We start from the raw sequence: 56715 nt of genomic DNA on the forward strand, positions 1-56715 counted from the left end.
CCGGGTCGACATGCCCCGGCGGTCACCACCGACAGCGACGGGGAGGGGCACGGTGGTTCCTGACCCGAACAGCCTGTACGGGCCGCTGGATCCGGCACCGGATGCCGGTTGGTCGTCGGCGCCGCCGCGGATGGGTTTCTTCACCGACACCAGCGTCTGCATCGGCTGCAAGGCCTGTGAGGTGGCCTGCAAGGAGTGGAACGACGTCCCCGGCTCCGGCCTGGACCTGCTCGGCATGTCCTACGACAACACGGGCGCGTTGACCGCGAACTCGTGGCGGCACGTCGCGTTCATCGAACAGTCCCGCCCGGCCGGACATCGCGCCCCGCCGTCCGCCGGGACGCCGGCCAGCGCGGCGTCGGCGGCCGTCGCAGGCGGCACCACCGATCTGAACGGCACGAACCCGGGAGTGCCGCCCGAGTCACCGTCGGCCGCCGCGCGGATGGCCGCCGGCGGACCGAACGACGTGCTCGGCGACCCGGTAGGCCCCGGGCCGGTCGTCGGTGGCCCCGGGCCGGTCGGGGGTGGCGCCGGGCCGGAGTTCCTCGGGATGCCGGGTGCGCAGCCGCCGGGTCGGGGCACCGGCGCGGAGGGGCGCAGCGATTTCCGCTGGTTGATGATGTCGGACGTGTGTAAGCACTGCACGCACGCGGCCTGCCTGGATGTCTGTCCAACGGGTTCGTTGTTCCGGACGGAGTTCGGGACGGTGGTGGTGCAGGAGGACATCTGTAACGGCTGTGGTTACTGCATCTCGGCGTGCCCCTACGGTGTGATTGATCAGCGTAAGGATGATGGTCGGGCGTGGAAGTGCACGTTGTGCTACGACCGGCTGGGTGCGGGGATGACTCCGGCGTGTGCGCAGGCGTGTCCGACGGAGTCGATCCAGTACGGGGCGTTGGATGAGTTGCGGGAGCGGGCTGCCGCGCGGGTCGAGACGTTGCACGAGCGGGGGGTGTCCGAGGCGCGGTTGTACGGGCATGATCCGAACGATGGTGTTGGTGGTGACGGGGCGTTCTTCCTGTTGCTGGATGAGCCAGAGGTGTATGGGCTGCCGCCGGATCCGGTGGTGACCACCCGGGACCTGCCGGCCATGTGGAAGCGCGCCGGCCTGGCGGCGCTCGCCATGGCGGCGGCAACCGTCGCCGCGTTCGTCGGAGGTTCCTCGTGAGTCAAGACCGTCCCCCGGTGGGTGACCTGTTCCGTCGCTTCCGCGACCGGCTCGCCGCCGAGGGCGCCGAAGGCCCCGACCGGCTCGGCCGCCCCACCCGGCCGGAGACGAACGGCCACGGCGCCACGCCGAGCGACAGCCCAGCGGCAACCGCGAGCCGTGGAACGGCCGGCACCGAGGCCCAGGCCGACCTGACCCCGCAGCCGCCGCGGACCGCCGAACCCGCCGGCCGGCGGACTGGCCGGCGGGGCGGTCGTCGCGGTGGTGGCGAGGAACTGCGGGTGCCAGAGGCCGAGTTCACCTCGTACTACGGCCGGCCCGTCCTGAAGCCGCCGGTCTGGAAGTGGGACATCGCGGCGTACCTGTTCACCGGCGGGCTGGCCGCCGGCTCGTCGCTGCTCGCCGCGGGCGGGCAGCTCACCGGCCGACCGGCACTGCGCCGGGCCGGTCGGGTCACCGCGCTGGCCGCCGTCAGCGCCAGCGCCGTCTTCCTGGTCAAGGACCTGGGCAGGCCGGCGCGGTTCCACCACATGCTTCGGGTGGCCAAGCTGACCTCACCGATGTCGGTGGGCACCTGGATCCTCACCGCCTTCGGGCCGGCCGCCGGGGTCGCCGCGATCGCCGAGGCCGCCGACTGGCTGCCCCGGCACGGGCTGCTCGGGCTGGCCCGTCGAGCGCTGCCGCCGGTCGGGCACGCTGCCGGGCTGCTCGCCGCCGGCACCGCGCCCGCGTTGGCCACGTACACCGGGGTGCTGCTCGCTGACACGGCGGTGCCGTCCTGGCACGAGGCGTACCCGGAGCTGCCGGTCATCTTCGCGGGCAGCGCGTTGGCCAGCGGCGCCGGCGTGGGTCTGCTCGCCGCGCCGCCGGCCCAGGCCGGGCCGGCCCGGCGGATGGCAGTGGCCGGCGCGGCCCTGGAACTGTTCGGCGCGCACCGGGTGGAGACCCGCCTCGGCCTGCTCAGCGAGCCCTACCGGCTGGGCCTGCCCGGTCGGCTGCTGCGCACCGGTCGGCTGTTGACCTCGGTCGGGGTGGCCGGCGCGCTGCTCGGCCGGCGCAGTCGGGTGGTTGGCGTGCTGTCCGGCACCGCGCTGCTGGCCGCGTCGGTCGCCACCCGGTTCGGCATCTTCCACGGCGGCGTCGCCTCCGCCCGCGATCCGCGGTATACCGTGGTGCCGCAACGCGAGCGGGTCAATGCTCGCCGGAATGGCATGGATCTTCCACCTGGCCCGGCGGCCCCGCCTGTGTTGTGATCGAATGTCCGGTGGAGGCGTTCAGGCGGCTGGTGCCCCTCCCGGTCTTCAAAACCGGAGTGGTCCGGGACCCGGGCCAGGCGGGTTCGATTCCCGTCCGTCTCCGCCAACGCGCGGCAGGAGTTGACGTGATGGGCGAGGGGCCGGTGGACCCGCGACGCCGGGTGCCCCGCACCGACACGCTCCTCGCCGACCCGCGGCTGACCGCGGCCATCGCGAGCCTCGGGCGGGACCGCGTCAAGTCGGTCGTCGCCCAGACGCAGGAGCGGGCCCGTCGCGGCGAGATCGGCCCCGACGAGGTCCGTGACGCCGCCGTCGCCGCGCTGCCCGCACCCGGCCCCCGCGCGGTGCTCAACGCCACCGGCGTCGTGCTGCACACCAACCTGGGTCGGGCGCCGCTGTCGCCCACCGCGGTCGCCGCGGTCGTGGCCGCCGCCGGGCACACCGATGTGGAGCTGGACCTGACCACCGGGCGGCGGGCCCGCCGCGGCCGCGACGCGATCGACGCGCTGGCCGCCGCCGTGCCCGACGCGGGCGCCGTGCACGTGGTCAACAACGGCGCCGCCGCGCTCGTGCTGGCCGCCACCGCGTTGGCCGCCGGCCGGGAGATCGTGGTCAGCCGGGGCGAGCTGGTCGAGATCGGCGACGGCTTCCGCCTGCCCGACCTCCTGGAGAGCACCGGCGCCCGGCTGCGGGAGGTGGGCACCACCAACCGCACGACGCTCGCCGACTACGCCGCCGCAGTCGGCCCGAACACCGGCTTCGTGCTCAAGGTGCACCCGTCGAACTTCCAGGTCACCGGCTTCACCTCGGCCACACCGGTCCGGCAGTTGGCCACCATCGGCGTGCCGGTGGTCGCCGACATCGGCTCCGGCCTGCTCACCCCGGATCCGCTGCTGCCCGACGAACCGGACGCGGCGAGCAGCCTGCGCGCCGGCGCCGCGCTGGTCACCGCCAGCGGCGACAAGCTCCTCGGCGGCCCGCAGGCGGGGCTGCTGCTCGGCGACGCCGAGCTGGTCGACCGGCTGCGCCGCCATCCGCTGGCCCGGGCGTTGCGCGTGGACAAACTCACCCTGGCCGCGCTGGCCGCCACCCTGCACCGCCCGGACACCCCGACCCGGACCGCGCTGCACGCCGACCCGGGCGTCCTGCGCCGGCGGGTGGAGCGGCTGCGCGACCTGCTCGGCGCGGACGGTCGCAAGGCGGAGGTGGTGCCGGCGGTCGCCGTGGTCGGCGGCGGCGGGGCCCCCGGCGTGGAGCTGGATTCCTGGGCGCTGAGCCTGCCCGAGCGGTACGCCATGCCGCTGCGCACCGGCGCCCAGCCGGTGCTCGGCCGGGTGGTGCGGGGCCGGCTCCTGCTCGACCTGCGCTGCGTGCCTCCCGACGCCGACGAGGCGGTCCGGGCGGCCGTGCTGCGCGTACCCGGGGACGACTGACCGTGTTCGTCGTCGCCACCGCCGGGCACGTCGACCACGGCAAGTCGACCCTGGTCCGGGCGCTGACCGGGATGGAGCCCGACCGGTGGGCCGAGGAACGCCGCCGGGGGATGACCATCGACCTGGGCTTCGCCTGGACGACGCTGCCATCGGGCGGCACGGTCGCCTTCGTCGACGTACCCGGGCACGAGCGTTTCGTGCCGAACATGCTCGCCGGGGTCGGGCCGGTGCCGGCGGCGCTGGTCGTGGTCGCCGCCGACGAGGGGTGGATGCCGCAGTCCGCCGAGCACCTGGCCGCGCTGGATGCGCTCGGCGTCGGGTACGGCCTGCTCGCGGTGACCCGCGCGGACCTGGCCGACCCGGGGCCGAACATGGACCGGGCCCGGGCCGAGATCGCGGCGACCAGTCTCGGCGTGGTGGAGACGGTGGCGGTCAGCGGACTGACCGGCGACGGCCTGCCGGAGCTGCGGGCGGCCCTGGACCGGCTCGCCGCCCGGCTGCCCGCCCCCACAGTGGACGATCCGGTCCGGCTCTGGGTGGATCGCAGCTTCACCGTGCGGGGCAGCGGCACGGTGGTCACCGGCACCCTCGGCGCTGGCCGGTTGCGGGTCGGTGACGAGCTGGAGCTGGCCGGCACCGACGAACCGGTCCGGGTCCGTGGCCTGCACGCACTCGGCCAGGCCCGGCCGGAGGCGGCGGCGGTGGCCCGGGTGGCCGTCAACCTGCGCGGCACGCCTCGTGACCGGCTCGGCCGCGGCGACGCGCTGCTCACCCCGGGCCGGTTCCACCACGCCGACCTCGTCGACGTCCGGCTCACCGGCGACCCGGCGGCTGACCTGCCGGCCACCCTCACCCTGCACGTCGGGTCGGCGGCGGTGCCGGTGCGGGTCCGCCCTCTCGGCCCGGACACCGTCCGGCTTCGGCTGGCCCGCCCGCTGCCGTTGCTGGTCGGCGATCGGGCGCTGCTGCGCGACCCGGGCCGGCACCACGTGTCCGGCGGGGTGCGGGTGCTGGACGTGGCGCCACCGCCGCTGGCCCGCCGGGGCGCTGCCGCCGCCCGCGCGCAGGTCCTCGCCGACCTGGACGGCCGGCCCGACCTGGCCGGGGAGCTGCGCCGCCGTCGGCTGATCCAGGCCGGCGCGCTGATCCGGATGGGGGTGCCGGTGCAGGCCGCGCCGGTGGCCGGCGACTGGCTGGCCGATCCCGGGCACTGGCAGCGACTCGGCGACCAGGTGACCGAGGAGGTCGCGCGTTACACACGGGAGCACCCGCTGGAGCCCGGCATGCCGGTGGACGCGCTACGCCAGCGCCTCGCCCTGCCCGACCGGGTGCTGGTTGAGGCGCTGGTCCGGCCGCCGCTGCGGATCCATGCCGGCCGGGTCGGAACGGCGAGCGCCGGCGCGCTGCCCGAACCGGTGGCGCTTGCCGTGCAGCGGGTCCGGGCCGAGTACGCCGACCGCCCGTTCCGCGCCCCCGAAGCGGACCGCCTCGTCGACCTGGGGTTGGGCCCTCGGGAGATCGGGGCCGCCGTACGCGCCGGTGCGCTGCTGCGGCTGGCGGACACCGTGGTGCTGCTGCCCGACGCGCTCGACGACGCGGTCCGGGTGCTGGCCGCGCTGCCCCAGCCGTTCACGCTCTCCGCGGCCCGTCAGGCGTTGGACACCACCCGCCGGGTGGCGGTGCCGCTGCTGGAACTGCTGGACCGCCGGGGCGCGACCCGTCGACTGCCCGACGACGCCCGCATCGTCGTCACCTGACGGTCGTACCCGGCTGACCCGGCCAACCGGCCACCGCATCACCGACGGTCACCTACGGTGACGCCATGGACCCTTCGGCGGTCTGGCGGGACCGGCAGCACCGGTGGCGGATCGAGGCGTACCGCGCCCCGGACCTGCGGTTCGCCATCTACGCCACCAACGGCCCCACCGAGTCCGCCCCGCTCTGGCTGTTCGGCATGTCGGCGCTGGCGCGGTGGCTGATGACCCACGCCATCTCGCTGGACGACCTGGAGACCGACTGAGCGCCGGCCGGCTGGAAACCGCACCCAGAGCCGGTCCCGCTGCGGTTGAGTGGCCTGAGGTGGCGGACGGGGGGTGCGCGGTGGGCGGTCAGCTCGGGCAGTTGGCGCTGGTGGCCGTTCTGGTGCTGGTCAACGCCGCGCTCTCCGGCAGCGAAATGGCACTGGTGACGCTGCGTGAGGGGCAGCTGCGGCGGCTGAGCCGGCGGACCAGCGCCGGCGACCGGCTGGTCCGGCTCACCCGCGACCCGAACCGCTACCTGGCCACCATCCAGCTCGGCATCACCCTGGCCGGGTTCCTCGCCTCGGCGGCGGCCGCGGTGTCGCTGGCCGAGCCGCTGGTCGCCCCGCTGGGCTTCCTCGGCGCGGCGGCCCGACCCGCCGCGGTGGTGCTGGTGACGGTGGTGCTGACCTTCGTCACGCTGGTGTTCGGCGAGCTGGCCCCGAAGCGGTTGGCCATGCAGCGCGCGGAGCGCTGGGCGCTGCTCAGCGTCGGCCCGCTGGACCTGCTGGCCCGGCTCTCCCGTCCGGCGGTCTGGCTGCTCAGCCGGGCCACCGACGCGGTGGTCCGGCTGGCCGGCGGCGACCCGCGGGCCAGCCGGCAGGAGATGACCGAGGAGGAGCTGCGGGAGATGCTGGTCAGTCAGCGTGGTCTGTCGGCCCAGCAGCGGGAGATCCTGACCGGCGCGTTCGACATCGCCGGCCGGACGCTGCGGGAGATTCTGGTGGCCCGGCGCGAGGTGACCGCGCTGCCGGCGGGTCTTGCCGCCGACGAGGGGGTACGGAAGCTGGCCGCCGCCGGCCGGTCCCGCGCTCCGGTCACCGGCCCGGGTGGCCTGGACGAGGTGGTGGGCGTGGTGCACATCCGCGACCTGGTGCAGGCCGGCGCCGGCACGGTGGGGGAGAGGGTCCGGCCGCCGCTGCTGCTGCCGGTCACCCTGCCGGTCGCCGAGGCGTTGCGTCAGCTCCGTCAGGAGCACCAGCAGCTGGCCCTGGTGGTCGACGAGCACGGCGGTATCGACGGCATCGTCACCCTGGAGGACCTGCTGGCCGAGGTGGTCGGCGAGTTGTACGACGAGACCGACCGGGACGTACGGGGAGTGATCCGGGAGTCGGACGGGTCGCTGTTGGTGGCGGGTGACTTTCCGCTGCACGACCTGCCCGACCTCGGGGTGCGGCTGAGTTTCCCGCTGTCGAGGGAGTACACCACGGTGGCCGGGCTGGTGCTCGCCCGACTGGGTCACCTGCCGAGCGAACCGGGGGAGACGGTGCGGCTGCCCGGGTTGACCCTGGAGGTGGTGGAGGTCGCCGACCGGGCGGTCCGCCGGGTGCGGCTACGCGGATTCGTCGCCGAACGCTGAGCCGCGCCCGCCCTCCACCACCCGGACGGGGGACAATACCGCCGAATTCGCCCGCAGCGGATGGGCGCCACATATGGTGCGATACGTGAAGGACCGAGGGTTGCGTACGTTCGTCACGGTGCTGGCCGGCCTCGCGGTGATCTACTTCGGTAGTACCGGCCGCAGTCCCGAGGAGGGCCGTGGCCTCTCCGGCGGGTTGGTGGTGCTGGCGTTGCTCGCCGCGCTGCTGGTGTGGCACCTGACCCGGCCGGGCGACAAGACGGTGAAGTGAGCGCCTGCCTCAGCGGGCCGCGACGCGGGTGACCTCGCCGGCGGACTCCTCGCCGAGCGCCACCCGGACCAGCGCCGAGGCGAGCCGGCCGAAGTCCGGCTCGTCGACCAGCCCGGCCAGTCGGTCGGGTGAGCCCGGCAGGCCCAGCCGCTTCGCACCGGCGAGTGCCCGGCGGTCGGCGTACGGGCGCAGGTCGGACCAGACCGTCTGTGCCTCGCGCAGGTAGATGTCCGCGCCGGTGGGCCCGATGCCGGGAAACTCGGTGAGCCGCCGACGCAGCCCGGCCGGGTCGCCCTGGGCCTCCCGGTGCAGCCGCCGCAGGTCACCGTGCCAGCGGTCCAGGCACAGCCGGGCGCCGGTGCCGAGCATGGTCGCGGTCCGCTCGTCGTAGCGGCGGTAGTGGCCCCGGCCCAGCGCGTCCACCCGCTGCTGCCAGCTGGCCGCCTCCATCGCCTGCGGCGTGCGGTAGCCCGCGGCGAACAGCTCCCGCGCGGCGTCCACCGCCACGCACGCCCGGATCCGGGTGCTCAGCAGGGTGGCCAGCACCAGCAGCTGGTACAGCGGACCGGGGCGGTCCGAAAGCCGGATGCCCGCCTGCTCCGCGTACGTGTCGTGGTGTCGGTCCAGCAGGACCCGCGCCACCGTTCGGTCGTTGCCCACGTCCGGTGGGTACCCGCCCGGCGGCCGGCTAGCCCTCCCGGCGGCGAGCGGGGCCGGAATGGCACCGGGCCGGGCGGGTATGCCTGCGGTGGAGGCGGTCGATGCCGCCTGCCGTACCCGGAGGGAGACACCCGTGGTCAACCCGCAGCAGGAGGAGTTCCGGCGCAACGCCAAGGGAGCCACCAGTCAGGACAGCAAGGTGCCCACGCCGACTGGGCACCCGCTCAACCGCGGCTCGTCGCGCGGAGACGAGGGTCGGCCGGTGCCCAAGGGTCAGGTGTCGCCGTACGGCCCGGCTGGTGAGCCGGTCGCCGAGGACGACAGCTAACGGTTACGCCCTGACGGCCGCCGCAACCTGTTCCAGGTGGCGGCGGCCGTCAGCCCGAACGCCAGGTGCGGAATGATGTCGGAGATCCAGTCGGAGCGCCGCCAGGTGCGCGGGTCGCTGATGCCCAGTGCGGTGATGGACCCGTCAGTCATGGTCATCACGCCCGCGCCGAGCACGCCGGTGGCCATCGGCAGCGGCTGCCGCCGACCACGTGCGTAGAGCGCGAACGCCACGCCCGCGCCGATGCCCAGCCCGTAGCCGATCAGAGGCCCGAGGCCCGAGCGGCGGTTCGCCGCCCGGGCCCCGGGCCCCAGGTCCACGTGCGCGATCCCGGCCAGCCGGTCCACGGTCTGCTCCGGGACGCTGCTCGCCGGCCGTGCCCGAAGCACCATGTCCAGATAGCTGACCACGTTCAGCGCGGCGCTGCCGACGGCGCCCGCGATGGCGCCGTCGGCCACGTCAACCGTCCTCATTTCGGGTCGCCCGGTTCGCGCTCTCCCTTGGGTCCGTATGTGCGCTCGCCGCGCACCACACCCCGTTGGCCGCGATCCTCCTGCAGGATCTTGTTGGCAACCTGGTTGGCCTTGCCGTCGGGCACCCGCCGTCCGGAGTCGTCGATCACGTTACGCATTCGCGCTCGCTGCTTGTCGTACGCGTTACTGCCCGGCCGTGGTCCTGGCATCTGCTGCCTCCTTCGTCGCCGTTGGCGTACCGCGCTCGTCTACCCGTCTGACAGCGGGACATTCCCGCGTCTCAGCGGGGGGCGCGGACCACGGCGACCGGGCAGTGCGCGTGGTGCAGCACCGACTGGCTCACCGACCCCAGCAGCAACCCACTCACCTGGCCGCGCCCCTGCCCGCCGACGACCACCAGTTGGGCGGAGCGGGACGCCTCGGCGAGCACGGCGCCGGCCCGCCCGTGCACCGCCCGCCGGGTCAGCCGCAGCTCGGGGTGGCGCTCGGCCAGCCCGGTCAGCGACTCGGCGAGGACCTGGTCCTCCTCGTGGTGCAGTTGCTCCGCGTCGTACACCAGGGGCTGCATGTCGCCGGGGCGGGTGCTGGGCGGGTGCCGGTAGGCGTGCACCGCCAACAGCGGTGCGTCGCGCGCCACGGCGGTCTCGGCGGCGAACTCGGCGGCGAGCCGGGACGCCGGCGAACCGTCCAATCCGACCAGCACCGGCTCGCCGGGATGTTCCACGCCGCGAGCCACGAGCACCGGGCAGTCGGCGTACGCGGCAACCTGCACCGCCACCGAGCCGACCACCAGCGAGGTGAAGCCGCCCAGCCCTCGGTCGCCGAGCACGATGAGAGCGGCGGTGGGGGATTCGCCCACCAGCACCGCGGCGGCCTCACCGTCGATGATCTCGCCGGAGATCGTCAGCCCCGGTACGGTCGCCTCGGCCTCGGCCACCGCCGCCGCGACCAGTTCCTCGGCCTGGTGGCGCAGCCCGCCGCCGGCCGGGGCGTCCGGGGCGGGGGAGACGGGCACGTGCAGCAGCGGCCAGATGAACCCGTGCACCACCCGCAGCGGCCGGTGTCGGCGCGCGGCCTCCGCGGCGGCGAGGCGCACCGCGCGCAGGGACGGCTCCGAGCCGTCCACGCCGACCACCACCGCTGCGCTGTTCGCCGAGTTCACCGGCCACCTCCCGCCGGGGCCAGTATCGCGGGCGGGAACGGCTCGGCGGAGCGATACCGCCCAGGACGTCGGGGTCGGTACGCTGGCGGCGACCGGTCGGGGAGGGGGCGTCGTCGATGGGTGAACCGGACCAGCCGAGCACCGCTCGCATGATCGACTTTTGGCTTGGCGGGGATCACCACTTCCCGGTCGACGTGGCCGCCGCGACCGCCTTCGAGCAGGCGTACGGGCCGTGTGCGCCGGTGTTCCGGGAGCTGAGGGCGTTCCTCGGTCGGACCGTACGGGCGATCGCCGGACAGGGCGTGGACGGGTTCCTGGTCTTCGGCGCGGGGGTGCCCACGATGGGCAACGTGCACGAGGTCGCCGCCGAGGCCACTGTGCTCTACACCGACGTCGACCCGGTCACCATCCGGCTGGGGCAGCGCATCCTCGCCGGCAGCGACCGGGCCGGCTACGGCTACGGCGACGCCACCGACATCGGCACCATCGATCCGGCGCAGCTGCACCGCTTCGTCCCAGGCTGGGGCCGGCGGCCGGTCGGGGTGGTCTTCCTCGGGCTCGCCGCGTTCCTCGACGACGACACGCTGACCCGCACCCTCGACGAGCTGTACGCCGCCGCGGCGCCCGGCAGCCTGCTGGCCGTGGACTTCGACACCGAGGAGCTGGCCGGTCATCCGGAGGCGCTGGCGATGATGGGGCCGGCGTTCCGGATGCGGCCGTCGTCGTCGTTCGCGCCGTTGCTGGGTCGATGGACGCCGACGGCGGACGGAATCGTGCCGGTCACCCGGTGGCGGCCGGACGGTCCGCCGGCTGAGGTGCCCGACGCGTTCCACGGTGTGCTCGCGACCCGCGGCGCCGACTGACGCCGCCTCGACCGCGCCGGCGGGCTGTCCCGGGGCGTCCGTATGATGCTTGCCCTGTAGCAAGCTTCTGGAGAGGACGACCATGGAGGACGCGCCGGGTGTGGTGTCGCGTGCGCTGCGCGAGGCCCCACCCGACCAGCTGGCGGAGGCCGCCGACCGGGCGATCCGTTCGTCGTTGGGCGCGCTGCGCACCGACGTGTTCGTCGCCGACTATCGGATCAGCGGGCTCTGGCCGTTGCTGGACCCGGAGCTGCCGGCGGGCGGGTTCCTGGCCTGCCACACGGTGGCCCAACGCTGCTTCAGCAGTCAGCAGCCGGTGCGCGACTCCGCCGAGCACGGCCCGTGCCGGCTCTACCTGCCGCTGACGGCATGGGGAGAGCGGCTGGGCGTGCTGCTGATCGAGCTGCCCGCCGTGCCGGGCCCGGCCGTCACCGGCATCGCCACGGACATCGCCGGCGTCGTGGCGGTGGCGATGCGGGCCGCGGACCGGGAGACCGACCGGTACCGGCGGGCCCGACGCCGGGAGCGGCTCAGCATGGCCGCCGAGATGCAGTGGGACCTGCTGCCGGGGCGCAGCGTGGCACACCACGCGTTCCACCTGGCCGGTCAGCTCGAACCGGCGTACACCGTGGGTGGGGACCACTTCGACTGGTCGCTGGACGGCGACCGGCTCACCGTGACGGTGCTCAACGGCGAGGGCAGCGGCCTGGCCGCGTCGCTGCTGACCGCGGCCACAGTGAACGCGATGCGCAACGCACGCCGTTCCGGTGGTGGTCTGGTGGAGCAGGCGGAGTTGGCCTCGGACACGGTCTACTACCAGCACCGGGGCCGTCGGCACGTGGCCACCCTGCTGCTGGAGCTGGACACCCGCACCGGGCGGGTGCGAGCGGTCGACGCCGGCTCGCCGCACATGCTGCGGCTGCGCGGCGCGGTGGTCGAGCCGGTGAAGCTGGATCAGCAGCTGCCGCTGGGCATGTTCGCCGAGACCCGCTACGAGTTGCAGGAGTTCCAGCTCGCGCCGGGTGACCGCGTCTTCGTGGTCAGCGACGGGGTGTGGGCGGCCGAGCCGGCGGGCCTGGAGCCGTACGGGCAGCGGGTGATGACCCGTTCCCTGCGCGCCACACGGTTGCAGCCGGCGACCGAGGCGGTTGGTACGGTGATGCGCGAACTGCACGCCTACCATGTGGACTCCGATCTGCGCGACGATGCCGTCGTGGTCTGCCTGGACTGGCACGGTCCGGGTGATAGCGACGGCGGGTGAGAGTCGTCGGCGGTCCGTCGGGCGGGCACCAGCGCGACAATGGCAGGGGACATCGGGTGGAGCGACCTGCGGATCTCGCAGCGGCGATCGACGCGGCCGCCGAGACGCTGATCGCCGTGCTCGATTCGGCCGCGGCGCGACATCAGGTGCCGCCGACCCAACTGCGGGTGCTGGCGTTGATCAGCAGCCGGCCGGAGACCAATGTCAACCGGTTGGCGGAGCTGTTGGACGTGGTCCCCTCCTCGGCCAGCCGGCTCTGTGACCGACTGGAGGCGACCGGTCTGCTGCGCCGGGTGGCCGATCCGAGGGACCGGCGCGAGGTGCGGTTGGTGCTGACCGCCGCCGCGCAGACCCTGCTGGGGGAGTTGGCCGAGCGGCGGCAACGCGCGGTGCAGGTGGTGCTGGACCGGATGCCGCAGCGGGGCCAGCATGATCTGCTGCTGGCGTTGCTCGCGTTCGGCCGGGCGGCGACCCAGGTGGTGCCGGAACAGCAGACCGACTCGGCGGTGCAGACAGCCTGAGCGGACGCAGGACCCGTCCACTAGTATCCTAGGACGCTTTACGCGTGGTGATCCACGCCACAGTGCGGCACAGCCGCACCGACCGCCGCGCGACGGCGCCCCAGGGCTCCGACGGAAGCCCGATATAGTGGCACCGCACTCACCCGGCCCGTGATCATCGAGATCGCGGGCCGAATCAGGGAAGAGGTCCCGTTCCGGGGCCGCAGGGGGAGCCGGCGCTGGCCGGCCCGACAGCCGTACGACTTCCGCCGGGCGCCGGGTCGTGCGCGGAGGAGGTTCGGTGTCTCGTCGGCCGGCTCGGTCAGAGCATCCGCGGGACACCGGCGAACAGGTTCCCGGCGACCAGGTGCTCACCCTGCCCAACCTGATCAGCTTCGGGCGGCTGCTGGGCGTGCCGCTCTTCCTCTATCTCTTCCTGGTGGCTCGCGCCGACGTCGCGGCCCTCGTCGTGCTGGCCATCGGCGGCACCACGGACTGGGTCGACGGCTGGATCGCCCGCCGGCTGCGCCAGGTGAGCCGACTCGGGGAGCTGCTCGACCCGCTGGCCGACCGGCTCTACATCCTCGCCACCCTGATCGCCTTCACCGCCCGCGAGGTGGTGCCGTGGCAGTTCACCGCGGCGCTGCTGGCCCGGGAGTTGCTGCTGCTCGGTTCGCTGGGGGTGCTGCGCCGCTACGGGTACGGGCCGCCGCCGGTGCACTACGTGGGCAAGACCGCCACGTTCCTGCTGCTCGCGGCGTTCCCGGTGCTGCTGCTGGCCACCGAGTTGACCGACGTGGCGACGGCGGCGGCCGCGATCGGCTGGGGCCTGGCCTGGTGGGGGCTGGTGCTCTACTGGGTGGCCGGCGGGATGTACGTGGTGCAGGCGGCCCGGCTGGTTCGCGCGGCGCGCGACCCGGGAGCGGTTGCGTGAGCGCGCCGCGGCCCGGGGACGGCCGCCGGGATCGGGTGTACGCACCGGACTTCCTCACCGAGCTGTTCCGCAACCCGCTGGACCCGGGGTACGCCGATGCGGCGGCTGCCCGTCGGCGGGCTGCGCCCGCCGAGCCCGCCCGGGGGTGGCGGGCCTGGTCGGCGCGTTCGGTCAGCCTGGTCGTGGTGGTGGTGCTGGGTTTCCTGTTCGCGGTCGCGTACCGGCAGACGTTGGAGGACGAGCCGGGCCGCAGCCAGGCCCGCTCCGGCCTGGTGGCGCAGATCAAGGAGCGGGAGAGCGAGACCGACCGGTTGTCCACGCGTGCGGACCAGTTGCGCGAGGAGGTCGGTCGGCAGCGCGACGCGGCGTTGAGCGGGTCAGCCGCCGCCCGGCTGCGGGACCAGGAGGCGAGCACCGGGCTGGGCCGGGTGCGCGGCGACGGTGTGGTGGTGCGGCTGGCGGACGCGCCGGGCAAGGAGGACGCGGTGACCGGCATGGGTGCGGGGCCGCCGCGGGTGCTCTACAGCGACCTGCAGGGGGTGGCGAACGCGTTGTGGAGTGTCGGCGCGGAGGCGATCGCCATCAACGGGCAGCGGTTGACCTCGACGTCGACGATCCGGTCGGCGGGTGAGGCGATTCTGGTGGACTTCCGGCCGGTGACCGGGCCGTACGAGGTGTCGGCGGTCGGTCCGGGCTCGATGCGGCGGAAGTTCGAGGACAGCCGCAGCGCGGCGCTGATGCGGGAGGTCGCGCAGAAGACCGGCCTGTCGTTCGGTGTGCGGGAGTCGGATGACCTCACCCTGCCGGCGGCTCCGGAGCCGCAGCTACGCTACGCCAAGCCGTCGGTCAGTCCGAGCCCGTCCACGTCGGGTGGCCGGTCCGGCAGTCCCGGGTCGTCCGGTTCTCCGGCGACCGTTAGCCCCTCCGGAGGTGGCCGATGATCGCGGTGCTGGCGTTGCTCGCCGGTGTGGTGCTTGGTGTGTGGCTCGATCCCACGGTCCCGGCGGCGTTGCAGCCGTACCTGCCGATCGCGGTGGTGGCGGCGTTGGACGCGGTGTTCGGTGGGGTGCGGGCGAGGCTGGACCGGATCTTCGATGACAAGCAGTTCGTGGTGTCGTTCATCTCGAATGTGCTGGTGGCGGGCCTGATCGTGTACCTGGGTGACCAGTTGGGAGTGGGCGGGCAGTTGTCCACCGGTGTGGTTGTCGTACTTGGGGTGCGGATCTTCGGGAACGTGGCGGCGATCCGTCGGCACCTGTTCCGGGCGTAGGTTTGACAGCGATGAGCGACGAGCAGACCGAGACGGGGACGGGCTGGCCGCAGCCGGCGGGTCCGGCGCGGCCGGGTGGGCCGGCGGGTGAGCCGGATCCGCGGCCGGATGCGCCGGATCCGGACGAGTTGAGCCCGCTGGCGCCGAAGGGGCCGGCGGAGCGGGAGCCGGAGCCGCCGGATGACGAGCCCGCGGTGGCGTCGGGGGACGACGGCGCGACGGTGGATCTGAGCGGAGTGTCGGGGTCGGGTGAGCCGGCGGCGCGGTCGGAGGGGTCGGCGGTGCCGGCCGAGGAGCCGGTGGCGCCGGTGAAGTCGGCGGCGGGTCGGTTCCGGTTGAGCACGGCCAGCTTGATGATCGTGGTGTTGTTGGCGTTGTTGGGCTTCACCCTGGTGGTGCAGTTGAAGACGACGTCGACGGATCCGACGCTGGGGGCGACGCGTCAGGAGGACCTGGTCCGGATCCTGTCGGATCTGGATGCCCGGGAGAACCGCCTTCAGCAGGACATTCGGGCGTTGGAGGACAGTCAGCGGCAGTTGCGCTCGGGTGAGCAGGGCCGCCAGGCGGCGTTGGACGAGGCGACCCGGCGGGCGGATGAGTTGGGCATCCTGGCGGGCACGTTGCCGGCGGTGGGCCCGGGGTTGACCGTGGAGTTCGAGGGTGCTGGTAAGCCGATTTCGGCGAACCGGGTGCTGGACGCGGTGCAGGAGCTGCGGGGCGCGGGCGCGGAGGCGATGCAGATCTCCGGTGGCGATCGGGCGACGGTGCGGATCATCGCGTCGACGTACTTCCTGGATGGGGAGAACGGGTCGTTGGTGGTGGAGGGGCGTCGGCTGATGGGACCTTTCACGATCACCGTGATCGGTGATCCGGCGACGATGCGTACGGCGTTGAACATTCCTGGTGGGGTGGTGGCGTCGGTCCGGGGTGACGGCGGTAACGTGACCTTTGGGGAGCGTGAGGTTGCCGAGGTTTCGGCGCTGCACGTGCCGATCAAGTTGGAACACGCCCGTCCGGTCTCCTGACCGGCGCGGCCGCGCCGGACCCGGGTGGTCCGGGGCACGATGGATGAAGGACGCGTCTGGTGATTCCCGAGGATCTGCGATACACCGCCGAGCACGAGTGGGTGTTGGGTAACGGCACCGGTTCGGTCCGGGTCGGCATCACGCACTTCGCGCAGGACGCGCTGGGTGACATCGTGTACGTGCAGTTGCCCGAGGCGGGTGCTGCGGTCGCGGCCGGTGACTCGTTGGGTGAGATCGAGTCGACCAAGAGCGTGTCGGAGATCTACGCGCCGTTGGCGGGTACGGTGGCGGCGCGCAACGAGGCGCTGGGTGACACCCCTGAGCTGATCAACACTGATCCGTATGGTGCGGGTTGGTTGGTGGAGATCACTCCGGCTGATCCGACGGCGGTGGACGGTCTGCTGACGGCGGGCGCGTACCGCGAGATCACCGAAGGCTGAGTGTGCTTGATCCGGTGCGTGGGATGTCTGCGCGCGTCCGGTTGCCCTGCATTTCGGCGCTGGCTAGGCTCGCCCAGTCGACCGAGAACCCAATAGTTGAGCGTTGCGGAATTGCCTTCCCGGGCACGGGGAGCCAGCCGCCGGGTGTTCAAGTGCCCGGCGGCCAGACCCGCCATTACCCGACGCCGACCGAACAGATCCGTGAGGTGGTCCCATGACGCGCCCAGACGACGAGTTCCCCCCGCTCGACGTCACTTCGACGCTCAATCTCGGCTCGCTCGACGAAGTGCTGGAGGGGCCGGAGACCGATGTGGTGCCGAGCCGGATGTCCGGTTCGTTGCCGCCGGGTATGGCGCTGCTGGTGGTTCGTCGCGGCCCGAATGCGGGTGCCCGGTTCTTGTTGGACCACGATGTGACGACCAGTGGCCGGCACCCCGACAGTGACATCTTCCTCGACGACGTGACGGTGTCGCGGCGGCACGCGGAGTTCCACCGTGACGGTGGCACGTTCACGGTGCGGGACGTGGGCAGCCTGAACGGCACGTACGTGAACCGTGAGCGGGTCGAGGCGGCCACGTTGAGCAATGGTGACGAGGTCCAGATCGGTAAGTTCCGGGTGGTGTTCATCGCCGGTCCGCGCCCGGAGGAGGAGGCCGGCCGGGGGTGAACGAGCCTGCGGCCTCCATGCCACCCGGGGCGGCCCGGTCCCAGCCGCTGATGAGCATCGGTGAGGTGCTGGGGCAGTTGCGGGTGGATTTTCCGGACACCACGATTTCGAAGCTGCGGTTCCTCGAGGCCGAGGGGCTGGTTGAGCCGCAGCGGACGGCGGCGGGTTACCGGAAGTACAGCTGGGACGATGTGGCGCGGTTGCGGTTCGTGTTGACCGCGCAGCGGGACAAGTACCTGCCGTTGCGGGTGATCCGTGAGCAGTTGGCGGAGTGGGATTCGTCCGGCGAGCAGCCGGGTCGGTCGCGGCCGGCGTTGGTCGCGGTGGGGCCCGATGGTGCGGTTCCCGGTCGGGAGTCGGCGGAGCCGGCCGAGTCGTCGCAGGTGCGGCTCGGCCGGGCGGATCTGGTGGCGCGCAGCGGCGTCGAAGAGTCGACGTTGGCGGAGTTGGAGCGGCTCGGTGTGCTGGTGTCGGATCCGCCGGGGTGGTACGACGCCGATGCGTTGATCATCGCTTCTGCGGTGGCGGGGTTGGCGGCGTACGGGTTGGAGCCGCGGCACCTGCGGGGTTACCGGACGGCGGCGGACCGTGAGGTCGGGTTGTTCGCGCAGTTGGTGGCGCCGTTGGCGCGGCAGAGTGACCCAGCGGCGCGGGCGCGGGCGGCGGAGACGGCGCGGGAGTTGGTGGCGTTGTCGGAGCAGTTGCACGCGGCGTTGGTGCGGGTGGGATTGCGCTCGACGTTGGGTCGGTGAGGGTGCCCGGCGGGCGGCGGCTGAGCGGAAAGATCTCTTCCGGGAAGCGTGCCGTAGGCTTGCCGGGGTAACCCCTTTCTGGCGCGGGCGTGGTGCTGTAGCGCATGGGACGGCCGTGTCGCGGTCCGTGTACCGTGCAGGGAAAGGCGCGGTGCGGCGTAGGTGACAACGACACGGAGGCGGCGGTGCGCGAGCTGAGCGTGGTCGGAGTTCGGGTGGAGCTGCCCAGCAACCAGCCGATCGTCCTGCTCAGGGAGGTCGAGGGGGACCGCTATCTGCCGATCTGGATCGGCGCGGTCGAGGCCACGGCTATCGCTTATGAGCAGCAGGGGGTCAAGCCGGCCCGGCCGTTGACGCATGATCTTCTGCGGGACGTGTTGGCGGCTTTGCAGGCGCCGTTGCAGGCGGTGGAGATCACCGAGCTCAAGGAGAACGTCTTCTACGCGGATCTGTTGATCGGCGACGGGGTGCGGGTGTCGGCGCGGCCGAGCGATTCGATCGCTTTGGCGTTGCGTGTCGGTGCGCCGATTCGTTGTGCGGAGCAGGTCCTCAGCGAGGCGGGGATCGTCATCCCCGATGAGCAGGAGGACGAGGTGGAGAAGTTCCGCGAGTTCCTGGAGCAGGTGCGTCCGGAGGACTTCGCGGGCTGAGCCTGGCGGTCCGGTCCCGCGTCGAACGTCACTGTGGGTGACGTCGTGGTGCCGTTGGTGATCTTTCTCGGTGGCTGCGCGGCGTGTCGCGTCGGTTCCTCCGTGGTAACCCCTGAACGTGGCTATAGGGTTGCCGTGTCGAGGGGTGCGCGTCCCGGAAACGACGCGTCACCACACTGACGGGGAGGTTGTCCGGATGCACGAGCCGCAGAATCCCGATCCGGGTACGGAGTTGGCGTCGCCGGGTGTGGCGACTGAGGGTGACGGTTCGGTGGGCTACCGGGGTGTGACGGCGTGCACTGCGGTGGGCATCAGTTACCGGCAGTTGGATTACTGGGCCCGGACGCAGTTGGTGGTGCCGAGTGTGCGCGACGCGTCGGGTTCGGGGACGCAGCGGTTGTACTCGTTCCGCGACCTGGTGGTGTTGAAGGTCGTGAAGCGGTTGTTGGACGCGGGGGTTTCCCTGCAGAACATCCGCAAGGCGATCGAGGCGCTGCGGTCGCGTGGTGTGGAAGACCTCGCCGGGATCACGCTGATCTCCGATGGGACGACGGTGTACGAGTGCCGGTCCCCGGAGGAGGTGGTCGACCTGTTGCAGGGTGGCCAGGGCGTGTTCGGCATCGCGATCGGTGGGGCTTTCAAGGAGATCCAGGGGTCGTTGTCGCATCTGCCGGCCGAGCCGGCGAGCGGGCCGGCGGAGCCGGTGGTGGCGTCCGAGTCGGATCCGGTGGGCGACGAGTTGGCGGCGCGGCGGGCGCGGCGGCGGGCCGGCTGAGCGCAGGTGTGCCGCCCGGTGCGCGTCGACGCGCCCGGCTTTTCGCGGTTGGTTTTTCTCGGCCGGTTGGTGACTGAGGGTCAGGCCCGGTAGATCGGTGGCAGCCGTTCCCGGAGCGCGGCCGGTCCACAGTGGATGACGGTGGGTGCTGTTCTGGTGGCCGACTGTGGAAGACCGGGACAGCGAAGGTGACGCTGTGTGTCGGGTTGTTGTCGGGCATCCGATACCCGGGGCCTGACCGGAAACCGCCGACACGCTATGGTCCGTCACGGTCCCCGGTGCGGTCGCCGTGGCAAGACGCTGTCGCTCCGGTGGGCCGTTGCCCCTCCGCGCCGACCCCGCGCGGCATCCACCCTGGAAGGAACGACCGTGACGGTTACCGAAGAAACCGCCCCTGTCTCGCACTACGACCGCATCGGCGGCGCTGCCTCCGTCAAGGCTGCCGTCGAGCTGTTCTACGACAAGGTGCTCGCCGATCCGGAGCTGGCCGGCTACTTCGCCGAGGTGGACATGCCGGGTCAGCGGCGGCACCTGACATTGATGTTGACGGTGGTGTTGGGTGGTCCGAACGAGTACGCCGGTCGCGGCTTGGCCGAGGCGCACCAGCCGCTGAACATCCCGGTGGAGCACTACGTCATGGTGGGTGAGCACCTGACCGTGACGTTGACCGAACTGGGAGTGCCGGCGGACATCCTGGCCGACGTGCAGACGGTGCTGGGGCAGGTGCAGGACCAGGTGGTGGCCGCCGGGACCCGTCCGGGCGTCTGACGGTGGACGCGGCTCGACTCAAGCAGAGCTGGTCCCTGGTCGCCGGGCATGGTGACCAGGTTCCGCTCTATTTCTATTCGACGTTGTTCCTGGCCCATCCCGAGACGCGGCAGATGTTCCCGACGAACATGGCCGGGCAGCGGGACCGTCTGGTGACCGCACTGGGGCACATCGTGTCCAACGTGGACCAGGTCGATGGGCTGGTGGGTTTCCTGCAGGGCCTCGGCGCGGACCACCGCAAGTTCGCGGTACGCGCGGAGCATTACCCGGCGGTTGGTGAGGCGCTGCTGGCGACGTTGCGGCATTTCCTGGCCGAACAGTGGACCGACGAGCTGGCTCAGGACTGGGCGGCCGCGTACGGGCTGGTCGCGCAGGTGATGCAGGAAGCCGCGCAGGCCGCGGAGGCGGTGAATCCGCCGTGGTGGGAAGCGGAGATCGTGACCCACGAGCGGCGGGCGTTCGACGTGGCGGTGCTGACGGTGCGTCCGCAGTACCTGTTGCCGTTCACCGCGGGTCAGTCGATCGGGGTGTCGCATCCGTCGGTGCGGTCGTGGCGGTACTACTCGCCGGCGAACGCGCCGCGCGCGGACGGCACGTTGGAGTTGCACGTGCGGGCTGCGCCGGGTGGCGCGGTGTCCTCGCGGCTGGTGTACGGCTCGGCGGTGGGTGACCGAATCCACCTGGCCGCGCCGGTGGGGGAGCGGTTGGCGTTGTGGTCGGCGGGCTCGAGTGATCTGTTGCTTCTGGCGGCGGGTACCGGCTGGGCGCCGGTGAAGGCGTTGGTGGAGCAGGTCGCCGCGGAGGGTGCCCGCCGGCGGGTGGACCTGTATGTGGGTGCCCGTTCGCGCAGCGAGTTCTATGACAGCGACGCGATCGACAAGTTGGCGTCGTCGTACCCGTGGTTGACGGTGACCTACGTCGTGGGCGCCGACCTGAACCGGTCGGGGGAGTTCGTGCAGGCGGTGGATCGGGCGTTGGCCGACGGCGACTGGCGTTCCCGACACGTGTACGTGTGCGGGTCGGACGAGATGGTTTCGCACACGGTGCAGACGTTGGTCCGGGCGGGTTACCACGCGGGTCAGGTGCACCATGAGGGCTTGGGTAAGCAGTGGTACGGCCCGGCTTGGCGTACGGCGGTGGAGCAGTCGACCGCTGGTGACACTTCCGGAGGTGTTCAGTGAGCGCGAGGAGTGAGCTTGCGAGCCCCGCAGTCGGGAAGGGAGGCGGGCACAGATGAGCGCGACCCCGATCAGCCGGTACGACGGGATGCAGGTTTCCGGCGGTGTGCAGGTCCGGATCACCGCCGACCGGGTCCGGCGGTGGGAGTTCGGCACGGCGCCGTTCGCCCGGCGCGGCTACGACAACGCCGACGTGGACCGGTTCCGGGTGCAGGTCGCCGATGAGCTGGACCTGTTGGCGACTCAGGTCGCGCACCTGCGGGCGGAGAACGAGCGGCTCAACGACCGGGTGGAGTTGCACCGGCACGGGGTGATCCCGAGCACGGGGGCGGCGGCGAAGGTGCCGGCGGCCAAGGAGGTGAATCTGCTGTCCGCGGCGCAGCGGGAGGCGGAGCAGATCATCGCGCAGGCGCACGACTATGCGCGGCGGGTCGCCGAGTACGCCCGGATGCAGTACGAGAGTTACATGCGGGCGGCGGCGGAGGAGGCGAAGCAGGAGGCCGAGCGGGCGGTGACGGAGTATCGCAGCACGGCCGGGTCGAGCTTCGACGAGACGGTGGCCACCCGGGAGGCGCTGCGGATCTTCGGCGAGATGATGGTGTCGCACATGCAGGCGGCGGCGCGGCATCTCGACGACGGCAGTGAGCAGTTGGCCCGCACGATGGACCGGATCGCGAAGGAGACGCCGGGGGCGCCGTTCGTCCTCGGCGCGGCGGGGCAGGATGCGTTGCCTCGTCACCAGCAGCGGTGAGCATCGGGTGGGGTCCGCCGAGCGGGCCCCACCCGGCTGGTGAGGCGGTCATGGACTTCGGGGCCCTGGTTCTGTCCCTGCGGCGGTCACCGTGAACAGGCCCCGTGGCTTTTACCGGTCGAGGCTGAGCTTGTGTACCTGGTCCGTTACGGCCGTCAGAAGGGCGGTCAGCGCGGGAGCCGGGGGGTTGTCCCGGGTGACGGCGACCAGGCGGCGTTGGAGAGTGGCTTCGGCGATGTCCCGAATCGCGAGAGCGGGGTCATCGGTGGGTAGGGTCAGGGCCGGCATCAGGGCGACGGCTGCCGCGGCGCGGACGAGTTCGAGTTGCACGTCGGCGTCGCTGCAGCGGTGCCGCAGGTCGGGCTCGTAGCCGCCGACGGATCGGCAGGTCCCGACGACCATGGTGTGGTGGCCGGTGCCCTCAGCGGAAGCGGTCCAGATGTCGGATCGCAGCTTGGCGACCGCGACGGGGCCTCCGGGCCGGGCGAGTGGATGCGCTGCCGGTAGCACGACCTTCAGTGGCTCTTCGAGTAGGAGCGTGAAGCGCAGCCCGGCCGGGCGGGGGCGGGGGTGGCCGTCGTACTCGTCGCCGATGACCAGGTCGACCGCGCCCAGCCGCAAACCTGGCAGGGACTGTTCGAGTTCCAGCTCGAAGATCTCCACGCGGACCTGTGGGTGGTCGACCGTCATGCGGGCCAGGGCCGGTACCAGCAGGCGACGGGTCGCCGATTGCAGGCCACCGGCGCGCACGGTGCCCCGGATTTCACCGCTCAACGCGGCCAGGTCGGCTTCTGCCGCCTCGGCCGCTGACAGCAGCACGCGCGCGTGCTGGGCGAGCAGGTGTCCGGCGTCGGTGAGCCGCACGCCGCGCCCGGCCTTGTCGAACAGCCGGGCGCCGACCTCCTTCTCCAGGATGGCCAGTTGTTGGGAGACCGTCGACGGGCTGTAGCCCAGGGCTGCGGCGACCGCGGCCAGGGTGCCCCGCTCCTCGAACTCGCGAAGGAAGCGCAGCCGCCGGAGATCCAGGGGTGCCGGTGAGAAACGTGTCATGAGCCCCAAACTCTGTTGATCTTGTTGTGATGTGCCTACTGGCGGGCTGAGTCGGGAGTGCGCTGCGGGGCGGCGAGGACCCATGCGGCAAAGGCTTCGACGCCGTCCACGACTGCCTCGAAGCGCGGGGAGTGGAACAGGTCGAACGAGTGCTGCCCGCCGGGCAGTTCGGCGTAGACCACGGCGTTGGAGGAGGTGTGGCGCAGCCGGTCGGCGAAGTTTCGGGCGGCCTCGACGGTCGCCAGGGCGTCCTTGGTGCCGTGGGCGATGAGGAACGGCGGCGCACCGGGGTGGAGGTACGCCCATGGTTGATTCGGGGACGGCGCCTGGTCGGGGGTCTCGCCGAAATAGTGGCCGTAGTAGCCGTAGAGGCAGATCGCGGCGGTGACCGAGGTGTCGGCGGACTCGAACCCGGGCTGGAACGCCGGGTCGTTCGGCGTGAGCGCACACAGGGACGCCAGGTTGGAGCCGGCGGAGCTGCCCGCCACGAACAGCCGCGACGGATCGGCGCCGTAGGCGGGGGCGTGCTCGCGCGCCCAGGCGATGACCTTCTTGGCGTCGATCTGGTGGCCGGGGAAAGTGGTCTGGGGCCGCAGCCGGTAGTTGGCGCTGATGCACACCCATCCCCGGCTGGCGAGCTGGTACAGCAGGGGCCGTGCCTCGCGGTTCTTCGCGCCGCTGGTGAAGCCGCCGCCGTGGAAGTAGATCAGGACCGGCGCGTTGTGCGGCGCGTCGCGGCGGCGGTAGATGTCGAGGAGATTCCGGCGCCCGGCGTCCCCGTAGCTGAGGTTGGGGATCCGCTCCACGTCACGCCGCCGCATCAGGCCCGGTAGCAGCAGAATGCGGGTCCAGGGCCGGTGGCGGCGCAGCGGTATGTGCACCCGATCCCGCCAGTTGGGTCCCAGCCCCTGGTCGAGGGCGTGCTCGACCACCCGATCGGTCCGTACGCCCCGCCAGGCGGAGACAGCCAGCCCGGCGGAGGCGACGGCGGCCACTGCGGCCGTCGCCTTGGCGCCCGGTGACTCCAGATCGCCCTGGGCGGCGGCCAGCGTTGTGGAGGCCAGCAGGGCCAGAACGCCCAGGAACGGCACCTCGTTGAGGGTTAGGCCGAACCAGAAGCTCATCGTCGCCAGCGGTTGGGGCCGGCGCGGCGCGACAACGGCGAAGAAGGTGCACCAGGCGACGAGCGCCACGGTGATCACATAGCCAACGGGCACGAAACCTCCCAAGATGAGTCACCGACGTGGGCCGTAGCGGGTCGTGAGTCGCCCGGGCTCTGATGGAGGCTGTGATCATCGCGCGGTTGCTGCCGGAGCTTTCGCCCGGGGCAGTCATGTGGGAATCCTAACGAATCACCTCCATGAATCATCGCTGGACCTGGTGGTTCAGGTCGATGATCCTTGGCGCATGGGTCCAGCACTGTGCCTCTTGTCCGCGGCATGCTTCGGCGCCATGGCGATCTTCGGCAAGCTCGCCTACGAGGCCGGTGTCTCGCCCGGGGCGCTGCTGCTGGTGCGTTTCACCCTGGCCGCCGCGCTGCTGGGGATGGCCCTGCTCGTGCGGCCGGGCCTACGCCGAGCGGAACCGGGTCCGCACCGGGGTGAACCGGGCAGCCAGCCGGCGACGACGCGCGGCCGGGTGCTGGCCACCGCCGTCGCGTTGGGTGCCATCGGGTACGCCACACAGGCGAGTCTGTTCTTCTCGGCCCTGCAGCGGATGGACGCGTCGCTGCTGTCCCTGATCCTCTACACCTACCCCGTCCTGGTCACCGTGGCGGCGGTGCTGCTCGGCCGTGACCGGCTCACCCCTGGACGCGGCGCCGCGCTGGTGGCGGCGTCGGGCGGAACGTTGCTGGTTCTGCTCGGCGCCGGTGGCGTGAGCTTCCACCCGGTCGGGGCACTGCTCGCCTTCGCCGCCGCGCTCACCTACACCGTCTACATCATCGTCGCCGACACCGTCGTGCACCGGCTGCCGCCCGTGGTGCTGTCCACACTGGTGATGGCCGGCGCCGCCGGCACCCTCGGCGCACGCGCCCTGCTCACCGGCGGGGTCGACCTCGACTTCGGGCCGCCGGGATGGTTCTGGCTGGCCTGTATCGCCGTGGTCTCCACGGTCGTGGCGATGCTGACCTTCTTCGCCGGCCTGAAACGGACCGGCCCGTCGACCGCCGCGATCCTGTCCACCTTCGAACCCGTGGTCACCACCGCACTGGCCGCGCTCATCCTCGGCGAATCCCTGACCCCGGTGCAGCTTGTCGGCGGCGCCCTGGTGCTGTCCTCCGTCGTCGTCCTCCAACTCCGACCGACCCGCACCAACCGCCAGGACCAGGGCCCACGCCCGGCACCCGACCCCGAGAGCCGTAGGGCGCGGGATCCGGCACGAGACGGCAACGCCGAACCGACGACGGTGGCGCCGTAGGGCTGCTCGGATGGGCAGTGCGTCGTCCTGCCGCGGTCAGCTGAGCCGTTGGTCGAGGTGGAAGCTGACCTCGGCGCCGGCCTCGCTCTTGCCGATGAGCTTGCACAGGGCGGCCCGGATGGGCAGCCAGTGCGGGCCGGTGCCCGACGGCATGAGGGTGGCGCTGAACGGGTGACCGTCGATCGTGCCGGTGACCTTGACGGCGCGGCGGGTGCCGAGCAGGTCGGCCGAGTCGGGCACGGTCACGTAGGTGGCGAAGGCGCCGTCCTTCTCTATCGGCGCGGTGAAGCGGTGGTCGAGTGGTTGCGGGACCATTGCTCTCCTCCGGTGGGTGCGGCGGCCGATGGGGTGTGCCGAGTGGCGTACGCGATCGCCCTCAGGTGGTCGTGGCGCCGATGGCGTCGGCGATCGGCGTCGGCCCGTTCACGAGTTCCAGGGTCGCGCCGGCGGTGCGCGGTTCGTCGAGCAGCGCGACGAGCACCTGGGCGACGTCGGCGCGGGTGACCGCGCCCCGTCCGGCGTGCCGGGTGAGGGTGATCCGTCCGGTGGGTTCGTCGTCGGTGAGCCGGCCGGGTCGCAGCACCGTCCAGTCCAGGTCCCGGCCGGGCAGGTCGTCCTCGGCGGCCCGCTTGGCCCGCAGGTACGCCGCCCACACCTCGTCGGTGTCGGCGGCCGGCGGGTTGTCCACGCCCATCGAGGAGACCAGCAGGTAGCGGCGGACGCCGGCGCGGGTGGCGGCGTCGGCGAGCAATGCGGCGGCGGCCCGGTCGACGGTGTCCTTACGGGCGGCGCCGCTGCCGGGGCCGGCACCGGCGGCGAAGACCACCGCGTCCGCGTCGTCGAGGTGCGCGGCGACCTCGGCGACGTCGGCGTGTTCCAGGTCGCAGACCACCGGTTCGGCGCCGGCGGCGCGCAGCGCGCCGGCCTGTTCGGGGTTACGGATCAGGCCGACGGCGGTGTCGCCGCGCTCGGCGAGGTCGCGCTCAAGAAGTAGGGCGATCTTGCCGTGGCCTCCGGCGATGACGACGCGCATGCGCCCAACCTACCGGCGTACGACGGCGTGGGCCGGCCGCTGACGCCCGAGGCGGGCCGGGGTTCGGCGGCGGGGCATCGGCTGAGGCAGCATGGAGGGGTGACAGAGAGCCTCGACGCGTTGACCTCGCTGGTGGCCGGCGGCGGGGTGGTGGTGCTCAGCGGGGCGGGCCTGTCCACCGAGTCGGGCATCCCGGACTACCGGGGGCCCAGCGGGGTGGCCCGCCGGCACACCCCGATGACCTTCCAGGCGTTCACCCGGGATCCCCTCGCCCGGCGCCGCTACTGGGCGCGGAGCCATCTGGGGTGGCGGCTGATCGCCCGGGCCGCGCCGAACGCCGGGCACCGGGCGGTGGCCCGGCTGCAAGGCGCCGGCCTGGTCGACGCGGTGATCACCCAGAACGTCGACGGGCTGCACTCGCTGGCCGGCAGCGCGCCGGTGATCGAGTTGCACGGCCGCCTGGACGAGGTGACCTGCCTGGACTGCGGCAACCTGACCTCCCGGGAGGAGTTGGACCGCCGGCTGCGCGAGGCCAACCCGGACTTCGTGGCCCACGTCGCCGCCGTGAACCCGGACGGTGATGTGGATCTCCCCGACGAGCAGGTGGCCGCGTTCCGGCCGGTGGATTGCGGGATCTGCGGCACGGGGATGCTGAAACCGGACGTGGTGTTCTTCGGCGAGACGGTGCCGCCCGAGCGGGTGGCGCGCTGCTTCGCGCTGGTGGAGCAGGCCCGGGCGTTACTGGTGCTCGGCTCGTCGTTGACGGTGATGTCGGGTCGCCGGTTCGTGATCCGGGCGGCGAAACGGGGCATTCCGGTGGCGATCGTCAACCAGGGGCCGACCCGTGGTGATGGCCACGCCACGGTGAGCGTCGACGCCGCGCTGGGCGCGCTGCTGCCGGCGCTGGCCGAGCGGGCCACCGGCGGCGTCGACGCCGATGCCGCCACGATGGTCGCCCCGGCCGGGGTGTGACCGCCCGGGGGTAGGACATGTGGCGGAAACACCGGCGCTGGTAGCGTTGACCATGCCGGTACCACCCACGTGGGAGAGACCGCCCGACAGCACCCGGGGCGGCGCCGAAGGGGCAAATCCTCCCCGGAACCTCTCAGGCAAAAGGACCTCGTGGGCAGGCACTGTGGAGCGCCCTGCGGGTGTGACAGAGGGGGAGGCCGATCCGTCGACCTCGCCCGGGAGCGCCCCCATGACCGCAGAGCAGTTCGCCACCCGTCACATCGGTCCCGGCCCGGACGATGAGCGCCGAATGTTGGAGGTCGTCGGGCACGGCTCGATCGACGAGCTGATGGACGCCGCGATCCCCGAGGTGATCCGCTGGCACGGCACCCTGGACCTGCCGGACCCGGCCACCGAGGCCGAGACGATCGCCGAGCTGCGGGCCCTGGCGGCCCGTAACACCGTCGCCGTGTCGATGATCGGGCTGGGCTACCACGGCACGCACACCCCGGCGGTGATCCGCCGCAACGTGCTGGAGGACCCGGCCTGGTACACGGCGTACACGCCGTACCAGCCGGAGATCAGCCAGGGCCGGCTGGAGGCGCTGCTGAACTTCCAGACCATGGTCACCGACCTGACCGGGCTGGCCACCGCGAACGCGTCGATGCTCGACGAGGGCACCGCCGCGGCGGAGGCGATGACCCTGGCCCGCCGCGCGTCGAAGAGCAAGAGCGCCGTGTACGTGGTCGACGCCGACGCGCTGCCGCAGACCATCGCGGTGATCACCAGCCGGGCGGAGCCGCTCGGCATCGAGGTGCGGGTGCTGGACCTGGACGTCGAGGAACTGCCGGCGGAGTTCTTCGGCCTGCACCTGCAGTACCCGGGGGCGTCCGGCGCGGTGCGCGACCACGCCCCGCTGGTGGCGGCGGCGCACGCCGGGGGCGCGCTGGTGACCGTGGCCGCGGACCTGCTGGCGTTGACGCTGCTGCGCGCGCCGGGGGAGATCGGCGCGGACATCGCCGCCGGCACCACCCAGCGCTTCGGCGTACCCATGGGCTTCGGTGGGCCGCACGCCGGTTACCTGGCGGTGCGGGCGGGCCTGGAGCGGATGCTGCCGGGCCGGCTGGTCGGGGTGTCCCGCGACGCGGACGGCAACCCCGCCTACCGGCTGGCGCTGCAGACCCGCGAGCAGCACATCCGGCGGGAGAAGGCGACCAGCAACATCTGCACCGCGCAGGTGCTGCTCGCGGTGATGGCCGGCATGTACGCGGTCTACCACGGCCCGGACGGGCTGCGGGACATCTCGGCGCGTACCCATGCCATGGCGGTGCGGCTCGCGGCCGGGTTGCGCGCTGGCGGCGTGCAGGTCGCCGACGTCGCGTTCTTCGACACCGTCACCGCGCGCGTGCCCGGCCGGGCCGGCGAGGTGGTGGCCGCCGCCGCGCAGCGCGGGGTGAACCTGCGGCTGGTCGACGCCGACCGGGTGGGTGTGTCCTGCGACGAGACGACCACCGTCGCGCACCTGGCGGCGGTGTGGGCGGCGTTCGGTGTGCCCACTTTCGACGGCGCTGTCGACCCGGCCCTGCCGACCGGTCTTCGTCGCACCAGTGACTTCCTCACCCACCCGGTGTTCCGCAGCCACCACTCGGAGACGGCGATGCTGCGCTACCTGCGTCGGCTGTCGGACTTCGACTACGCCCTGGACCGGGGCATGATCCCGCTGGGGTCGTGCACGATGAAGCTCAACGCGACCACCGAGATGGAGCCGATCAGCTGGGCGGAGTTTGCGCACATCCACCCGTTCGCGCCGGACACGCAGACCGCCGGGTACCGGGAGCTGATCGGTCAGCTGGAGTCGTGGCTGGCCGAGGTGACCGGTTACGACGCGGTCAGCGTGCAGCCCAACGCCGGTTCGCAGGGTGAGTTGGCCGGGCTGCTGGCCATCCGGGCGTGGCACCGCAGCCGTGGTGAGGCGCACCGCGACGTGTGCCTGATCCCGTCCTCGGCGCACGGCACCAACGCGGCGTCGGCGGTGATGGCCGGCATGCGGGTGGTCGTGGTGGCCTGCGACGACGACGGCAACGTCGACCTGGTCGACCTCGACACGAAGATCGACAAGCACCGGGACGCGCTCGCCGCGATCATGGTGACGTACCCGTCGACGCACGGGGTGTACGAGACGGGCATCGCGCAGTTGTGCGCGAAGGTGCACGACGCCGGCGGGCAGGTGTACGTCGACGGTGCGAACCTCAACGCGCTGGTCGGGTTCGCCAAGCCGGGCAAGTTCGGGGCGGACGTGTCACACCTGAACCTGCACAAGACGTTCTGCATCCCGCACGGCGGCGGAGGGCCGGGGGTCGGTCCGGTGGCGGTGCGCTCGCACCTGGCGCCGTTCCTGCCCGGCGACCCGCTGGGCGCGCACGTCGACGCCACGCCGGCGATCTCGGCGGCGAAGTACGGGTCGGCGGGGATCCTGCCGATCCCGTGGGCGTACCTGCGGATGATGGGCGCGGCCGGGCTGACCCGGGCGACCGGGGTGGCGGTCCTGGCGGCGAACTACGTGGCGGCGCGGCTGCGCGGGCACTTCCCGGTGCTGTACGCCGGCAACAAGGGCCTGGTGGCGCACGAGTGCATCCTCGACCTGCGGCCGCTGACGAAGGCGACCGGGGTGAGCGTGGACGACGTGGCGAAGCGGCTGATCGACTACGGCTTCCACGCGCCGACGATGTCGTTCCCGGTGGCGGGGACGTTGATGGTGGAGCCGACCGAGAGCGAGGACCTGGCCGAGTTGGACCGGTTCTGCGACGCGATGATCGCCATCCGGGCCGAGATCGAGCAGGTGGCCTCGGGGCAGTGGCCTGCCGGGGACAACCCTCTGGCCAACGCGCCGCACACCGCGGCGATGGTCAGCGGTGACGACTGGACGCACCCGTACCCGCGGTCGGTGGGCGCGTACCCGGCAGGGGTGGACCGGGCCGGGAAGTACTGGCCGCCGGTGCGGCGGATCGACGGCGCGTACGGCGACCGGAACCTGGTGTGCTCGTGCCCGTCGCCGGAGGCCTTCGAGGACTGACGACGGGCGGGCCGGGGCGGGCGGTGTGGCCGCCCCGGCAGCCGCGCCGACCTGGGCAGGAATGTCCCGGACCGGGGGACTAGCCTGGGTCGACAGCGGCGGTTCGGTGACGCTGAGTGGTCAATCAGGCCACGAGGGCGTGGCGGGCGGGGCCGCGGTGCGGGGCGATGCTGCTGCCGTCGGGGAGCAGCTCACCTGTGTCCTCGAAGACGATGACACCGTTGCAGAGCAGGCTCCAGCCCTGCTCAGGGAAGCAAGCGAGGACCCGGGCGGCTTCCCGGTCGGTAGCTTCAGCAGAGGGGCAGGTCGGTTGGTGCTGGCACATCGGGTTCTCCGGACTGTGGGGGCACTGTGTCATGGTTCACATGACCAGTGACGCACAGTACCAAGCGAAAGTGTCCAGCATCGAGCAGGTAGCCGCCTGGTGCACGGGAAATCCACTGAACGGATGAGGAAGGTCGGACCGTACGGCGTGGAAACGCTCCCACATGTGCTGGTAAATGCACCAGCCGCACCGGCCGCCTGCCGAGGCGGCCTCGTCGAACGCGCCCGCCTGCAATGGCACCGCTCCGACGGCGGCGACCCCGCCGTGCTCGCCGAGCAGTTCCTCGCCGCACACGGCCTGCCACTGCACGACCTGACCCGCCCCGCCGACCACCGGCGCCCCACCACCGACGCCTGCGGGGCCGCGCTCTACCTGTCCGCCGCCGCCGGAGCGCTGCTGGCCGGCGCCCCGACCACAGCGCCCGACCCCACGCCGACCCTGCCCGACCTCGCCGTCGTCGTCTACGGCCACGGCCCCACCCGGACCGCACCGACCGGCCCGCCACCGCCCTGGTGGCTCGGCCCGTGGACCGAGAGCTGGACCCCACGCCAGCACGCCGACGCCGTCGACGCGGTCCGCGCCGCCATCGGCCGCGGCGACGTCTACCAGACCAACCTCGTCGGACACGCCGCCGCCCGCTACACCGGCGACCCGCTGCCCGCCCTCAGCCGCCTCGGCGCGCTACCCGGCGCCCGCTACGGCGGCGTACTCACCGGCGACGGCTGGGCGATTGGCTGCGCCTCCCCGGAGACCCTCGTCGAGGTCACCGACGGGCAGCTGACCACCCGACCCATCAAGGGCACCCGCCCGGCCACCGCCGCCGGCCGCGCCGAACTGCTCGCCAGCGCCAAGGAACGCGCCGAACACATCATGATCGTCGACCTGGAACGCAACGACCTGGCCCGCATCGCCCGCACCGGCACCGTCCGCGTCGACGAGCTGTTCGCCGTCCGCCGCTGGTGCGACCTGTGGCAGGCCGAGTCCACCGTCCGCGCCACTGCCGCCGACGGCCTCGGCCTGGCCGACCTGCTGCGCGCCACCTGCCCCGGCGGCTCGGTGACCGGCGCGCCGAAACACGCCGCCCTGACCCAGATCGGCGCCCTCGAACCCGTCGGCCGGGGCGCCAGCATGGGCGCCCTGGGCTGGGTCGCCCCCGGCCGGATCGACCTCGGCCTGACCATCCGCACCGCCGCCGCCGACGGCGAGAAGCTGCACACCTGGGCCGGCGGCGGCATCACCTGGGACAGCGACCCCGCCGCCGAGGTCGCCGAGGCCGCCGCGAAGACCGCCCCGATCCGCGCCACCCTGGCCGGGCGCTGAACCCACCACCAACGGCGATACGCTGACCCGCATGACCATGCGGCCCATCCGGATCATCGGCGACCCCGTGCTGCGCACCCCGTGCGAGCCGGTCACCACCTTCGACGCCGAGCTGCGCGCCCTGGTCACCGACCTGATGGACACCCTGCTCGGCGCGCCCGGCCGGGCCGGTGTGGCCGCCCCGCAGATCGGCGTCAGCGCCCAGGTGTTCGTCTACGACGCCGACGGGCACCGCGGCCACCTGATCAACCCCACCCTGGAGCTGTCCGAGGAACGCCAGGACGACGACGAGGGCTGCCTGTCCATCCCCGGCCTGTACTTCCCAACCGCCCGGGCCATGCACGCCACCGCGAACGGCGTCGACCAGCACGGCGAGCCGTTGACCATCGCCGGCAGCGGCTTCCTCGCCCGCGCCCTGCAACACGAGACCGACCACCTGCGCGGCAAGCTGTACGTCGACACGCTGAGCGGGGACATCCGCCGCCGCGCCCTGCGCGAGATCCGCGCCGGCCGCTTCGACTCGCCCAGCCGCCGCCGCTGACCCGCCTGCCGCTGACCCGCCGCCGCTACCGGGCGGTCAGCGTGTACTCGTCGTAGTCGGCGACCCGGGTGAAACCCACCCGCTCGTACAGCCGCACCGCAGCCGCGTTGTCCGCCTTCACGTTCAGCGTGACGTGCTCGACGGTCTCGCGCAGCCGTCCGCACAGCGCCGCCACCACCGCCGCCGCCAGGCCCTGCCCCCGCCAGCGCGGATGGGTCGTGACGTTGCCCAACGCCGCCACCCGGTACACCGGGGACCACACGTGCACGCCGGCCACCGCCGCCAGCTCACCGCCCTCGCGTACGCCCAGGTACTGCCCGGTGGCCACCATCCGGGGATCGAACCAGTTCTCCGGGTACGCCTGCGCGTACAGGCGGCGCAGCCGCGGCAGGTCCGCCGCGCCGAGCACCACACCCGCCGGGCGCACCGCCGCCAGCCGGGCCGGATCGGTCAACGCCATCCGGTGGTGCGCGCCGCCGGAATCCAGCCGGAACGACCCGGCCAGGGCGTCGCTCAGCCCGGGGGACAGGTGCGCGTACAGCCGGGCGGGCAGCACCGGCGCCAGGTCGGCCAGCAACGCCGCCAGCGCCGCGGTGTCCGCCGGCGCCGCGAACGCCAGCAGCGTCGGCGGGTCCACCCCGTGATAGAGCAACGCGACCTGCTCACCGCGGCGGAACCATGACGTGTACGGCCAGAAGAAGTCGTCCAGGTCGCCCAACTGGTAGGCGTGCAGCACCGGATCACGCCCCAGCAGGTCGGCCAGGACGGCACGGTCGTGCTCCGCGCGTACCGGCATCAGCGCGGGCTCACCGGGCCAGCCACTGGTCGTATCCGAGCTTGGCGACCAACGCCACCACCACGACCAGCAGCACCACCCGCACGAACCCCGACCCGCGGCGCAACGCCATCCGCGCCCCCAGCACCGCGCCGGCGATGTTGCACACCGCCATGCCCGCCCCCAGCAGCCACCACACGTGCCCGGTCACCCCGAACACCACCAGCGCACCCAGGTTCGTGCCCGCGTTGACCACCTTCGCCATCGCCGAGCCGTGCACGAAGTCCGCGCCCACCAACGCGGTGAACGCCAGCACCAGGAACGTGCCGGTGCCCGGACCGATCAACCCGTCGTACAGCGCGATGCCGACCCCGGCCACGGCGACCACCGCCGCCACCCGCACCGTTGTCCGCCGCTGCGGCATCGCCACCACCCCCAGCCGGGGGCGCAGCAGCACGAACAGCGCCACCGACACCAGCACCACCAACACCACCGGCCGGTACGCCGACGCCGGCACCGAGCCGGCCAGCGCGGCGCCCACCCCCGCGCTGAGCACCGCCAGCCCCGCCGCCGGCCCCGTCACCCGCCAGTCGATCTTGGTCCGTCGGGCGTACGTCGCAGCCGCCGTGGCGGTGCCGAAGATCGCCGCCAGCTTGTTGGTGCCCAGCGCCGTGGCCACCGGCAGGCCGGGCGCGGCCACCAGCAACGCCGGCAGCAGCAGCAACCCGCCGCCACCGACCACGGCATCGACCCAACCGGCCATGGCGGCGGCAGCGAGCAGGGTGGTCAGCGAAACGGGGTCCACGGGCGGCCATTCTCCCCACCCCGGCCCACCCAACCACCACCGAAGTGGCCAGCCTCACCCCAGCCCCGAGCGAGGTCAGCGACCCCGCGCCCTCCTCAGCCACACCCCCAACGCGCCAATCGCCACGAACACCAGGACCGAACACAGCAGCACCTTGACCACCCGGCAACCCTGCCACGGGGACGTAAGGTGCAGGAGTGCGCCTGGCCACCTTCAACCTGCTGCACGGACGATCCCTCACCGACGGGCTCGTCGACCCCGACCGACTCACCGCCGCCGTCCGCGCCCTCGACGCCGACGTGCTGGCCCTGCAGGAGGTCGACCGCGACCAGAGCCGCAGCGGCAACCTCGACCTCACCGCCATCGCGGCCCGCGCCCTCGACGCACCCCACCACCGCTTCGCGGCCGCCGTCGTCGGCACCCCCGGCGAAAAATTCCGCCCCCTGCGCCACGACGACGACGGCCACGGCGAACCCTGCTACGGCATCGGCCTGATCAGCCGACACCCGGTGCGCAGCTGGCAGGTCACCCGACTCAAGCCCGCACCCGTCCGCTCCCCGGTCTACGTCCCCGGCCCCGGCGGCGGCCTCATCCTGCTGCACGACGAACCCCGCGTCGTCCTCGCCGCCGTCCTGGACACCCCGCACGGCCCGCTCACCGTGGCCGCGACCCACCTGTCCTTCGTCCCCGGCTGGAACGCCCGCCAGCTACGCCAGACCATCCGCGCCCTGCGCGCGCTGCCCGGCCCCCGCGTCCTGCTCGGCGACCTCAACCTGCCCGCCGGCCCGGCCCGACTCATCTCCGGCTGGCGCCCACTGGGCCGCCGCCCGACCTACCCGTCCGGGCAACCCCGCGTCCAACTGGACCACATCCTCGCCGACCGGCAGGCCCTCGACCAGCTACCACCGGTACGGGCCGTCACCGCGCCGCTGTCCACCATCTCCGACCACCGCCCCCTGCTGGTCGACCTCGGCTGAAACGGGTCAACCCAGACCACCCGGCGTGGCTGAGTCGCAAGATTCCCTCAAGATCATTGCATCGACGATCTCCGACGATCATGCTGAGCGAGCCGTGCCACGATCAACCAGTCGGAGGCCACATGAGACGCCAGCGACCCACCGTCATTGCCATATCCACACTTCTCGCTGTCACCCTTGCCATCGCACCCACCCCCGCCAACGCGCAGAGTGCCGCGGAACCGAACCAGGTCGCCGCCCTCACCGTCCGCCAGGCCGACGGGTACGCCACCCTCGCCTGGCAACCCGTCGACGGCGCGACCGACTACCAGATCGAACGCACCGCCGTCGACGCCAACGGCACCCCCACCGGCGCACCGACCATCGTCGGTATCTGGCGCCCCAACCGCCAGATCAACCAACAGTCACCCACCTTCGCCGACTCCGGATTCAACCCCGGAGACACGTTCCAATGGCGGGTACGCGCCCGCGCCGGCACCACCGAACAGCCCTACTCCGACCCGGTCGTCGCCACCACCACCGCACCCTGGGGTAACCCCGGAACCGCGGGCGAGCAACTGCGCACCCAGTGGGAGACCGCCCACGCCGCGCAGTACACCAGCGACACCGACGAGTACGCCTACACCGCCGCCGTCGACGCCCTCAGCGACCGGGTCCGCGTCGTCGAGCTCGGCCGCACCGTCCAGAACCGACCCATCAACATGATGGTCATCGGCTACCCCACCCCGGCGGCCACCCCGGCGGCCGTCGCCGCCACCGCACCCGTGGCCATCAACTGCAACGTGCACGGCAACGAACCGGGCGACCGCGAAGCCTGCCTCATCATGGCCCGGCAACTCGCCTTCAGCACCGACCCCCGGATCACGGACCTGCTCAGCCGCACCAACGTCCTGATCGTCCCCACCATCAACGGTGACGGCCGGGCAGCCAACACCCGCGGCAACTCCACCGGCCAGGACCTCAACCGGGACTACTCGCTGATCCGCCAGCCGGAGACCGCCGCGTACATCAAGATGGTCCGCGACTACCGACCCGTCGCCGGCTACGACGGCCACGAGTTCGGCAACTCCCGCGCCGGTGACCTGCCGATGCTGCCGCCCCGCCACCAGAACGTCGCCCAGCCCATCTTCGACCAGTCCCAGGACATGATCGAAGGCCACATGTACGCCAAGGGCGCCGAAGCCGGCTGGTGGGCCTGCCCCTACGGCTGCGAAGGCGGCGGCAACGTCGGCCTCAGCGAGGAAACCATCCTGCGGAACACCCTCGGGCTCAAGAACGTCGCCAACTCCCTGCTGGAACTGCGCAGCTCCGGCGGACAGACCCGACCCGACGAGGGCAACTCCGCCAACAACCGGCGCCGCAAGACCTACTCCGCCCTGTGGACCTTCCACCAGTTCCTCGACTACCACCGGGCCGACCGCGGCGAGATCCTCGACGCTCGCGCCGAGTCCATCGAGATCCAGGCCGCCAACACCGGCCGCCTCGTCTTCCGCGGCTCCCGGCCGATCCCCGCCCACCCCGCCCCGCACCCGGGCGACAGCCCGCCGCCGCTCGACGCACCCCGCGCCGACCTCATCCTCGACAACGCGCCGTGCGCCTACAAGCTCACCGACGAGCAGTACAACGGGGCACGCACCGACGGACCAGGCGGCGTGGGCACCACCGTCGCGCAACGCATCGCCGCACATGGCTGGAAGGTCATCAAGACCGGCGACGGCTACTACGTACCGCTCAACCAGCCCGAACGCGGCCTCATCCCGCTGCTGCTCGACACCAAGGGCGTGGAGAAGCTGACCGACGGCGAACGCATCTACCCGACCCTCACCGGCCGACGTAACGGACCGCTGGTCGTCTCCGGCTTCACCTGCGCCGCCGACGCCACCATCAGCGGCCCGGTCACCGTCCGGGCGGGCGCGGCACTCGTCGCGACCGGAACCACCGTCAGCGGCCCGATCAGCGCCACCCGCGCCGCCGGCGTCGTCCTCGCCGACAGCACCATCAACGGCCCGGTCCAGATCGCGGACACCACCGACGCGATCTCCATCATCGACGTCACGATCGCCGGCCCGGTCAGCCTGTCCGGCAACACCACCGGCACCGACGCACCCCTGCTGGCCGGCAGCACCATCCGCGGCCCGCTCAGCTGCACCGCAAACAGCCCCGCCCCGATCAACCTCGGCGTCGCCAACACCGTGCACGGTCCACGCACCACCCAGTGCGCGGCACTGTGACCGCCAGCTAGCCGAACCAGCGTGCCGGCGGCACGGGCACCACGCCCGCGCCGCCGGCACACCCCATCCACCCAACCCCGACCCGTGGAGACCGCCGTGTCGCACCCCACCTCACCGAACGGCACCCCACCGCGGCACCCTCGGCTCCTCCGGCTTCTCGTGCCGGCCCTGCTGCTGGCCGTCACCGCATGCACCGGCGCCCCCGCCGCTCCCCGCGCGGACGCGGCACCCCAGGTCACCGGACCGCTCTGCGCCGCCCTGCCCACCGGCACCGAACCCGGAAACCCGACCTTCCTCGCTGGCCAACCCGTCGACCAGGCGCTGCGGTGGATCCCCACCCTCACCACCTTCGAAGCGGCCCTGCGCACCAGCGGCGTCCTCACCGACCTGCCCACCGGCACCGGCGTCACCATCCTGGCGCCCTCCGACGACGCCTTCGCCGCCAAGTTCTCCGAGGACAACTGGGACGACCTGATGGTCCGCCACACCGACCAGCTGCGCACCCTGCTCAAAGCACACCTGATCGCGGGAGCCCACCGAGTCGACGACCTGGTGAACGCCGGCACCGCAACCACCCTCGACGGCACCACCGTCACCATCACCCGCACCGGCCCCACCGTCCGGCTCGCCGACCGCGCCGACGCCGTATGCGCCGACTACCAGGCCACCAACAACACCCGGATCCACATCATCAACGCGGTACTCGGCACACTGCCCACCACCGCCAACGACAGCGACCAACGAGCCCACTGAGCGCACTCACCGCGCCGCGCCCGCCTGGTCGGCCGGTACGAGCGCGGCCAGCGCGCGGTTGGTCCGGTTGGCCCGCACCGCGTCGCGCTGCTGCCCGGCCGTCACCTCGATGTACGTCTGCGACGACGCCAACGACGCGTGCCCCAGCAACCGCATGATCTCCGCAGCACTCGCCCCGTCCTCGGCAAGCCGGGTGGCGAACGTGTGCCGCAGCGCGTGCAACCGCGCCCCACGCGGCACCCGGTCACCGATGCCCGCCCGCCGGTAACACGACTCCACCAGGTACTGGAGCCCACCGCGGCGCAGCGGCTCGCCGTGCCGGTCCACCAGCAACGCCGAGTCGGGGCGTACCGACCGCGACCCGAACCGCCGGGCCCGACTGTCCAGGTAGTCCACCAGCACCCGGTCCAGGTCCGCCTCGATCGGCACCACCCGTGGCCGCCCGCCCTTGCCGACCACCTCGACCCGCCGTTCACCGGGCCGACCGGCCAGCGAGCTGACCCGCAGCGCGAGCAGCTCCGACAGCCGCAGCCCGGCACAGAGCGCCACCGCCAGCACCGCCACATCCCGCTCCGGCCACGGGTCGCGCTGCCGGCCGTCGTCGCGCGCGGCCGAGGCGAGCAGCAGCTCGGGGGTGTCGGCGCCGCGCAACGGCTTCGGCTGGGGGAGTAGTGCCCGGGGGCGGCCGACGGCCGGCATCGGATTGCCCGCCACCACCCCATCGGCCACCAGGAACGTGAAGAAGCTGTTCCAGGTGGACCAGGCCCGATGCACCGACGCTGCGGCCCGGGGTGCGGCGAACCGGGCGAAGGCCGCCCGCATCACCCGGGGGGAGAGGTCGGTGATCAACAGTGTCTCGTGGGGGAGGGGAGCGGTGTCATCCTCGGCAACCAGGGCAGCCACCGCGTGCAGGTCCCGCCGGTACGCGGCGAGAGTGTGGGGGGAGGGCTTGCGAGTCGCCCGGGCGGTCAGGAACTCCTCGATCAAAGCCATGAGCGATTCGTCCTGTTTGTGATGCATAAGGGATATTATGCAGCATTTTCGGGTTTCCCGGCAAGGGGAGAAGAGGGGAGAGCGGGGCCAACGCGGCCCCAGCCGTCGTCTCGGGTGGTCGCCGTCGCCCCGGGCCGCCCGGGGGCATGAGCGGGTCGCCCGGACGTAGTCCGCAGCGGAAACGGCTTGACCGTACGGCCGTCGCCAGGGCTCACTGGGCCCATGAGCAGCGGCGATCTCGGCCAGCGGCTGGCCTGCGTCCAGCGATCGTGGACCCCTCAACAGCGCCTGCACATTGGCAATGTCGCCTGGGCCGGCGCCCACGGGGACGGCAGCCCGGTCCCGGACGCCACCCTTGGCTGGGGCGATCCGCTGGTGGGATTCGCCGACGTGTGGCATTCGGCAGTATCAGGCGAGCCGGCACAGGCCTCCCTGCACATGGGGCCCGCCGCGACTGCCGCGCAGCGGGCCGCCGCGGTAGGTGAGCTGCTTGACCTGGCACCCCACGTCAGCGTCGAGGTGTCCCGGGCGGACGTGGGCCTCATTCGAGCCTTGGCCGAGCGTGGCCTTCGTAGCGCCGACGGGCCCTGGTTCGTGCAGCTGTGGCGTGACCTGACGCAGCTTGCCGACCTGGCGGCGCGCACCGACGTCAACGGGTACACCATCCGTGCTGTCCGCGACGATGAGCTAGCCGAGCGGGTCGACGTGCACCGCCGGTGCTGGGCGCCGGCGAGGATCAAGGAGATGCTGGGCCTGCCGGTGACCGGTACCGAGCCCGGGTCGAGCTACTCGCTCGACAAGCATCGTGCCGTGACGGCCTCGCCGGTCTACCGGGCCGAGCTGGATGTGGTGGCGGTCGCCGCGGACGGTTCGTTCGCGGCCTTCGGGTTGGCCTGGCTGGACCTCGAAGCTGGATGTGTGCTCGTCGAACCGGTCGGGACCGCCCCGGACCACGGCAAGCGCGGCCTGGCGGGAGCGCTCTGCACGAAGATCTTCCAGGTGGCCTGTGACCTCGGGGCTACCCAGGCGATCGTCGGCCCTCGTGGCGACGACGGCTACCCGGTCCCGCGTCGGCTCTACACCGGGCTCGGGATGTACGAGGTGACGCAGTTCGTTCCCATGTCCACATCGCCATGAGGTCGCCGTCCGCCCCGACCGAGGGGACGCCCAGATCGCTTTACTTTACATAATGTGCATTATCGAATCAGTCGTGCTGGGCTGGCGGGAGCCGCGTCGCCCGCCGGATGTCACCCTGTTGTCCTTTCTCATTCATCTCGGGCCATTCTCAATAACTCGAGCCATCGCCTGAGTCCTCTCACTAACTTGAGCCACCGGGGCCGCCGGTGTGCCGCCCGGAATCTTGCCCCCCGCTACGCTACGTGACGACGTGGTGTTCATCCTTTGCCCTAGTCTCGCTGGTGTACGGAATGGACGATCTGATGATGACCGGATCGTCGCCTGGGACGTTGAGGACCCAAGACGTCTGATCCCCCGCTGGCCCGCGCGGCCGGCTCCACCTAGTGCTGGCCATTCAGTGCCACCGGCGGACGTTGTTACCGGGCCGATCAAGACGAACGTAGCGTCCCGGGCGGCATCCTCGCCGTTGTTGCTGGCGGACTCGCAGGTCATCGTCGAGCAGCCGGGCGCCGAAAAGCTCCTCGGCCAGGTCGAGGAAGGCTGAAGCCCCACGCGACCAACAAAGCGCTGTTAGTCTCAGAGCCGCAGGATGCCTCCGGGGCTCCCGCGCCCGCCTTGGGGCCCGCTTATGCGGGCCCTTCGTGCATCTGGCGCCGTTCCAACATCACAGCTTGGGCCAGCTGTCTTCCGTGACGCACACGATAGGGCGACCGACCGACGACGGCCCCCATCAGCAGCAAAACGTCGAAACCCGAAACCCCTACGGACATCCCAGGGCGGTTGACGCTGATGGAGCATCACGAGAAGCCGTTCTACAGGGTGCATGGCGGTGTCTATCCCCCGAACCAGGGTCCCACCGACGGTTTCCTGTGAATTGGCCGGCAAAACGCTTGATCCGGCGCGCCCCTGGCTGGGACGGCTTCCGCCGCCTGATCTCCCTCGCCGTGGCCCCATTCGCCCGCTGGGCCACCGACCGAGACCACTTTCTCAGGCTGTCCACGCGGTAGCGTCAGCCCAGGGTTGGAGAACCGCTCGCCCTCGGATACGGTGTTCGTCTATAGGTCTCATGAGGATACACCCCTTAGGAGGGAACATGGCACGTGGCGACGAAGCCCGGTACACCCTCGCCCAGTACGCGCGGCGAGTCGGCATGAGCGACAGCCGGGCCCGGGCGCTACAGAGCGCCGGACGGCTGGCCAACCCTGACGGCCATGACCCGGACGGCCGGCCGTACTGGCACGCCCGGACCATCGACGCCTGGTGCCGGCGTACACAGCGGCCGGTGCCGGACGACGCCGACTGGCCGATCGACTGGGAGCCGGCACACGCGCCTGTGCCGATCATCGAGCGGCGTGACCTGCTCGTGGAGGACCACGACCCGCAGACAGTGTCAGTCATCGTGTACGACACCCCGCGTGGCCACGTCGTGTACGTCATGCGGCACAACGACTTCGGGCTCAGCTCCGAGGCTGCCGTGCGGGCCGCCGCCGATGTGCTCCACCCGGTGTTCTGGGCCGACGCTGTGGTGCTCGTGCCCGAGTCGATCCTGTTCGGCATGGACGAGGAACACCACAGCATCGAGGCGTTCCGGCTGCAGGCACCGCACACCGAGGCGGCGGCCGCCAGCTGGCTGCCCCGGTTCCTCACGGGCCGGGGATCGGGCGGCGACGACCAGGAGGCGTCGGTGGATCCCCGGTGGGTGGAAACCAGTTACATCGGCTACGTCGACGCCAGCGAGATCCAGCAGGTCCTCGGCCGGCCGGTGCCCCTGTGGTACTACCGCACCTGCACCCCGGACGCGGTCCGGCTGATGCAGGCCTACGGCGAGTCCGGCACCGTCACCGTGCTTGACACCACCACCGGCTGGCCCGCCACGCGTGACCGGGTGGCCGCCGCCGTCGACGCAGGGGTACACCTGCGCTATTCGCACGCCTTCCGACTGCTCGCGGCCGAGGCCATGCAGACCCTGCGCGACGAGCAGACCCGCCACCGCACCAGCCGCGACCGCGGCGAGGGCTGGTACATCGTCGCCCGCCCGGCCCGCCCCGACTGGCCCAGCATCGACGTCGAGCACGTGGTCGGCACCGCCGCCGGCGAGCCGTACGACCCGGACGCCGTCGCCGCGGAACTGCTGGCGCTGCGCACGGAGGAGGCCGACCTGCCCTGGGACTCCCCGGTTGCCGACGCGCTGTGGCACACCGCCCGTCTCGCCGGGGTCGCCCTGCACCGCAGCCACGCCGAGGTCGTGTTCGCCGCGCCGACCCGCTGCACCGTCAGCGGTGAGGGACCGGTGATCGACCAGTGGCGCAAGGGCCTGCGGCGGCTCAGCGACGTCGAGCGCGACCAGATGCTCGCCGCGCCGTCGCGCCGGCTCGCCCGGTTGTTGGTGCTGGAGACCAACATCGACGTTATCCGCGAGTACCGCATGATGGACCGCGCGGTCAGTGAGGTGGCGGCCCTCTACCGGGACCCAGCCGGCCGTCTCGTCGTCGAGGACGGCGACCCCGCCCCCGGCGAAACCTCCTATACCGCTGAGTGGCCCACCAACTTGCCCGACGGCTGGGGCGAGCAGACGGTCATCGCCAGCGACGGCGGCCGCCCGGCGGCCGTGTTCGCCCTGACCCCCCGCCCCGACGGCCACATGCAGGTGGACCCCCTGCCCAACCCGGGCAGCGAGCCCGGCTACACCTGGGGCTACTCCGGCAGCGGTCCCCGCGCACTGTACCGGGCACTGGTCCGGTCCGCCCTGGGCGACTGGACCGCCGACCTCGACCAGGGCACCTGGCTGGTGTCCCTGACCAACGCCTGGCGCCAGCCGGAGGGCAGCCCCCTGTGGGCGTTCATCCTCAAGCACCAGGGAGCGCTGCGGTTGCCGTGGCCGCAGGTGGTGGAGTGGGCCCAGCATGACCTCAAGAAGCTGACCGGCAAGGGGTTGATCGGTGACGCCTCCGCGCAGCCGTAGGTGACGCTGCCGAATCAGCGTTGGCTGGCCGGTGGCGCATGTCCCGTGTCGTCGGCGCTCCCTGCCGCCTGGCGGGGAGCGTAGTGTGGCCGGCGTGGATGACGCGGCGGGCGCGGTCGTACCGCAAGGAGGCGCTGGCCTGCTGAGCGAGCACGCCGGGCCCCGCCTGCGCACGGTGGACGAGCACCAGTTCCGCACCTCGCGGCGCGATTCGAGTCGAGTGTTCACCGCAGCAGGACTTCGACTAGTGGCCGTGGTGACGCGGACCGACCGCGAGGACGCCAGCCTGGTGGACGCCGCCGAGCGGTACGCCGAAGAGATGTGGCGGCGGCTCTGCCCCGACGAGGCGGAGCCGTCGCTGTTCATCGCCCACCAGCTGCTCGGCGAGCGCGACCTTGATTTCCGGCAGTTCGGCTCCGTCGCCGCCGGCCGGGGCAGTGTCAAGGCGATGCTCGACGCCGGCATGCGCCGGACGCTGGTGGCGTACTGGGACCGGCCGGACCGATCAAGCGGCGTCTTGTGAGCGACGACGACGCGGACCGGACGGACGCCGAGCGGGGCGAGGCGGTGCGCCAACTTGTGGCACAGGTTGGCGAGGTAGGCCGGGTGTCCGGACGCGAGCCCTGGCGGGAGCTGGTCAGCTGGCTCACCCGAGGACGATGGGGACGTCGGGCCGGCTGGCCCGCCGTGCCGGTGCTGATAACGCCCTGGCAGGACACGCTCTCCGCTGAACGGCACGGCTGGCGCACCCGCGCCGCCAACCTCGCCGGCGACTTCGCGTTCGCGGTCGACTATCGGATCTGCCGCCGCTGCCGGATCGGGTGGGTCGAGCAGCCCCACACCCACACCCGATACCGGCGACAGGGCCTGGCAAGCGCTGGCCTCGCCGCCCTCCGCGCCGAGTACCCCGGGTTGTCGTGGCACACGCTCGGCGGCCACTTTCGGAGCTCACAAGCATTCTGGGCGGCCGTCGGCCTTCATGTTCCAGGCGGCTACCACCAGCGCCGCCTCTGCCCACACCTCGAGCCTCGACGTTGAACTGCGACGGCGATCGTTTTTCCGGGTTGTTGACGACGTCTGGCCCGGTCGATTGTCGGGCACTTGGCCACCCCGCGGAATGGATCTGTCGGTGCAGAACTGAGTGGTCACATGGCTTGTCGGCGGCGGACACTGGTCGGCATGTCGCTCCCGCAGCCGTTTCCTGCTGAGCTTGGCCTGGCGGACCTCCTACAACAGATGGCTGTCCGGTGCGCCGAGGCGACGGCGCCGCGGCACGGCGATTCACGCCGCCATCGTTTGATGGCCGAAAGAGACAGCGGCCGGCAGCCCGGGGGGAAGCATCCATGAAGGAGGTCGCCTTGGCGGGGCTCGACGCCGACGGCAGCAACGACCCGACGGCGTTGTCGCCGCGTCAGGCACGGATCGTCGCGCAGCTCGCCCGGCTTGTGGGGCAGGGTGCGGCGGACTTCTTCCGCGACGCGTGCCAGATGCTGGCCGAGACGCCACCGCACCGCAGCGCCACACACTTGATCAGCCACGCGCTGCGTGAGACCGACAGCGCCCTGCGCTATGTCCTCGGACCACTAACGGTGCCGGGTGCTGCCAACCTGGAAAACGGCGCGGGCAGCAAGGGTAAGAGTGGCAGGGACAAGGGTGGTAAGGGCAAGCAGTCGAACGACGGACACATCAGCAGCATCATGGCGGTGTGCGAGGTGCTGGAGCTGTCACCCGACCATCCCGCAGTGGTGTTCTGGCAGCAGCAGGCTGGCAAGACGTCGGCCAACCTTGCCGGACGTGCGCATCGGAACGCCCTAGAACGTGCCCGTCCACTGAACGGCGACTTCAAGGGGTTCTTCGCGCAGATTGAGGAACTGTTCGATATGGTGCTGGAGCGGTTCGAGGAACGCTACGCCCGCGTGTTCGACCGGCTCGACCTGCTGCTGGCGAGCGAGCCGAGCGCCGCGCTAGCCGATGAACTTAAGCAGCGGCTGCCGGCGAATCCAGTCACCCGCCAACGGTTCTTCTCCAGGGCACCGGCCGCCTGGATCGGCCCGCTGACCGAGAAGGGCTTCTTCCGGTTCCCGCCCGAGCCGCGACTCGACCCGGTCGACGGTAACCTTGACATGCCGTCCTGGCCGGAGTCTGAGTATCTCGCCCGGGTGGCGGCTGAGGTGCCCGGCGACGCAGTCCAGGCGGTGTTGGGGATGGCGCCAACCGAGAACAGTCGCGTGGTGTGGGACCTGACCAGGCTGGCCCTGGCAGTTTCACCGGACCACGCCGTACTACTGGCGCCGACTTTAGCGGCGGCCATCCCGGGCCGCTACGGCGTCATCGCCGCCGACCAAGTCGGCGAACTTGCGGCCCGCCTGGCCGACGACGGTCACCCGTCCTCCGCGATGGACCTGCTTCGCGCGGTGCTCGCCGACATACCCAGCCGGGACGTGGCGGGTGTGCGCAGTTACGACTACGTGCAGGTGCTACGGGTATCCGTACCCGTCGTGGCCCGTGCCGTCGGCGCGCCGGTGGTCGCACTGCTCATCGACCGGCTTAGCAGGGCCGCCAGCACGGATCGGCCCAACCGCTCCCAGCTGTGGCGCCCGGCCATCGAGCCGGACCCCGACCAGCGCCGCGACACTGACGCACGCAACGCGCTCGTCGACGCCCTGATCGGGATCGGTGTCGCGTTGCACGACGCCGGTGTCCACCCCGTGCAGGACACGGTCGCCGCGCTTGCCGACGACGGCCCGGACATCCTGCGCAGGATCCGTCTGCACCTGCTGCAGCTTCGTGGTCATGACGCACCCGACCTGGTCGTGGCGCAGCTAAGGGGCCTCGCGCGACGTGTTGACGACGCCATCGAGCGGGAGTACCTGCTGCTCACCGCCGCCAGCCAAGCCTGGATGGAACCGTCGGCTGTAGCCGGCCTGCGCGCGACGTTCGATCAGGATCCGGACACGAGCGAGTGGGCACAGCGGCTGGCTCGCCACACCGATGGCGACGACGGCGATTCGGTCCAGCAGTTGCTGCAGCAGCGGGTTGACCGGTGGCGCCGCGACCGGCTCGCCGCCCTCGAGCCCCGGCTGGACGACGACCGTCGCGCCCGGTACGAGGCACTCGTCGCCCAGTACGGTCCCGCTCCGGACCTGTCGGTGCCGCCGCAGGCGGTGTTCACGGTCTGGAGTGGGGCGGACGTCGACGCTGCCGAGCTGCAGTCGTTGACGGCTGCGGCATTGGTGCAGTTTCTGCGCGATTGGCAGCCACAGCAGGACTGGCGGCAACTGGACCGGTCGTCGATCAGACCCGCGCTCGCGGTCGCCGCGCAGGCGGAATCCGGCCGCTGGTCGTCGGACGCCGCCGCGTTCGTCGGGCTGCCCTCGGAGTACGTCACGTCGATCCTCGACGGCTTCTGGCAAGCCGCATCGGCCGGCGAACGACTCGACTGGACTGGGCTGGCCACATTTCTAACCTGGGTGGACAGTGAAGCCCTCGCTGAGCTCACCGTCGGGGTGACCCGCCGACGTGCCCGGCTGTGGCGCACCGCCCGCTATGGCGTGATGCGGTTGTTCACCGTCGACTCAACCGCTGACCCTGACCGGATCCCCGCCGCCGCCGAACCCGCCCTCTGGTCGATCATCAGTGCCGCCTGCACGGACCCAGACCCACATCCCGACGACGCTTCTGACGAACCGCAAGGGAGCGAGTTGGCGGCAGCCTTGCTCGATGCCGTGCGGCCGGAGGCGCTGCGCGCCGCGATCTTGTACGGGCTGCGAGCGCAGCGGCGCACCGGCACCAGTGACGTGCCGGAAGTGATGGAGGTCCTCGACGCGCACGTCGCCGCAGAAAGCGACCCGGCGTTGGCGGTCCGCGGCATGTTCGGTCAGCGACTGCAGACGTTGCTGCGGTTGAACCCCGATTGGACCGCCAGCCACCTCGATAGCATCCTGCCGGCGGTCCCAGAACAAGCTGGCGTGTGGCGGGTCGCCTGGAACGGTCACCTAAGCAACCAGGTGGTGACCGACGCCGCATGGGCGCTACTCCGACCGCACTACCGGCGCGCGGTCGACCTGCTCAACCCGGCCACTACCGACGAGTGGGAACAGGCGAGGGCCCAGCAGCTCGCGCTGCACCTGGGCAACCGGTTCTGGTTCGGCCAGCTCGACCTGGACGACCCCGACCGGCTGCTGCAACGGTTCTACGAACGGGCACCCACCGAGGCAACCAGCACGATCATCGACACGGCCGGCCGCAGCCTCCACCGCGACGAACCGCTCGAGGCCGAACGCCGCGACCGCCTCATGCGACTGTGGGACTATCGCGTCGCCGCCGTCCGCCACGGCAGCGACCCGGCCGAACTGTCCAGCTTCAACGTCTGGTTCGCAAGCGGCCAGTTCGACGATGCCTGGTCGCTCGAGCAGCTGCACGACGCCCTCGAGCTCGTCCCAGATCTGGACCTCGGAGTGCACGTGCTGCGTCGCCTGCACACCCTCGCCGCCGCACACCCGCACGCCTGTCTCCAAGTGCTGCAGCGAATGGTCGGGAACCGCGATCGTTACTGGAACGTCTCCCGTCACCAGCCGCTCATCCACGACATCATCGCGGTGGCAGCTGCCGCTGGAGACGACGTTGCGGCGGGCGAGGCCCGGCGGCTGGTCAGCGCCTTCGCCATCGACGGCTTCGACTTCCGCGGGCCCTCGACGCTGAACCCCGCACCGTAGGCGACGTGGGTAGCCGCTAGTCGGCGTCCGTGACTCAGCAGTCCGGGAACGAGCCGCCACGCCGAAACCCTTGCGCGGCGCGCACGGTCTGGTGCCGAACGCGACTAGCAGCCCGGCCCGAGCAACTGGAACGGCCCGAGGGTGACTGCAGGAACGAGCAGCTCGACTCGATGCGTCACGACGCCGTTCGCGTTCAGTTGTACATGATGTGCACGTTGACCGTGCTCGGACAGAAGCGGGTTGGGTGGTCACATGCCGACGTCGGTGAGGGCGTTGTCCTCCCACTGGTTGGCATCCTCGATGTAGCCGGCCAGAGTGGTGGAGCCGTCCTTCCACCCGCCGTGCCGAGCGATTCTCAGTGGGTTTTTGCCTTGCCGGTGGGTTTCAGTGGCGAAGCCACGCCGCAGGGAATGGCCGGAGAAAGCAGAGGCGGCGTCCAGGCCGGCGCGAAGTGCGGTGCGCCGGACGATGATGGCTACCGCCTGGCCGGTGATGCGACCGTTCACTTCGCCGCGCCCGTGGGGTGCCCGGCCGAGGTTCCCGTGCCGGTCGATGCGACGGAAGACTGGTCCGGACGTCTCCCCACGCTCGGCGAGGGCGTCAAGCCATGCCTTTATCGTGCGTACGGGGCAGGTGGCCGGTCGCGACGTGTAGGGAAGAGCTGTGTGGCGGCCGATGGATTCCTTGTCGGTCTTCGACCGTCGGATGGCGACCTGCAGACCGTCCTCGGTGAAGGTGAGGTCGGCGATGTTGAGTGCCGCGAGTTCGCTGCGACGGGCGCCCAGCGCGAAACCGACCACGATGAGGGCGCGGTCGCGCAACCCTGCCAGGGTGGAGGTGTCGAGGGTTTCAACCATCGCGCGCAATGCCGTGATGGTCAGTGCCTTGGCTTTACGCACTCCGCGGCCGCCCTCGGCGAGTTCCGCACGGTGCCGGCGAAGAACCGCGCGTGCTGGCCGGGTACTGGGTGGCTCGGCGTCGGCGCTCACGTGCGCGACCGTGACGGCCGCCATGGCACGCTCGATTGTCGAGGGCGCCTTGCCCTCGTCCGCCAGATGCGAGACATACTCGGCCAGGGTCGCCGCGGTCGCCGGAAGGTGAGATCGCCTGTTTTCCATGCACCACACCGTGAACCGGCGCCAGTCACCGCTGTACGCCCGCCGCGTCGAGGCCGGCACCGACTCGCGGATACGCCGCCGCGCCGACTCCGACAGCTGTTCGTTCGGGTCGACAGGGTCGACGTGTTCGGCGCTCCCCCGCGCCGCGATCTCATTCACGAGAAGCAACCTTATCGTGAATGAGCGACAGCGCGGGTCACGCCGACGGCCCGCGTGTCGTCGCAGGGCGAAGGAATGACCGGCAACCGGGCCGCACCCGCGTTGCCAACCGTCCATGACCGACGGTGAAGAACACGGCCACACCAACAACCACACAGTTCCCGGCGCCTCGATCATGCGCCGTACGGGATCGGCGTTTCTCCGCACCGAGCCGGGAAACAGCCCAAACCGGTCACAAGAAGCCCGGCCGAGGGGGGTTGACACGGCCCCACTCCTTCAGGAATGACAGCAACCGCGATTGGCATGCCATCATTCCATGTGCCTCATGAACAGCGGACGCTCGCCCAGAAGGCGTACGAGGAGATCCGGGCGATGATCGTCAGTGGTGAACTCGCGGGTGGCCGCAAGCTCATCGTCCGCGTGCTCTCCGAGCGGCTCGGCCTCTCCGCGACCCCGATCAAGTCGGCGCTGGCGGCGCTGGAGCGCGATGGCTTCCTCGTCGCCATCCCGCACCGCGGCTTCCACGTTCCGGAAATCAGGCTCCAGGACATGCTGGAGATCTACGAGCTGCGCGAGGCCCTGGACGGGATTGCGGCCCGCAAGGTGGCGAAGGCAGGCCCGGAGGCGGCCGGGTTCGTCCGGACGGTGCTCCAGCCGATCCTGGACCGGCAGCACGAGTGCGCTGAAGCCGGCGACCTGGCCGGCCTGCGCGACCTGGACACCGACTTCCACCGCGCGATCTGGCACGAATGCGGCAATGCCAGGCTTGCCCAGGTGACCGACAACCTCGGCGGGCAGAGCCGGCTGGCCTGGCAGTGGCAGGTGGCCGGCGGTGTACTCCGGGCGCTGCGTGAGCACCAAGCGATCATGGACGCAATCGCCTCCGGTGACCCTGACCAGGCGGAGCGGGCCGCCCGGGCGCACGTCCGCCTCTCCAAGGCGGCGTTCGAGAAGGCCACCCGCGAGCGCGGACCCGAGGCCGTTCTCGGCTGAGCAGTCACACCTCGACGCCGTGCATGCTCAGGCCGGACATCCGGGGAAGCGTCCCCGTAACAGTCGCTTCACCTCCGTGAACTGTGAACGCATCTTGCTGTCAGGCCGTTGACAAACCAACTTTTTGGATCCAAAATTCGTACACGTCCAGCGGCGGGTCAGCCCGTGACCAGGCATTAGTCCGCTGGGTGCGGAAGGGACCCGGCCGTATGCGGGTTCAGTTCCGCCTGTCGTCAGGCCGCCGCGCCGCGGCCTTGGGGCGCGTCCCGAACGCCCGTCGACCCCCGAATTCGGCGCGACCACGCCTCGCACGCGAGGAGGATTCGTGACCATCACGACGGAGCGGACCGCTGGCGACATGAAAGAAGCGGTCGGCCCACCCGCCAAGCCGAAGGGTCTGCTGGCCTTCTACCGGGCCCACTCGACCGTTCTGCACACCGTCACCACCCTGATCCTCGGGTGCGTCATCTGGCAGGTGGTCGCCGCGAACACCAGCGCGCTGGTGATCGTGCCGCTCGGCGACATCTGGGACTCGTTCCGTACCTCGGCCGGCAACGGCGAGCTCTGGCTGGACTTCCGGGAGAGCCTCTCCGGATTTGCCCAGGGCTTCCTGCTGGCCGCGATCGTGGGTGTCCTGCTCGGGGTCCTGATGGCGGTCAACAAGGTGATTTTCGACTTCCTCGACCCGTGGATGTCGGCGCTCTACTCGACCCCGCTGATCGCCCTGGCCCCGCTCTACATCCTGGTCTTCGGCATCGGCATGACCGCTCGGGTGGCGGTGGTGTTCACGCTCGCGGTTTTCCCGATTGTGCTGAACACGACGGCCGGCATCCGGACCACCGACCCCAACCTGATTGAGACGGCCCGGGCGTTCGGTGCGAGCAAGTTCCAGCGCTTCGCCAAGATCCTGCTGCCCTGGTCCATCCCGTTCATGGTCACCGGCCTTCGGCTGGCCGTAGGCCGCGGCCTGATGGGCGTGGTGGTGGCCGAGTTCTTCGGCTCCACCTCCGGTCTCGGCCATCGGGTCTTCATCTCGTCGCAGAACTTCGACACCGCCGCAGTGTGGATGGGCGTCTTTGTCCTGGCGGCGATCGGCGTGGTCTTCATCCGCGCGATGCACATCTTGGAGAACAAGATCGCGCCCTGGCGGGAGAGCAGTAAGAACGGAGGCAAGATTCTGTGAGCACGCCCAAGGTCGAGGCCCGCAACCTGGTCAAGACGTTCTACCGCGGCGAAACCCGCACCGACGCCCTCAGAGACATCAACTTGACGATCGAGCCCGGCGAGTTCGTGGCGCTGCTCGGCGCCAGCGGCTGCGGCAAGACCACCCTGCTGCGCATCGTCGACGGCCTCGAGACAGCAACCGGGGGTGACCTGCTCATCGACGGCCGGCCGGAGACCGGGCCGGGCACTGACCGCGGCTTTGTGTTCCAGCAGGACAACCTGCTGCCCTGGAGGACCGTGCTGCGCAACGTGACCTTCGGCCTGGAGCTACAGGGCGTCAACCGCAGGACGGCCCGGCAGCAGGCCACCGAGTACCTGGAACTGGTCGGGCTCAAGGGCTTCGAGAAGTACTACCCACACGAGCTGTCCGGCGGCATGCGCCAGCGGGTGAACCTGGCTCGGGCGTTCACCATCCGGCCGGACATCCTGCTGATGGACGAGCCGTTCGCCGCGCTGGACGCGCAGACCCGCGAGGTGATGCAGGCCGAACTTCTGCGCATGTGGCAGCAGACCGACGGCCGTACGGTCATGTTCGTCACCCACCAGATCGACGAGGCCATCTACCTGGCCGATCGGATCGTCGTGATGACCGCCCGGCCGGGGCAGATCAAGGAGATCATCGACGTCCCCTTCGAGCGCCCCCGCAGCCTGGACCTCAAGCGGTCACACGAGTTCGGCGCCATCTACGACCACATCTGGAAGACCATCGAGGAAGAGGTCCGCACCTCGATGGCGATGACCTGACCTCACACCCCACTCACCACCCCTCGTGACCCGGCGCAGCCGGGCCGCGCGGCGCCGTACGCCTTCAAGCCCCAACGCCCTCAAACAGACCTGTCAAGAAGGGCAGTCCCCTCATGCGAACCTTCCGCACCATCGCCGCCGTTGCGGCGGCCGCGCTCGCGCTGAGCAGCATCAGCGCCTGCGGCGGCAATGACGAGACGTCGTCGACCGGCTCCGCACCGGGCGGCCGCACCACTGTCAAGGTCGGCCTGAGCGCCATCAACGCATCCCACCTGTGGGTCGCCGTGGCCCGCGACGAGAAGCTGTTCGACCAGTTCAACATCGACTTCGAGCCGGTGGTGTTCCAGGGCGGCGCGGCCCAGGTGCTGCCGTCGGTGCTGGGCGGCTCCACCCAGTTCGGCATCGCCAGCGCGCAGCAGACGATGATCGCGTACCAGAAGGACCCCTCGCTGACCATGGTCCTGAACCCGATGAACGGCAGCCCGCTGAGCGTCGTGGCCCGCTCGGGGATCAACTCGGTCGCCGACCTCAAGGGCAAGACGATCAGCGTCAACTCGGCCGGCTCCAGCGAGGACTACCACTCGGCGACGGCGTTCCTGGAGGCCAACAACATCGGCCTGGACGAGGTCAAGTTCGTCACCGGCGGCGCGACCAGCGCCCGGGTCAGCGCGCTGATCTCCGGCGCGGTCGACGTGGTGCTCTGCTCGCCACCGGACGTCGACCGGATCACCGCCACCGGCGCCAAGGTGATCGGCGCGGCCAACACGGTGCCCGAGCTGCAGAAGGCGGCGTCATACGTGGTGGTCGGCAAGCGGGACTGGCTGGACGCGAACAAGGACGCGGCCGACCGGTTCGCCAAGGGCTACAAGGCGACCCAGGACTTCATGCACGACCCAGCGAACAAGGAGGCGGTGTCAACGGTGATCGCCAAGCAACTGAAGGTGGACAAGGCGGCCGCGGACAAGGCCTGGGACTACTGGGTCAACGACTTCGCCAAGGATGCCGACCGGAGCGGCGCGATCCACGAGGAGAACCTGGCGCAGACGCTGCAGAACGCGCAGGACGACCAGATCAAGGATCTGGCCGGCTTCGCCGCGGCGGACCTGTCCAAGCTCTACGACAACCAGTACGCCCAGGCGTCGGCGAGCAGTTGAGGAGGACGAGGGTGGACAGCATGAAGACCGTCGTGCAGGACGGGATGCGAATCAGCTTCGACGTACCGATCGAGATGGACGACGGTCTGGTGCTCTACGCCGACGTCTTCGCGCCGGTGGCCGAGGGCCACTATCCGGTCCTGATGACGATGGGGCCGTACGCCAAGGGTCTGGCCTTCCAGGAGGGCTGGAAGTTCAACTGGGACAAGTTGGTCAGGGACTGGCCGGAGGTGGCCGAGGGCACGTCGAACAAGTACGCCAACTGGGAGACGGTGGACCCGGAGAAGTGGGTGCCGGACGGATATGTCTGCGTCCGGGTGGACTCCCGCGGTGCCGGCCGCTCTCCCGGCGTGCTGGACCCGTGGTCGCCGCGAGAGACGCGGGACTTCTACGAGTGCATCGAGTGGGCGGGCGTGCAGCCCTGGTCGAACGGCAAGGTAGGGCTCAGCGGCATCTCGTACTACGCGATGAATCAGTGGCACGTGGCCGCGCTCCAGCCGCCGCACCTGACCGCGATGCTGGTGCAGGAGGGCGCCGCCGATTTCTACCGGGAGTTCACTCGGCACGGCGGCATCCTGAGCCGCTTCCTCGGTGGCTGGTTCCAGGGCCTGATCAAGCAGGTGCAGTACGGCTTGGGCGAGAACGGCACGGTGAGCCGGGTGACCGGTGACCTGATCGCCGGCTCGGAAACGCTTCCCGCCGAGGAACTCGAGAAGAACCGGGTCGACCCGTACGAGACGGCGCTCGAGCACCCGCTGCTGGACTCCTTCTCCACCGACCGGACGGCTGAGCTGTCCAAGGTGGTCACGCCGTTCCTGTCCTGCGGCAACTGGGGCGGGCAGGGCCTGCACCCGCGTGGCAACATCGAGGGCTATCTGGGCGCCGCGTCGCCGCAGAAGTGGCTGGAGATGCACGGCGACACGCACTCGTCCGGGTTCTACACCGACTACGGCGTCGCCCTGCAGAAGCGGTTCTTCGGGCACTTCCTCAAGGGCGAGGACACCGGGTGGGAGAAGCAGCCACCGGTGGCACTGCGGGTGCGGCATCCCGGCGAGGTCTTCGTCGACCGCGGTGAGCAGGAATGGCCGCTGGCCCGGACCCGGTGGACGAAGTTGTACCTCAACGCCGGGGACCGCAGCCTGGGTGGCGAGTTCACGCCCGGTGACGCCGTCGCGTACGAGACGACCGGTGACGGAATCACCTTCCTGAGCGCGCCGCTGGCCGACCAGACCGAGATCACCGGTCCGGTGGCGGCCAAGGTGTTCCTCTCCTCGGACACCGCCGACGCCGACGTCTTCGCCTGCCTCCAGGTCTTCGACCCGGACGGCAACGAGATAGCCTTCCAGGGCTCGAACGACCCGAAGACCCCGATCGGGCTGGGCTGGCTGCGCGCTTCGCACCGCAAGCTCGATCCGGAGCGCACGCATCCCTACCGGCCCTTCCACAGCCACGACGAGGCGCAGCCACTGACCCCGGGCGAACCGGTGGAACTGGACATCGAGATCTGGCCGACCTGCCTGGTGATCCCGGCCGGCTGCCGGATCGGCCTGATGCTGCGGGGCCGGGACTACGACAACGGCGCCGAGCCGACGCCGGGCGCCCGGTATCCGCTGCGCGGCATCGGCCCGTTCCGCCACGACGACGAACGGGACCGCCCGCCGGCCGTCTTCGGCGGGACCAACACCCTGCACTTCGGCACCGGGCAGGAGTCCTATCTGCTGCTCCCGGTCATCCCGGCCTAGCCATGATCGTTGACCTGCACAGTCACTACTTCCCGCCGTCGGCCACGGGACCGGGCTCGCCGGTGTCGTCGGATCCGGCCGCGGCGGGAGAAGTGGTCCTGCACGTGTCCGGGCACAGGGTCCGGGTGCCCGAGGCGCTGCTGGATGCCGGGCAGCAGGTCGCCGACGCGAAGCGGCAGGGTCTGGACCGCCGGATCCTGCTCGCTCCGCCGTTCACCGTCCTCTACGAGTTGCCGCCGGACGCGGGGGTGGACTGGTCGCGCCGGGTCAACGACGGCATGGCGGCGGCCATGCACGCCCACCCGGACCATCTGATCGGGTTCGCCGTGGTGCCGCTGCAAGCAGGTGGCGACGTGGCCGCCGCGGAACTGGAGCACGCCGTACGCGGTCTGGGCCTGGCCGGCGTCGAGGTGCTCACCAGCGTCGCCGGCGCGCCGCTGGACACGCCGGACCTGGAACCGTTCTGGGCGGCCGCCGCCGACCTGGGCGTCCCGGTCTTCATCCACCCGCATTTCGTCTCCGGCGCTGACCGGATGTCCCGCTTCCACCTGCGCAACCTGGTGGGCAACCCGACCGAGACCGCGCTGACCGGCGCACAACTGCTCTTCGGTGGCCTGCTCGACCGGCACCCCGGGGTGACCGTGGTGCTGGCGCATGGCGGCGGGGCGCTGCCGCACCTCGTCGGTCGCCTGGAGCACGGCTACCGGCATCGGGCGGAGTTCGACGCGACGCCCGGCGGGCCGCGGGAGGGCCTGCGCCGGTTCCACTACGACTCGGTCGTGTTCGACCCGGCGGTGCTGCGGCACGTCGGCGAGATCGTCGGCTTCGACCGGCTCGTGGTGGGCAGCGACTACCCGTTCGACATGGCCGACGAGGACCCGGTGGCGTTCCTCGCGTCGGCGGACCTGTCAGGGCCCGTCACGAAGGCCATCCTGCACGCCGCCGACCGGGTGCTGCCCGGCGTGAACTGAGAGGAGCCGCACGTGGCACTACCGCCCGACGTGGCCGACCGCATCACCGCGCGTGACACCGCCCTGCTCGTCATCGACATGCAACGACGACACCTGGACGTCGACGGCGTCGGATACCACACGCTTCCACCGGATGCCGCCCGGGCGGTCACCGCCCGGACCGGAGAGGCCCTGACGGTGGCGCGCGCCGCCGGGATGCCGGTGGTGCACGTGGCGACCTGGAAGAAGGCGGCCGGGCTGGACGCACCGCGGCAGCACCGGAACCCGTTCATGGCCTGGCAGAACGGCAAACCGATCGTGGGCGCCGGCTTCCTGCGCCAGGACGGCAGGTGCGTCGAGGGCAGCCCGTACGCGGAGTTCATGCCGGCCACCGAGCCGCTGCCGGCCGAGCCGGTCATCGTGAAGTTCCGGTACAGCGGCTTCTATTCCACCGAGCTGGAACTGGTGCTGCGCGAGCTGGGCGTCCGCACCCTGGTGATCGCCGGGGTGAACACCAACAACTGCGTGCTGCACACCTCGTTCGACGCCCAGGCGCGGGACTTCGGCGTGGTGCTGCTCCAGGACTGCTGCGGCAGCATGAACGGCGAC

57 protein-coding genes, 1 tRNA gene and 1 riboswitch (2 of these 59 only partly in view) are annotated in these 56715 nt (G+C 71.5%); of the genes, 45 read left to right on the forward strand and 13 right to left on the reverse strand.

The window, feature by feature from the left end; genetic code table 11:
* From fdh to OG990_RS10265, 9 genes are all read left to right on the forward strand, one after another.
* Positions 1 to 63, forward strand: partial view of a formate dehydrogenase gene (fdh, locus tag OG990_RS10225; RefSeq protein WP_406080075.1) — the 3' end only. The gene continues 3210 nt to the left of window position 1, outside the view; the window shows 63 of its 3273 coding nt (coding positions 3211-3273); its start codon lies off the left edge, out of view; its stop codon occupies positions 61 to 63.
* Positions 11 to 1168, forward strand: a complete 1158-nt coding sequence (locus OG990_RS10230) for a 4Fe-4S dicluster domain-containing protein (RefSeq protein ID WP_406080076.1) — start codon at positions 11 to 13, stop codon at positions 1166 to 1168. The genes fdh and OG990_RS10230 overlap by 53 nt, the downstream gene beginning before the upstream one ends.
* Complete coding sequence (gene nrfD / locus OG990_RS10235) at positions 1165 to 2421, forward strand: NrfD/PsrC family molybdoenzyme membrane anchor subunit (protein ID WP_406080078.1); 1257 nt, start codon at positions 1165 to 1167, stop codon at positions 2419 to 2421. The genes OG990_RS10230 and nrfD overlap by 4 nt, the downstream gene beginning before the upstream one ends.
* Before the next feature lie 13 nt (positions 2422 to 2434).
* Positions 2435 to 2530: transfer RNA gene (locus OG990_RS10240), tRNA-Sec, on the forward strand.
* A gap of 22 nt (positions 2531 to 2552) precedes the next feature.
* On the forward strand, positions 2553 to 3857 hold the full coding sequence (gene selA, locus OG990_RS10245) for an L-seryl-tRNA(Sec) selenium transferase (RefSeq protein ID WP_328416541.1): 1305 nt from the start codon (positions 2553 to 2555) through the stop codon (positions 3855 to 3857).
* Positions 3858 to 3859: 2 nt separating this feature from the next.
* The gene (gene selB, locus OG990_RS10250) at positions 3860 to 5614 is read left to right on the forward strand and encodes a selenocysteine-specific translation elongation factor (protein ID WP_406080079.1); all 1755 of its coding nucleotides are present in this window, start codon (positions 3860 to 3862) and stop codon (positions 5612 to 5614) included.
* A gap of 65 nt (positions 5615 to 5679) precedes the next feature.
* Positions 5680 to 5877, forward strand: coding sequence for a hypothetical protein (locus OG990_RS10255; protein WP_089022155.1), 198 nt, complete (start codon positions 5680 to 5682; stop codon positions 5875 to 5877).
* A gap of 80 nt (positions 5878 to 5957) precedes the next feature.
* Positions 5958 to 7235 carry a hemolysin family protein gene (locus OG990_RS10260; RefSeq protein WP_386991536.1) on the forward strand — a complete coding sequence of 426 codons (1278 nt, stop codon included), beginning with the start codon at positions 5958 to 5960 and terminating at the stop codon, positions 7233 to 7235.
* A gap of 73 nt (positions 7236 to 7308) precedes the next feature.
* Entirely contained in the window at positions 7309 to 7506 is a 198-nt protein-coding gene (locus OG990_RS10265) for a hypothetical protein (RefSeq protein ID WP_406080080.1), read from the forward strand.
* A 9-nt stretch (positions 7507 to 7515) separates the two neighbouring features.
* Here OG990_RS10265 and OG990_RS10270 read toward each other — a convergent pair whose 3' ends face one another.
* Complete coding sequence (locus OG990_RS10270) at positions 7516 to 8166, reverse strand: hypothetical protein (protein WP_328416546.1); 651 nt, start codon at positions 8164 to 8166, stop codon at positions 7516 to 7518.
* Positions 8167 to 8299: 133 nt separating this feature from the next.
* Here OG990_RS10270 and OG990_RS10275 point away from each other — a divergent pair, with 133 nt between their 5' ends.
* Positions 8300 to 8494 carry a hypothetical protein gene (locus OG990_RS10275; protein ID WP_328416548.1) on the forward strand — a complete coding sequence of 65 codons (195 nt, stop codon included), beginning with the start codon at positions 8300 to 8302 and terminating at the stop codon, positions 8492 to 8494.
* On the opposite strand, the gene OG990_RS10280 is transcribed toward OG990_RS10275, so the two are convergent.
* The 3 genes from OG990_RS10280 to OG990_RS10290 all read right to left on the reverse strand — a co-directional run bounded on the left by OG990_RS10280 (position 8491) and on the right by OG990_RS10290 (position 10129).
* On the reverse strand, positions 8491 to 8967 hold the full coding sequence (locus tag OG990_RS10280) for a hypothetical protein (protein ID WP_355611394.1): 477 nt from the start codon (positions 8965 to 8967) through the stop codon (positions 8491 to 8493). The genes OG990_RS10275 and OG990_RS10280 overlap by 4 nt on opposite strands.
* On the reverse strand, positions 8964 to 9125 hold the full coding sequence (locus OG990_RS10285; RefSeq protein WP_406080082.1) for a phosphatidylethanolamine-binding protein: 162 nt from the start codon (positions 9123 to 9125) through the stop codon (positions 8964 to 8966). The genes OG990_RS10280 and OG990_RS10285 overlap by 4 nt, the downstream gene beginning before the upstream one ends.
* Positions 9126 to 9247: 122 nt before the next feature.
* Positions 9248 to 10129, reverse strand: a complete 882-nt coding sequence (locus OG990_RS10290) for a universal stress protein (protein WP_355611397.1) — start codon at positions 10127 to 10129, stop codon at positions 9248 to 9250.
* 116 nt (positions 10130 to 10245) lie between these two features.
* On the opposite strand from OG990_RS10290, the gene OG990_RS10295 reads away from it, so the two are divergent.
* The 15 genes from OG990_RS10295 (at position 10246) to OG990_RS10365 (ending at position 21963) form a co-directional block, all read left to right on the forward strand.
* Positions 10246 to 10992, forward strand: a complete 747-nt coding sequence (locus OG990_RS10295) for an SAM-dependent methyltransferase (protein WP_406080084.1) — start codon at positions 10246 to 10248, stop codon at positions 10990 to 10992.
* Positions 10993 to 11074: 82 nt separating this feature from the next.
* Positions 11075 to 12253 (forward strand): PP2C family protein-serine/threonine phosphatase, encoded by a 1179-nt coding sequence (locus tag OG990_RS10300; protein WP_406080085.1) that lies wholly within the window; start codon positions 11075 to 11077, stop codon positions 12251 to 12253.
* A 56-nt stretch (positions 12254 to 12309) separates the two neighbouring features.
* Positions 12310 to 12774, forward strand: coding sequence for a MarR family transcriptional regulator (locus OG990_RS10305; protein ID WP_328416559.1), 465 nt, complete (start codon positions 12310 to 12312; stop codon positions 12772 to 12774).
* A 280-nt stretch (positions 12775 to 13054) separates the two neighbouring features.
* Entirely contained in the window at positions 13055 to 13687 is a 633-nt protein-coding gene (locus tag OG990_RS10310; protein ID WP_328416560.1) for a CDP-alcohol phosphatidyltransferase family protein, read from the forward strand.
* Positions 13684 to 14628 carry a DUF881 domain-containing protein gene (locus tag OG990_RS10315; protein ID WP_328416561.1) on the forward strand — a complete coding sequence of 315 codons (945 nt, stop codon included), beginning with the start codon at positions 13684 to 13686 and terminating at the stop codon, positions 14626 to 14628. The genes OG990_RS10310 and OG990_RS10315 overlap by 4 nt, the downstream gene beginning before the upstream one ends.
* On the forward strand, positions 14625 to 14957 hold the full coding sequence (locus OG990_RS10320) for a small basic family protein (protein WP_030327710.1): 333 nt from the start codon (positions 14625 to 14627) through the stop codon (positions 14955 to 14957). The genes OG990_RS10315 and OG990_RS10320 overlap by 4 nt, the downstream gene beginning before the upstream one ends.
* Before the next feature lie 11 nt (positions 14958 to 14968).
* Positions 14969 to 15982 carry a DUF881 domain-containing protein gene (locus OG990_RS10325; RefSeq protein WP_406080087.1) on the forward strand — a complete coding sequence of 338 codons (1014 nt, stop codon included), beginning with the start codon at positions 14969 to 14971 and terminating at the stop codon, positions 15980 to 15982.
* Positions 15983 to 16041: 59 nt separating this feature from the next.
* Positions 16042 to 16422, forward strand: a complete 381-nt coding sequence (gcvH, locus tag OG990_RS10330; protein WP_328416565.1) for a glycine cleavage system protein GcvH — start codon at positions 16042 to 16044, stop codon at positions 16420 to 16422.
* Positions 16423 to 16636: 214 nt separating this feature from the next.
* The gene (locus OG990_RS10335) at positions 16637 to 17089 is read left to right on the forward strand and encodes an FHA domain-containing protein (protein WP_328416567.1); all 453 of its coding nucleotides are present in this window, start codon (positions 16637 to 16639) and stop codon (positions 17087 to 17089) included.
* 50 nt (positions 17090 to 17139) lie between these two features.
* Positions 17140 to 17841, forward strand: a complete 702-nt coding sequence (locus tag OG990_RS10340) for a MerR family transcriptional regulator (RefSeq protein ID WP_328426620.1) — start codon at positions 17140 to 17142, stop codon at positions 17839 to 17841.
* Positions 17842 to 18026: 185 nt separating this feature from the next.
* Entirely contained in the window at positions 18027 to 18491 is a 465-nt protein-coding gene (locus OG990_RS10345; RefSeq protein WP_007460347.1) for a bifunctional nuclease family protein, read from the forward strand.
* Positions 18492 to 18687: 196 nt separating this feature from the next.
* Positions 18688 to 19266: a MerR family transcriptional regulator gene (locus OG990_RS10350; protein ID WP_328416570.1), complete on the forward strand. Its 579-nt coding sequence runs from the start codon at positions 18688 to 18690 to the stop codon at positions 19264 to 19266.
* 369 nt (positions 19267 to 19635) lie between these two features.
* Positions 19636 to 20034: a group 1 truncated hemoglobin gene (locus tag OG990_RS10355; protein WP_406080090.1), complete on the forward strand. Its 399-nt coding sequence runs from the start codon at positions 19636 to 19638 to the stop codon at positions 20032 to 20034.
* A gap of 2 nt (positions 20035 to 20036) precedes the next feature.
* Complete coding sequence (locus tag OG990_RS10360; RefSeq protein WP_406080092.1) at positions 20037 to 21215, forward strand: globin domain-containing protein; 1179 nt, start codon at positions 20037 to 20039, stop codon at positions 21213 to 21215.
* 52 nt (positions 21216 to 21267) lie between these two features.
* Positions 21268 to 21963 (forward strand): DivIVA domain-containing protein, encoded by a 696-nt coding sequence (locus OG990_RS10365; RefSeq protein ID WP_328416574.1) that lies wholly within the window; start codon positions 21268 to 21270, stop codon positions 21961 to 21963.
* 111 nt (positions 21964 to 22074) lie between these two features.
* On the opposite strand, the gene OG990_RS10370 is transcribed toward OG990_RS10365, so the two are convergent.
* On the reverse strand, positions 22075 to 23013 hold the full coding sequence (locus tag OG990_RS10370; RefSeq protein WP_406080093.1) for a LysR family transcriptional regulator: 939 nt from the start codon (positions 23011 to 23013) through the stop codon (positions 22075 to 22077).
* Positions 23014 to 23048: 35 nt separating this feature from the next.
* Positions 23049 to 24230: an alpha/beta hydrolase gene (locus tag OG990_RS10375; RefSeq protein WP_406080095.1), complete on the reverse strand. Its 1182-nt coding sequence runs from the start codon at positions 24228 to 24230 to the stop codon at positions 23049 to 23051.
* 190 nt (positions 24231 to 24420) lie between these two features.
* On the opposite strand from OG990_RS10375, the gene OG990_RS10380 reads away from it, so the two are divergent.
* Complete coding sequence (locus OG990_RS10380; protein WP_406080096.1) at positions 24421 to 25431, forward strand: DMT family transporter; 1011 nt, start codon at positions 24421 to 24423, stop codon at positions 25429 to 25431.
* Positions 25432 to 25467: 36 nt separating this feature from the next.
* On the opposite strand, the gene OG990_RS10385 is transcribed toward OG990_RS10380, so the two are convergent.
* Both OG990_RS10385 and OG990_RS10390 read right to left on the reverse strand, forming a co-directional pair.
* On the reverse strand, positions 25468 to 25746 hold the full coding sequence (locus OG990_RS10385; protein ID WP_406080097.1) for a DUF1905 domain-containing protein: 279 nt from the start codon (positions 25744 to 25746) through the stop codon (positions 25468 to 25470).
* Between the two features lie 61 nt (positions 25747 to 25807).
* Positions 25808 to 26464 (reverse strand): NAD(P)H-binding protein, encoded by a 657-nt coding sequence (locus OG990_RS10390; RefSeq protein WP_406080098.1) that lies wholly within the window; start codon positions 26462 to 26464, stop codon positions 25808 to 25810.
* 99 nt (positions 26465 to 26563) lie between these two features.
* On the opposite strand from OG990_RS10390, the gene OG990_RS10395 reads away from it, so the two are divergent.
* Positions 26564 to 27436, forward strand: a complete 873-nt coding sequence (locus OG990_RS10395) for an NAD-dependent protein deacetylase (protein WP_406080100.1) — start codon at positions 26564 to 26566, stop codon at positions 27434 to 27436.
* Between the two features lie 60 nt (positions 27437 to 27496).
* Positions 27497 to 27595, forward strand: a riboswitch (glycine riboswitch).
* 70 nt (positions 27596 to 27665) lie between these two features.
* Positions 27666 to 30488 (forward strand): aminomethyl-transferring glycine dehydrogenase, encoded by a 2823-nt coding sequence (gcvP, locus tag OG990_RS10400; RefSeq protein ID WP_386991507.1) that lies wholly within the window; start codon positions 27666 to 27668, stop codon positions 30486 to 30488.
* Between the two features lie 124 nt (positions 30489 to 30612).
* Here gcvP and OG990_RS10405 read toward each other — a convergent pair whose 3' ends face one another.
* Positions 30613 to 30813, reverse strand: a complete 201-nt coding sequence (locus OG990_RS10405; protein ID WP_089000314.1) for a DUF5999 family protein — start codon at positions 30811 to 30813, stop codon at positions 30613 to 30615.
* A gap of 123 nt (positions 30814 to 30936) precedes the next feature.
* Between OG990_RS10405 and OG990_RS10410 the strand changes: the two genes are divergently transcribed.
* Both OG990_RS10410 and def read left to right on the forward strand, forming a co-directional pair.
* A complete protein-coding gene (locus OG990_RS10410) occupies positions 30937 to 32133 on the forward strand; it encodes a chorismate-binding protein (RefSeq protein ID WP_406080103.1) in 1197 nt (398 codons plus the stop codon).
* 31 nt (positions 32134 to 32164) lie between these two features.
* Entirely contained in the window at positions 32165 to 32674 is a 510-nt protein-coding gene (def, locus tag OG990_RS10415; protein WP_328416591.1) for a peptide deformylase, read from the forward strand.
* Positions 32675 to 32699: 25 nt separating this feature from the next.
* Here the strand turns inward: def and OG990_RS10420 are convergent, their stop codons facing one another.
* Together OG990_RS10420 and OG990_RS10425 are read right to left on the reverse strand one after the other, a co-directional pair.
* Positions 32700 to 33470, reverse strand: a complete 771-nt coding sequence (locus OG990_RS10420) for a GNAT family N-acetyltransferase (protein ID WP_406080105.1) — start codon at positions 33468 to 33470, stop codon at positions 32700 to 32702.
* Between the two features lie 10 nt (positions 33471 to 33480).
* The gene (locus OG990_RS10425; protein ID WP_328416594.1) at positions 33481 to 34254 is read right to left on the reverse strand and encodes a TSUP family transporter; all 774 of its coding nucleotides are present in this window, start codon (positions 34252 to 34254) and stop codon (positions 33481 to 33483) included.
* 197 nt (positions 34255 to 34451) lie between these two features.
* On the opposite strand from OG990_RS10425, the gene OG990_RS10430 reads away from it, so the two are divergent.
* From OG990_RS10430 to OG990_RS10440, 3 genes are all read left to right on the forward strand, one after another.
* Complete coding sequence (locus OG990_RS10430) at positions 34452 to 35231, forward strand: endonuclease/exonuclease/phosphatase family protein (RefSeq protein ID WP_328416596.1); 780 nt, start codon at positions 34452 to 34454, stop codon at positions 35229 to 35231.
* 122 nt (positions 35232 to 35353) lie between these two features.
* Positions 35354 to 37462: a M14 family zinc carboxypeptidase gene (locus OG990_RS10435; RefSeq protein WP_406080107.1), complete on the forward strand. Its 2109-nt coding sequence runs from the start codon at positions 35354 to 35356 to the stop codon at positions 37460 to 37462.
* A 96-nt stretch (positions 37463 to 37558) separates the two neighbouring features.
* Positions 37559 to 38215 (forward strand): fasciclin domain-containing protein, encoded by a 657-nt coding sequence (locus OG990_RS10440; protein ID WP_406080109.1) that lies wholly within the window; start codon positions 37559 to 37561, stop codon positions 38213 to 38215.
* Between the two features lie 6 nt (positions 38216 to 38221).
* On the opposite strand, the gene OG990_RS10445 is transcribed toward OG990_RS10440, so the two are convergent.
* Entirely contained in the window at positions 38222 to 39208 is a 987-nt protein-coding gene (locus OG990_RS10445; protein ID WP_406080110.1) for a tyrosine-type recombinase/integrase, read from the reverse strand.
* A gap of 222 nt (positions 39209 to 39430) precedes the next feature.
* On the opposite strand from OG990_RS10445, the gene OG990_RS10450 reads away from it, so the two are divergent.
* The 5 genes from OG990_RS10450 to OG990_RS10470 all read left to right on the forward strand — a co-directional run bounded on the left by OG990_RS10450 (position 39431) and on the right by OG990_RS10470 (position 48022).
* Positions 39431 to 40345: a hypothetical protein gene (locus OG990_RS10450; RefSeq protein ID WP_406080111.1), complete on the forward strand. Its 915-nt coding sequence runs from the start codon at positions 39431 to 39433 to the stop codon at positions 40343 to 40345.
* Between the two features lie 1093 nt (positions 40346 to 41438).
* Positions 41439 to 43307: a hypothetical protein gene (locus tag OG990_RS10455; protein ID WP_406080112.1), complete on the forward strand. Its 1869-nt coding sequence runs from the start codon at positions 41439 to 41441 to the stop codon at positions 43305 to 43307.
* A gap of 94 nt (positions 43308 to 43401) precedes the next feature.
* Positions 43402 to 43830, forward strand: a complete 429-nt coding sequence (locus tag OG990_RS10460; RefSeq protein WP_406080113.1) for a hypothetical protein — start codon at positions 43402 to 43404, stop codon at positions 43828 to 43830.
* Positions 43827 to 44345, forward strand: coding sequence for a hypothetical protein (locus OG990_RS10465; protein WP_406080114.1), 519 nt, complete (start codon positions 43827 to 43829; stop codon positions 44343 to 44345). The genes OG990_RS10460 and OG990_RS10465 overlap by 4 nt, the downstream gene beginning before the upstream one ends.
* Positions 44346 to 44554: 209 nt before the next feature.
* Complete coding sequence (locus tag OG990_RS10470) at positions 44555 to 48022, forward strand: hypothetical protein (RefSeq protein WP_406080116.1); 3468 nt, start codon at positions 44555 to 44557, stop codon at positions 48020 to 48022.
* Between the two features lie 248 nt (positions 48023 to 48270).
* Here the strand turns inward: OG990_RS10470 and OG990_RS10475 are convergent, their stop codons facing one another.
* Positions 48271 to 49299, reverse strand: coding sequence for a tyrosine-type recombinase/integrase (locus OG990_RS10475; RefSeq protein WP_406080117.1), 1029 nt, complete (start codon positions 49297 to 49299; stop codon positions 48271 to 48273).
* 318 nt (positions 49300 to 49617) lie between these two features.
* Here OG990_RS10475 and OG990_RS10480 point away from each other — a divergent pair, with 318 nt between their 5' ends.
* From OG990_RS10480 to OG990_RS10510, 7 genes are all read left to right on the forward strand, one after another.
* On the forward strand, positions 49618 to 50292 hold the full coding sequence (locus OG990_RS10480; RefSeq protein ID WP_406080119.1) for a GntR family transcriptional regulator: 675 nt from the start codon (positions 49618 to 49620) through the stop codon (positions 50290 to 50292).
* Between the two features lie 325 nt (positions 50293 to 50617).
* Positions 50618 to 51475, forward strand: a complete 858-nt coding sequence (locus OG990_RS10485; RefSeq protein WP_406080120.1) for an ABC transporter permease — start codon at positions 50618 to 50620, stop codon at positions 51473 to 51475.
* Positions 51472 to 52260, forward strand: coding sequence for an ABC transporter ATP-binding protein (locus OG990_RS10490; RefSeq protein WP_406080121.1), 789 nt, complete (start codon positions 51472 to 51474; stop codon positions 52258 to 52260). Before OG990_RS10485 ends, OG990_RS10490 begins: the two co-directional genes overlap by 4 nt.
* Before the next feature lie 113 nt (positions 52261 to 52373).
* The gene (locus OG990_RS10495) at positions 52374 to 53414 is read left to right on the forward strand and encodes an ABC transporter substrate-binding protein (protein WP_406080123.1); all 1041 of its coding nucleotides are present in this window, start codon (positions 52374 to 52376) and stop codon (positions 53412 to 53414) included.
* A 20-nt stretch (positions 53415 to 53434) separates the two neighbouring features.
* Positions 53435 to 55156 (forward strand): CocE/NonD family hydrolase, encoded by a 1722-nt coding sequence (locus tag OG990_RS10500; RefSeq protein WP_406081713.1) that lies wholly within the window; start codon positions 53435 to 53437, stop codon positions 55154 to 55156.
* A gap of 2 nt (positions 55157 to 55158) precedes the next feature.
* A complete protein-coding gene (locus tag OG990_RS10505) occupies positions 55159 to 56127 on the forward strand; it encodes an amidohydrolase family protein (protein ID WP_406080125.1) in 969 nt (322 codons plus the stop codon).
* A gap of 12 nt (positions 56128 to 56139) precedes the next feature.
* A protein-coding gene (locus tag OG990_RS10510; RefSeq protein ID WP_406080126.1) for a cysteine hydrolase family protein crosses the window boundary here: on the forward strand, positions 56140 to 56715 show its 5' portion. Its footprint extends 102 nt past the window's final position; 576 of the gene's 678 nt are visible here — the first part of the coding sequence; it begins with the start codon at positions 56140 to 56142; the stop codon falls past the right edge of the window.

Source organism: Micromonospora sp. NBC_00858 (assembly GCF_045207365.1).
Taxonomy (GTDB): domain Bacteria; phylum Actinomycetota; class Actinomycetes; order Mycobacteriales; family Micromonosporaceae; genus Micromonospora.

Coding starts and splice junctions, on each gene's coding strand:
- OG990_RS10230 (WP_406080076.1), top strand. CDS start 11: ATGCCCCGGCGGTCACCACCGACAGCGACGGGGAGGGGCACGGTGGTT.
- selA (WP_328416541.1), top strand. CDS start 2,553: ATGGGCGAGGGGCCGGTGGACCCGCGACGCCGGGTGCCCCGCACCGAC.
- OG990_RS10255 (WP_089022155.1), top strand. CDS start 5,680: ATGGACCCTTCGGCGGTCTGGCGGGACCGGCAGCACCGGTGGCGGATC.
- OG990_RS10265 (WP_406080080.1), top strand. CDS start 7,309: ATGGTGCGATACGTGAAGGACCGAGGGTTGCGTACGTTCGTCACGGTG.
- OG990_RS10280 (WP_355611394.1), bottom strand. CDS start 8,967: ATGAGGACGGTTGACGTGGCCGACGGCGCCATCGCGGGCGCCGTCGGC.
- OG990_RS10285 (WP_406080082.1), bottom strand. CDS start 9,125: ATGCGTAACGTGATCGACGACTCCGGACGGCGGGTGCCCGACGGCAAG.
- OG990_RS10295 (WP_406080084.1), top strand. CDS start 10,246: ATGGGTGAACCGGACCAGCCGAGCACCGCTCGCATGATCGACTTTTGG.
- OG990_RS10300 (WP_406080085.1), top strand. CDS start 11,075: ATGGAGGACGCGCCGGGTGTGGTGTCGCGTGCGCTGCGCGAGGCCCCA.
- OG990_RS10320 (WP_030327710.1), top strand. CDS start 14,625: ATGATCGCGGTGCTGGCGTTGCTCGCCGGTGTGGTGCTTGGTGTGTGG.
- OG990_RS10325 (WP_406080087.1), top strand. CDS start 14,969: ATGAGCGACGAGCAGACCGAGACGGGGACGGGCTGGCCGCAGCCGGCG.
- OG990_RS10335 (WP_328416567.1), top strand. CDS start 16,637: ATGACGCGCCCAGACGACGAGTTCCCCCCGCTCGACGTCACTTCGACG.
- OG990_RS10340 (WP_328426620.1), top strand. CDS start 17,140: ATGAGCATCGGTGAGGTGCTGGGGCAGTTGCGGGTGGATTTTCCGGAC.
- OG990_RS10350 (WP_328416570.1), top strand. CDS start 18,688: ATGCACGAGCCGCAGAATCCCGATCCGGGTACGGAGTTGGCGTCGCCG.
- OG990_RS10365 (WP_328416574.1), top strand. CDS start 21,268: ATGAGCGCGACCCCGATCAGCCGGTACGACGGGATGCAGGTTTCCGGC.
- OG990_RS10370 (WP_406080093.1), bottom strand. CDS start 23,013: ATGACACGTTTCTCACCGGCACCCCTGGATCTCCGGCGGCTGCGCTTC.
- OG990_RS10380 (WP_406080096.1), top strand. CDS start 24,421: ATGGGTCCAGCACTGTGCCTCTTGTCCGCGGCATGCTTCGGCGCCATG.
- OG990_RS10385 (WP_406080097.1), bottom strand. CDS start 25,746: ATGGTCCCGCAACCACTCGACCACCGCTTCACCGCGCCGATAGAGAAG.
- OG990_RS10390 (WP_406080098.1), bottom strand. CDS start 26,464: ATGCGCGTCGTCATCGCCGGAGGCCACGGCAAGATCGCCCTACTTCTT.
- gcvP (WP_386991507.1), top strand. CDS start 27,666: ATGACCGCAGAGCAGTTCGCCACCCGTCACATCGGTCCCGGCCCGGAC.
- OG990_RS10405 (WP_089000314.1), bottom strand. CDS start 30,813: ATGTGCCAGCACCAACCGACCTGCCCCTCTGCTGAAGCTACCGACCGG.
- OG990_RS10410 (WP_406080103.1), top strand. CDS start 30,937: ATGAGGAAGGTCGGACCGTACGGCGTGGAAACGCTCCCACATGTGCTG.
- def (WP_328416591.1), top strand. CDS start 32,165: ATGACCATGCGGCCCATCCGGATCATCGGCGACCCCGTGCTGCGCACC.
- OG990_RS10420 (WP_406080105.1), bottom strand. CDS start 33,470: ATGCCGGTACGCGCGGAGCACGACCGTGCCGTCCTGGCCGACCTGCTG.
- OG990_RS10435 (WP_406080107.1), top strand. CDS start 35,354: ATGAGACGCCAGCGACCCACCGTCATTGCCATATCCACACTTCTCGCT.
- OG990_RS10445 (WP_406080110.1), bottom strand. CDS start 39,208: ATGGCTTTGATCGAGGAGTTCCTGACCGCCCGGGCGACTCGCAAGCCC.
- OG990_RS10450 (WP_406080111.1), top strand. CDS start 39,431: ATGAGCAGCGGCGATCTCGGCCAGCGGCTGGCCTGCGTCCAGCGATCG.
- OG990_RS10455 (WP_406080112.1), top strand. CDS start 41,439: ATGGCACGTGGCGACGAAGCCCGGTACACCCTCGCCCAGTACGCGCGG.
- OG990_RS10495 (WP_406080123.1), top strand. CDS start 52,374: ATGCGAACCTTCCGCACCATCGCCGCCGTTGCGGCGGCCGCGCTCGCG.
- OG990_RS10500 (WP_406081713.1), top strand. CDS start 53,435: ATGAAGACCGTCGTGCAGGACGGGATGCGAATCAGCTTCGACGTACCG.
- OG990_RS10505 (WP_406080125.1), top strand. CDS start 55,159: ATGATCGTTGACCTGCACAGTCACTACTTCCCGCCGTCGGCCACGGGA.